Here is a 55508-nt window from a genome sequence, read left to right as displayed (position 1 = left end):
TCAGGGCGACCTTGTGGCCGTCCCCGAACTCCGGCATCCACGGCATGACGATCCGGCCGCCGGGGCGGGTCTGCTTCACCCACGCGTACGGGATCTGCGTGACTCCACAGGTGACGTGCACGCCATCGAACGGCGCGGCCGCGGGCGCGCCGGCGGCGCCGTCCCCAGCGCGCACGGCGACATCGAAGCCATGGTCCCGCAGCCGCGCATCGGCCTCACGGGCGATCGCCTCGTCGACCTCGACCGTGGTGACGTGTGCGCCGAGTTCCGACAGCAGCGCAGCCGTCCAACCGGTGCCGGTGCCGATCTCCAGAATCCGGTCGCCGGGGCTGACGTCCAGCAGCTCCAGGAACGCCACGACAGCGCCAGGCGACGACAGCGACGACGTCGCCTCCCCCGTCCCCCCTGCCGGGTCGCCGGTGCCGTCGGCGACCTGCGTGACGATAGAGGCGTCGGAGTACACCGCCTCCCACCAGCCGCTCGGATCGCGGCGCCTGTCGATCACCCGGCGCTGCCCAGGCCCATCGGGTGCGCACCATCCACGCGCCGGGGCGAACAGGTGCCGGGGTGCCTTCCGCAGGGCGCGGCGGATTCGGGGATCGGTCAGGTCACCGCGGGCCTCGAGCTGATCGGCGAGCGCCTCGATCGCGGGGGCTGCCTGGTTTGCTGCGCTCCGGATGGGCGCGGTCATTTGCCTTTGCCCTTGCCCTTCTCGTCCTTCTCCGGCGGCGGGATCGGCTTGCCGGGCTGATGCGAATCGCCGTCACTCTTGTCGCCGTGCTTGCCCATTCGGCTGCACCCTCTCGCGTCATGCGGGGACCTGATATCCGGACGGTACTAGCGGATAGCGGTTACCACGGGGTGAGATTTTCCGAGTGCTGTCGGGGATCTGCTCGGAGTGGCCCCGAGCGGTCAAGCCGCGCCGCGCTCCTGCGGCCTGAGGCTGAACCTCGATCCACCGATGGTGGTTCGAGGTTGATCTCTCGTCGATTTCGGTGAGCTTTGTCGAGTTGGCGGCGCCTTGCGGGCAGGGCTGATCGGCTGGTCTGCCCAGCTTTTCCACGTGTTCGGCTCCGGTCGGGCCCGCTCGGGCGGTGGATAACGGCAGGTCAAACGCTGTCGGGTGGGGCGTGGACGGTGGTGAACAGGTGCATCCACGCATCAGCCCAGGGCCAATGACGGGGCAGATGCAGCAACAGGCGGCGGGCTGAGCGAGCCAGCCGGGCCGGGACGTGCACCAGGTGAGCGCGGATCGTGGCGGTGGTGGCTTTGCTGTGGAAGGCCGAGGCCAGCGCGCCGGCGGCGCGTAGCAGGTTGAACGACATCGCCCACAAGATCAGCCAGGCGGCGTTGGCGTTGAAATGGCCCGAGGGCAGGTGGGCCAGGGGGCCGGCCTTGCCGTCGGCGATGACCTGCTCGATCACGGCGTGGTGGCGGTGGTGGCGCTCGGCCTGCAGGGTCTCGAACGGGCTGTCGGTGAAGAACGGGTGGTAGCGCCAGGCGGGGAAAAGTTCGCCCTGCTCACCGACGGTGGCGGGTTTGGCCAGGTCGCGGACGCGTCGCACGATCAGCCGGGCGGTGACCTGCTCGGCTTTGGGCCGGCCGGTGAAGGCGGTGTAGGCCGGTATCTCGGCGACCTGGGCGTCATAGATCAGCTCGCCGGTGTCGGGATCGAGCACACCGGTTGGGTAGTGGATCTGGCGCCATGCATTCTCGTCGATGGCGGCGATGGCCCGCTTGATGGACGGGTTCATTCCGGTCGTGATCGAGAAACGGGTGTCGGCGCGGCGGCAGGCGGCCACCACATCGGCGTTGTAGAACTGCGAATCGGCGCGCAGCACGCGCAGGCCGGTGGCCCCGGCCTGCGGTGCGGTGGCCAAGGCTTCGGCGACGAACCGCTGTGCGCCGCGTGCGTCGGCGGCCTTGCCCCGGCGCAGCCGCACCCCGGCGATGACCGGGCGGGCGATCGGGGTGCAGATCGTGGCCAGCAGCGGGTGCAGGGTCCGGACCCCTTTGAACCGCCCGATCTGCGCGCCCTGCTTGGCGCGGCCGAACACCCGCTTGTGGGTGGAGTCGATGTCGATGAAGGCGACCTGGTCGGCGCCGGGCAGCAGCGGCGCCCGCCGGGCCAACTCGCCCAGCAGCCGGCGGTGCACCGCGTGCAGTTGCAGGACGTGGCCGTGGGTGAACGACCGCAGGAACGTGCCCAGCGTCGAGGGCGCCCGGACACCGCCGAACGCGGTCGGCATCGCCCCGTGCCGCAACCGGTCGGTGTCATCGATGCTGTCGGCCCCGGCGCACATCGCCGCCACCAGCGACATCACCTTCGCGGCCGGGGCGGCGCCGGCGCTGTTGCGCGCATCCTCGATGCGCAGCGCCTCGGCCGCCAGCCCGGGCAGCCCCACCCGCTCGGCCAGCCGCACCACCGGCACCAGCCCGGCATCGGCGATCAGGTTCGGCTCGTCGAACGCGGCAGCCACCGCCGACGAGACATGAGAGGATTGCACTTACGGGATGCCTCGTTGTTTCTGCGCTGCTGGACCCTAGACAAGCCCATCATCGCAGGCCACGGGGCATCCCTTTTGTCGTTTCCGCAACCTGGACGGTCATTCACCTGTGGATCGAGGCTGAACGAGCAGGCCCCGAAACGCGAACGCCCCGCAGTTCCCGAAGGAGCTGCGGGGGCGCCTCGCGTTGGTGCACGCGTTGCAATACTACGAGCGAGCCGAGGGGGCCGTCCCGCCTTCGGGAGGATTCGGCAGAGGCAGCGGCAGGATCATCGCGTCGAAATGAGGCGAGTCCGGGAACGGCTGGAGCTTGCCGATCTTCTGCCAGCCCCAGCGTGCATACGCCCGCTGCGCCGAGACGTTGTCCTCGCGCACCAGCAGTGTCGCCCGCTCCTCGTGGCGCCCGCCCAGGAGCTCGTCGTGGAGAGCGTGGGCCACGCCCCTACCCTGCCACTGCGGCGCGACCATCAGCTCGTTGAACGCGAACGTCCGTGACCCGGTCTCGGTGGTGAACCCGTCCGGGACCGGTGTCGTGAGTCCGTTCCACCAGCGGGCATCCGTGGGGAGCGCGTACCCGAACGCTTGCCCGACCGGCTCACCCCCGGCGTAGACGATGACGATCTCGAAGCCGGGGGCCTTGGCGTAGCCGGGGAACCGCTCGGCGAACCGCTCAGCGGTATAGAACGGCTGGTCGATCACGTCCTGATGCGACGCGACGTAGACCGGAACGATCACGGTGTCGAGGATCTTCTCCGCGTCAGCGGGGTCATGCCGGGTGAACGTGAGTTCCGAGGTCATCGGTCTCCTGTCGAGGCGAGTAGTTCACGTGCTTGCCGGATCGAGGGCCGGTCGGCTTCTGCCGCGAGCCGCAACGAGGTCAGCGCACTCCCCCGCAGGAGCCCGTCGCCGCGCAGCTCCGCAGGCAGGCCCTCCAGTATCCGCACCATGTGGCGGGAGCCCTCGTCCACGTCTCCGTCGCGGAGCAGCACACCTGCCCGGTGCATCTCGATCTGACCGCGAATCTGCCAGTTCCGGTCCGGGATGAGGTCGAGCGCCTCCTCCTGAGTGGTCATCGCGGGACCGACGTTTCCGGCGCAAGTGTGGACAAAGCTGGTGACGTAGAGCAGGCGACCGTACGACCAGCCCCACTGGCTGCCTCGCTCCGTTCGCACGGTCTCCGGCAGGCTCTCGAACACGTCGCGCAAGGTGTCGAGGGCGTCCGCGGCTTCGTCGTGCCGGCCGAGTTCGGCGAGGGCCTGGGCCTTGGCGGCGTGTCCCGACATCACGCCGGAGCAGGGAATGCCCTGACCCGCCTCGACGGCTTCCTCGGCCGCCTCAACGACCGACAGGCGAGGGGTGGGGGCGTAGAGGGAGAACACGGCTGCGCGCCCGCGGACTAGGGCTGCGGCCGTGTGGTCGCCGGTGTGGTCGGCGGCGCGGGCTGCTGTCCGCCACCAACGACGCGCGGCGCGCCCCTCGCCGAGGTTGGTCAGGTTAATCGCGATGAGCGCGGCCAGTTGGGCAGCGACATGGACGAGCCGTGTCCGGGCCCTGCCGTGTCCGGTGGAAACCAGGCGCGTGAGTTCGGCGAAATCTACCGCCAGCTCCTCCTGCAGAACGGCCGCCGGTGCCCAGCCGACCTCACGGGCGTAGTCGAAGGCCACTCGCTCCCAGGCGTCGGCGTCGCGATCGCTCGTGTCTAGTGCAACGGCTTCCTCGAACGCATGGCGTAAGGGGTCGCTGTCGCGGCTCAGCGTGCTGCCGGCGACACCGGTAGCCATGAGACCCAGGAGTGTGCGGCGGTCCACGTCATCATTGTCCGCGTCGACGTCCGAGGTGCCAAAAAGGTCCTCGACCGACAGATCGAACACCTTCGCGTATGGGACAGCCCAGTCGCGAGGGCGGTGTTCTCCGCGTTCATATCCGCGGATCTGCCGTGCCAGAGACTCCACCTGTTGAGCGTTTGCCCGCAGGTCAAGCGCCTTAAACAGTGCCCGCGCCATTGCCGGTTTCGACCACCCGCGAGCCTCCCTCTCCGCCTCCAGCCGCACCGCCCATGACGGGCGTTCGTCCTCGACCATGCGTGCACCATTCGCGTCGGCCCGACAGGCGGACACTCACATAGTCCGCCTCCTGTCCGCCAGTATCCGCCTAGTCCCGTGCCGCCGTCAGCAGTTCACTAACCGTGACCGAATCGCCAACCCGTGGAGACGGTCATGGTGCACGCACGACGGACCCGCCGACCGTCCGGCCTCACTCCGGAACGGTCGACGCCAGGGGATGCGGGTCTACTCCTGGCCGGATGGCCCGCATCCCCACCAGCGGACGTGCGCGCAGCGCGTTAACGCCTCGGCTGCGCGCACGTCCGCACCAGACACCCACAGCCTCGCGTCAAGGACTCAGCATGCCCGCAACCACGCAACCGCCCACGCCCCCGCTGACCAAGGACGACCTGAAGGAACGCCACCCCGGCTGGAACATCATCCATTCCGCGCAGGGCGGCTGGTGGGCGCAGCAGTTCCCCGTCTCGCGCGAGCTGGCCGGCGAGCACAACATGCTCAACGCCGACAGCCCCGAGGCCCTCGACGAGAAGCTGACGGCCCTGGAGGCGTCCCGGTGACCGGCACGGACCCGAACCCTGGCTTGGACTACAGCCGTCCGTCGACCGCCCGCATCTACAACTACCTGCTCGGCGGCAAGGCATGGTCGGCGGTCGATGAAGAGGCTGCTCTGAAGGTCATCCGGTCAGCGCCGGACGCGCCGATCGTGGCACGGGAGAACATGCGCTTCGCCGGCCGCGCCGCGTCCTGGGCCGTCGTCCGGTACGGCATCCGGCAGGTTGTCGACATCGGGGTCGGGATCCTCGACGAGGTCCCGATCCCCTCGGTGGAGACGTGCGTCAAGGCCGCGGCGGCCGGCACGAGGGTCCTGGCGTACGACCACGATGACGTCGTCCTGGCACACGCTCGGGTGCTCCGCCCCGGATACGGCGGAGTGCTCGCGGGTGACGTCACCGACCTCGACGGGATCTTCGGCCACCCCCTGGCCGCGGACCTCATCGACCCGGCGGCGCCGATCGTGGTGGTCCTGGCCGCTGTGCTGCACTTCGTGCCCGACGCCGGCGCGGTCATGGCCGACCTCCGGGGCCGTCTCGCCCCCGGCAGTGTCGTGGTGCTGTCGCATGCGACCTCGACCAAGACCGACGGCGGCCGTGTCAACGCGATGACCCAGGCGTACCGGGGAGCGTCGAGCCAGATCGTCTTCCGCACGGAGGAGGAGATCCGGGCGCTCGCCGCCGGCTGGGACATCGTCACCCCGCCGGGCCTCGTCGACGTCCAGTCCTGGGACCCCGCCGGAGCGTACACGGGCCCGCCCTCCGAGACCGTCCGGGTCGTGGGGATGGCCGCGGTCCTGCCCGAGAGGGCGGCGCGGTGACGAAGATCGACCAGGTCTCGCCGCACTTCGCTCGGATCTTCGACTACTGGCTGAGCGGCAAGGACAACTACGGGATCGACCAGGAGGTCGGCGACGCCGTCAGCGCGGTCCTGCCGGAGGCGGTGGACGCGGCTCTCCACAACCGGGCCTTCCTGTGCCGCGCCGTGCACTACCTGGCGGCGGAGGCGGGCATCCGCCAGTTCCTCGACATCGGGTGCGGGATGCCGGGCGAGGACAACACCCACGAGGTCGCGCAGCGGATCATCCCGCAGGCCCGCGTCGTCTACGTCGACAACGACCCGCTCGTGCTCGCGCACGCCCGCGCGCTCCTCACCAGCTCGCCGGAGGGCTCGTGCGACCACGTCGACGCCGACGCCCGCGACGCTGCTCGCATCCTGACGGAGGCCTCCCGCACCCTCGACCTCGGCCAGCCGATCGCGGTGATGATGCTGGGCGTCCTGAACCACCTCGACGACCTCGACGAGGCGTGGGCGGCCGTTCAGCAGCTCCTCGCACTGCTCGCACCAGGCAGCCACCTGGTCATCACTCACCCCACCGCCGAGCTCCACGGCGATCGCGTGCACCAGGCGATGAGGCTGGCGATGGACCTCGGGTGCGGCCCCATCGTGGCGCGCTCCCTCGACGAGATCGCCTCGTTCTTCGTCGGCCTGGAGGTGCTGGAGCCCGGTGTCGTGCCGTGCTCGCGATGGCGCCCCGACCCATGGGTGGACGCGCCGGCGGTGCTCCAGTACTGCGGAGTCGCCCGAAAGGCCGCGCCGTGACGCATGCGACCGCACCATGCACGACCTCGCCCAGCTCATCGAGCGAGAGCTAGCCGAACGCCTCGCCGCCCACTACCCGCACCCGTGATCTACAGAAATAGAAGACCACCAAACCGACTAGGAAACCCGACAAGTGACCGATACGTCCTCCCCCACCGCACCAGCCGAGACCCCGCTGCTGGGCGACTTCGCTGCGGCGATGCACTCCAAGTACGTCGCCAAGGATGGCCACAAGGCCACCAAGCGCATGATCCTGATCGTCCCCGCCCTGCTCCTGTCCGTCGGCATCGGCCTGGGCGCCGCGGCCCGAGCCGGCCTGCCGCCGGCCTGGGCCTCGGCGGTGACCGGCACGCTGGCCGCCTTGATCGCCGGCTTTGTGGGATGGGCCGTCGGCGTGGCCTTCCGCACTGACCCGCTGCGGAACGTGGACTGGAAGACCGCCGACACCTACGAGGAGGAACTCACCGCCGGCCTGCACCCGGACGCCCGCGCCGTCCTGGCCCGCGCCCAAAAGCAGGTCGCCCGACTGCTCCCGGCCGCGGACCGCGTCCACCTGTACTCAGCCGACGGTCTGCCCAAGCATGCCTGCACCCTGGACACGACCGGCTGCGACTGCGCCCGCATGCGCGTCAACGCCGCGGTGATGCCCAACCGGCGGCACCCGGTCATCCTGGTCGGCGACCGTCTCCTGGGCGAGCCCGCCGCGCTGGCCTACGTCCTGGCGCACGAGGTCAACCACGTTCGCCGGCCCTGGCTGCTGGTCTACCAGCTGCTGCAGATCGTCACCCTGGCGGGCTGGCTGGTGATGGGCCTGATCCTTCCCTTGCACGACCTGGTCGTCGTCGCCCCGGTCGTGTGGGCGGCGACCATGACCATGCACTGGGTCAACGAACTCGCGGCCGATTACGCCGCCCGCACCGCCGGCCGCGACGCCGCCCGCGCCTTCTGGACGATGCTGCGCGCCGCCCGCCCCACCCGCACCGGTCTGTCCCGGCTGACCGGCGGCGTGATGGCGGTGCTGGCGCCGACGCATCCGCCGGTGGCGCTGCGCGCGGCCCTGGCCGACCGCATCGCCCACCGGACTCTTCCCTAGCCCTCAACACCATCGATATGAAAGGACCCGCACGGTGACCGAACTACGGCTCAGCTACGTCAACGTCGAACACGGCGGCCGGACGCCGGCCGGCTACTCCAGTTACTCCGGCGACGGCGGCCCCTACGACTACCGGAAGATCGTGGGGATGTTCCACGACGGCGACTGGCCCGACATCGCCGTGATCGGTGAGGGCGACCGGTTCGAGCTGAACGGCATGGAGGGCGCGTACGAGGCCGCCGCCGCGCTGCGGGAGGCCGGGGGCCCGCCCTACGTCCCCAAGCCGTGCTCGCTGCCGCGGGAATGGGGGATGTTCGCCCCCGTCATCTTCGTCAACCCGGTCAAGGTCGTGACCCGCCGGTTCTACTCGCACAGGCTGCCGGACTTCGCCGCCCGTAACCGGAACCTGCTGCTGTTCACCCTCCCCGGCCGCAGCGACCCGATCCGGATCGCCGTCACGCACGGCGACATCTACTCCGGCGACACACGGTTGGCCGACAACCGCAGGTTCGACCGGCTCGCCGAGGGGATGCCGTGCGCGCTGCTCGGCGACTGGAACACCGTCCCCAGCGGGCCGATGTTCGAGCCGACCGACATGAACAAGCCCGGCCTGCACAACCCACGCGCGATCAACTACCGCGTCCAGTTCCAAGGCGGGGCCCGCCAGGCCGGCCCGCACATCTACGACACCCGCGCGCTGGACTTTCTGGTCGGGTGGTGGAACCCCGACACGCAGCAGCGGGAAGGCGGCGTCGGGTTCCACCACTGCGCCGAGCTCGCCCAAAACTTCACCCCGACTCAGGGCGAGCGGCCCAACGGCCGCCAGTGCCTGGTCATCGACGGCATCCTCCTCAACGACCCGCTCCGCGACGCGTACGTCCCCGGCTCGTACCGAGTCCACGACTGGCGCGACCCCGAGCGGCCCGACTCCGACCACAAGCGGATCAGCGTCACCGTCGACATCTGAACGCAGCCGCCACCCACGACGAGGGAACACGCGTTGACCGACACCGCCCCCGCCCTGCAGACCCGTCCCTTCGGGCCGATGGACGCCCTGTACTGCGCGTTGCGGCGCAGCCTCCCGCAGATCCTGGCCGTCCACGTCCGGGACCCCGAGGAGTACATCCGGGTCACCTACCGGGCCGCCGGGCCCGCGGACATCGCCTGGGACGACGACGCGGAGCAGTACCGCTGGTCCGCCGGCGCCACCGGGATGCTCGGCTCCCGCGCCGAGCTGGACCGCGTTGTCGCGGCCGTCGCCGAACACCTGGAGGCGGTGCTGCTCGGCGGCCCGGCCGAGAGCCGCCCCGAACACCCGTAGCGCACTGGCCCCTGCAGCCCCCAGGAGCGCGGCCCCGAGCCGCCGCTGGGACTCATCCCGTTCGCGTCCGCGGCGGGACCAACAGTCCGGCGCCCTGCCGGGCACCGAAGGCTCTAGGAGGAGCCGATGTCGATCACCCTGTCCGCAGCCGACCCGATCATCCGCGCGGAACTGCCCGCGCCGTTCCACGAGGGGTGGAACCGCATCGACGGCGTCACCGTCGACGGCCGGATGCTCACCATCAACACCGGGGAGTACTTCTACCGGTACCTCAACCCCACGTGGATGGTCTGTGACTGGGCGGGCGTGCAGGCCGACCTGCTGAACGCCCAGGAGACCACCCGGACCGCGGTCGAGCAGATGGCCCTGGAGTACATCCAGGCGCACGGCCGGACCACCAGCGACCCCGCCGAGGTCCTGACCACCGCGCACGCGGTCTACTCCTACCTGTTCCGCACGGAGCACCTGACCGACCCGTCCCTGGCCGGCATGGGCGTCACCGAACAGGACCTGCGGGTCCTGGTCGAGATGGGCACGATGATGGCCCTCAACCGGGTCGAGCTGTCCGGCATGATCAGCAACGTCGGCCCCGCCTGGATGTTCGGGGAGGCCGCCAAGGTCGTGTGGGGCCTCACCACGCCCGAGGCCGAGAAGCTCGATGAGCTCTACCACGGTGGGTGGTTCAATGAGCCCCGCCGGATCGAGCAGATCAAGGCGCACGCCGCGCTCGGCGGGCGGCTGGTGCACGGCTGCCAGTCCGGTGTCGAGCAGCACATGGCCGGCGGATGCGTGGCCCCCTACGGCGCGAACATCGACAGGTTCCGCGCCGACCTGGGCACGTTCCGCGACGAGTGGGTCGAGAGGGTCCGCGCCTGTGGCAAGTGAATCCGACAGCCCGACGGCCGCCCCTGCGGGGGTGGCCGCCGGGCCCGCCACCATCAGCCGTCTAGCCGAGCAGATCGGCGCCCAGGTCACCGACCGCACCCCCGTACGGGTCTGGTCCATGTCCGGTGTCGAACGGCTCCACCTGCACGGCGGCGGGACGGTCATCCTGAAGTACGCCGTGGCGCAGTTCGGCGACGAGGCCCGGATCCTGCGGCACGCCGCCGCGCACGATGTCCCGGTCCCCCGCGTGCTGGCCGCCACGACTCAGGAGGACGGCACCGCCGCGTTCCTGTTGGAGGACCTTGGCGCGCAGGTGCGCGAGGCCGAGCTGCGCGACGCCGCCCAAGCGGCTGTCGCCATCCACCGCTGCCCGCCCCTGGAGGGTCTGCCGGTGCTGGACCAGGCCGCCCTCGCGGCGCTCCCCGGCAACGCGCTGGGGACGCTGCAGGAGTTGCAGGCCGCCGGCCGCTGGCGGGAAGCGGACGACAACGGCATCCGCGAAGCACTCCAGCGTCTCGGGGCCGTCGCCGAGGCCCGCGCCGCCGGCGCGGAACTGCCGCCGTTCGGGTTGTGCCACAGCGAATTTCACCCCACCTCCCTGTACGTGACCGACGAGGGCCCGTACCTGCTGGACCTGGCGCGCGCGTTCACTGGGCCGGGCCTGCTGGACCTGGTGTCCTGGCAGGGCACCGCCGACCCGCTCGACCCGGGCAAGGTCAACGACCTGCTCGACGCGTACGTGGCCGCGGGCGGCCCCGCCGAGGCCCGCGCCGACCGCGGCGGCGGGCTCCCGGCCGCCCGGTGGGCGTGCGGGTGGTTCCGGGTGTGGGTCACCGAATGGTTCCTGCAGGCGACTCTCCGGTACGCCACGACCACCGACAACGACGCCTCTCATCAGCAAGGCGTGCTGCGGGATCTGGGAGAGGCCCTGGAATGCCTGACGTGAAGGAAGTGCAGATCCACCCGAGCGAACGACTCCCCCTGCCCGGCGGTGCCGGGCACGCCGACGTCGACGTGGAGATGGTTCCGCTCGTCCGCGCCTTGTGGGCGGACGGGTACACCACCGTGGGCTGCTGCCAGAACCTCGGCGAGTCGATCGAGCACAACGGCCACAGGTCACCGGTGGCGCTCCAGCACCGGCGGCGGTGGGCCGAGTTCTACCGGGGGCACGCCTGGCTCAGCCTCCCGGCCGGCGACGCCCGCCGGCTGATCGGCGCCCTGGGCACCCATACGGTGTTCGGCGAGCGGGTACGGCGCTGGACCCACCCCGACGCGTGGATGGCCGTGGGCTACCTGTTCCCCACCGCAGACGGCCGGGCCGAGCCTGAACCACTGGTCCAGGTCAGTTTTCCCGCAGCCCAGATCGGCCAGCTCCTCGTGGCTCTCAACGACATGGCCGCCGCCTCACACTGACCGGTCCACCGCGCCGGCGGACGGTCGCCCCCGCCCCGCCGCCGGCGCGGTGGCCCCGCAGACCCCAGACGCCGTGCCGTGCCGTGCCGTTGGAGACAGTGCGGTAGACGCCCGGCTGGTAACAGGGTGAGGAACACCGACAGCACGGCCAGCAGCAAGGCAACGGGCGCGAATGCGTTCATGGCCCGGACCCTATGGGCGGCGCGAGCGGCGGCGCTTCAGAGCGCGGTCCTGTGGATAACCCCTCTGACCGGCGCCCTGATCTACTCAAGGGCTCCGGTCGTCGCCGTCGCCGTCGGCGACGTACTCGCGGAGCGTCTGCTCAACGTCGTCGGCGACGGCGTCAACGAGCTGCCGCAGCTCATCATCGCTGCCGGAGGCCTCGACGAACTTCCGGAGCGCCTGCTGGACATCACCGGTGACCGCGTCGACCAGCTGCCCCAGCCCGTCGCTGCCGGAGCCCTCGACGGCCTCCCGCAGCGTCTCCTGGACGTCGCCGGTGACCGCGTCAACGAGCTGCCGCAGCTCATCATCGCTGCCGGAGGCCTCGACGAACTTCCGGAGCGCCTGCTGAACGTCACCGGTGACCGCGTCGACCAGCTGCCCCAGCCCGTCGCTGTGGGAGCCCTCGACGGCCTCCCGCAGCGTCTGGTCGACATCGGGACCGCGCCCGCAGTTGCAGCCGCTGGTGCAGTTGCAACCGCACTCGGCCGGACATACACATTGATCAAGATCGCCTTCGCAGCACATGGCTCGCTCGTGTGAAGGGCGGGCCCCGAGTCCTTGGCAGGGAGAGACGGGCCCGCCCAGGGGCGGTTGGAGCCGCGGCCCCTAGACGACGCGAGAGCTGCTAGAGACCGCGGAGATGGTGTGCGCGGCGGGCGGGAAAGGGGATGTCGGATTCCCGCCCGCCGCGCGGTACAGCCCCCGCCTCCCGCGCCGGGGGCGTACGTCGCGGCGGTTGAGCCCGCCACGCTCGCGGCTGGGGGTTACGGCAGGAGGCCGAGCCGCCGGATGATCTGGCCTTCGAGGGCGGGCAGCGACGGGACGCCTCCCACCAGGTGGGAGACATGCGGGACCATCGCCCACCACAGGCGGGTGTGGTGGCCGTACCAGGCGTGCACGCCGAACTGGTCCTTGATCCGGGCCACCTCGGCGTCGCGGACCTGCTGGGGGTCCAGTTGGACGGTGTCGCCGGTCATGCCTGCGCCGCCTCCCTCCGCAGCACGGCGCGGAGCTCCTCGGGGGCATGAGCGTCTCCCGTGCTCATTCGCCGCGCCCGTTCACTCACCGCAGCGACCACCGCGTCTGTCTGGACCGCCTGCGCGAGCAGATAGTCCAGGACGTCGGCGGTCTCGGCCTCGCAGACGGAGTGCCCGCCCCTCCATCCCGCGCGGTACCGCCGCTCGGCCACCCAGGCGACGGTGTGGCCCTCCCGGTATTGGACAGACCAGCCCGGCCAGGCGGCGCGGAGCTGCCGAAGCCTTTCCGCCGGCGGCTGTTCAACCTGGAACGACTCCCCGCAGGGCCGGGCCAGGGCAGCCTCGGCATCCCTCTCGGCGGCGTCCGCGACCTCCTGGGCGACCGCGGCCGCGCGGTGGAACTGGTCGGCGACCCTCCGCTGCTGCTGCGTCCTGCTCATGGACCCGAGCGAACCGCAGCCTCCCCCACCCCGGTAAGACGTGCGCAGGGGGCGGGTGCGTGCGCCGGGGGGCGGGGGGCGTGAACAGGGGGCGTGCGCCGCGCGCGCACACTCGAACACCCGCCGTGAGGCATGCCACACTGCAAGCCACCGCGGGACAGCGACCCAGACAGGACGCAATGGCCGGAAAATCGCACCCCAACCACAAGCTCGCCGCGCTGATCGACGAGGCGGGCTTCTCCCGCAAGGGCCTGGCCGACCGCGTGGTCCGGCTGGCACAGCTGAGGGGTGTGCAGAACCTGCGCTACAACCACAGCAGCGTGACCCGGTGGCTCGTCCACGGCGATCAGCCCCGGCCGCCCGTACCGCAGATCCTCGCCGAGGTCTTCACGATCGAGCTGGGCCGCCGGATCACCGTGGCGGACCTCGGCTTGAAGTCCCCCGGCCTCCCACAGAACATCGGCCTCGAGCTGCCGACCAGCCAGACGGCCAGCGCCCAGGCCGCCACCCTCCTATGGCGGGCCGACATCGACCAGCAGCGGCCCCTGGTGGGGGCCGAGTTCGACCAGGGCGCGTTCTCCGTCGCCGCGCTGCGGTGGTTCGTCGGCCCGTGGGACCCGGCACCGCCCCCGGCGGCCGGGCGCCGCATCGGCGCCGCCGACGTCGAGGAGATCCGGCAGGTCACCGCCGCGTTCCGCATCCTGGACAACCGGCTCGGCGGCGGCCACGTCCGCTCGCCGGTAGTGGAGTACCTGCACACCCATGTCGGGCCGCTGCTGCGGGACGCGCGCGCCGCCGAACCGGTCCGCCGGCAGCTGTTCGCCGCGGCCGCCGACCTCACCAAGCTGGCGGCGTGGCTCTACCACGACCTGGACCGGCAAGGGATCGCGCAGCGGTACCTTGTCCAGGCCCTGGCCATGGCCCGCCATGCCGACGACTACGGCCTCGGCGCCGAGATCCTCGCCGCAATGAGCCAGCTGGCGCACTACGTCGCCCAGGCCGACCAGGCCGTGGACATGGCCCGCACCGCGCAGACCGCTGCCCGCCGCGCCGGCCTACCGGTCCTGATGACCGAATGCGAGGTGATGGAGGCGCATGGGCACGCCGCGCAGGACGGAGGGGCGCGGGCGTGCGCGGCGGCGCTGACACGCGCCGAGGCCAGCTACGACCGAGCGACCACGACGGAACTGCCGCCGTGGCTGGACTACTTCGACGAGGCGTACTTCGCGGCCAAGATCGCGCACTGCTTCCGCGACCTTGGCCGGCCCGCCGAGGTGGAGCAGTACGCGCGCAAGTCGCTGGACATGGACCCGGCCTACCGGCGCGGGAAGACGTTCAACGTCGCGATCCTGGCGGTGGGGCTGGCCGAGCAGGGGAACCTGGCGGAGGCGGTCAAGGAGGGGCGCACGGCGGTGGACATGGCCGCAGGGCTCACCTCGGCGCGGGTCTACCGCTACATCCGCGACGTGCTCGGCGCTCTCGCACCCTACGCGGCCGACCCGGAGGTGGCCGAGATCATGTGCTACGCCCAGGAGCAGCTGCCCGCGCTGCGCGTGCGTGCAGCACGGCCATGATCGTCGCCCCTCCGATGATCTCGCCGTTCTCGATGAGCCGCTGCGCCTCGTCCAGCGGCACCCACCGGACGGCCTCGGCCTCGTCAGCGTGCGGCTCCCCGACCAGGTCGGCGCCACGGGCCAGGTAGATGTCCTGGGGCGCGTCGGCGGACCCGACCATCGGCTGGAACGTGAACAGGTACTCCACGCTGCGGGGCCGCCAGCCGGTCTCCTCCTCGGCTTCCCGGACAGCGGTGACGGCTGGGTCCTCACCGGGGTCGGCGTAACCGCCGGGGACCTCCCAGTCCCAGCGGTCGAGGATGAACCGGTGCCGCCAGATCAACAGAATGTTCTCGCCCGTCTCGTCCAGGACGGCGGTCATGACGCAGCGGGGCAGCCGAATGACGTACTGGTCGAAGTGCGTCCCGTTGGGCAGTTCGACACTCGCCACCGATAGGCGGATGTGGCGGTTCTCGTCGACCAGGCGCTCGCCGTGAATGGTCCACTTGGTGTGTTCGGACTTGGTGTGTTCGGTCGGCACACGGCGACGGTATCGCGCGGCGCCGGTTCCGGGCCTGGACTGCTCCTGACCGCAGGGACGGGACGGGCGGGTGCGGTGGTCGGACGCGCTGGCCGCAGCTCCGCCCGGACTGCTAACAGCGGCCGGGGCTGCACACCACGCCCTGACGGGGCCCACGCTGCCGCAGAGCATCCACGTTACGGCCTGCGGTGCCCCGGCGCCGGGTCCTTCAACGCGTTCCTCGTCTTCGCTGCTCGGGCCCGGCCCACGCCGATCCAGTGGTCCAGCAGTCCCCGGTCCGCGCCGGCCTCCATCAGCAGCTCCGCTGCGCCGCGATTCCGCTGCGGATGATCCAGCGGCGCTGTGCCGAGCAGCAGCCCGGCGGCCTCGGCGAGCAGATCCCCGCGCAGCTGGCCGAGCGGGACGTGCGGTGACCCTCGCTGGGGCTGTGGCTTCATGGTCGCGATCGCCCGGAGCTCCTCGACCGCGGCGGCGCGGGCTTCGCCGGTCGGCGGGACCCATCCGGCGAGGCGGCATGCGGCGCCCTGCAGCCGGGCGGTGATGGTCCGATCCTGATGCTGGTGTTGCCCCACAACAACAGAATAGAACGTGTGTTCGATACCCTCTAGACGGAGCCTTCGCTACGACGAACGGCCCCACCCGGAAAGGGGCGGGGCCGTTCGTGCCGGCTAGGTGCGAGGGCCGCCGCACCGGCGGACGAGCGGCCCGAACAGTAGACCTTACGAGCCAGGGTCCCCTTCCGGTTCGCCGCCCTTCGGTGCACCTCCGGACGACCCGCGCTTACGCGCGCCCTGGCAAGGCCGCCACCCTACAGCCGAGGCAGCTTCACCGACCGAACAGCATCCCCCCGCTTGTACTGCGGGTTCGTCGCGGTGGTGAGGCCAAGCGACAGCAGCACCCGCCCAGCGACCGGCCAACGCTTCTCCAGGAACCTCGCCACCGAGTAGTAGGCGCCGGCGACCACCACGGTCACAACGGACGTGGCCGCGACAGGGTCCAAATCCATGCCAACGCGGGCGGCCTGCGCGACGAGCACACCAACGATGTACGGGACGAGGGTGCGGACGATACTCGCGTACAAGATCACTCCACTCTCTCTGGCCAGTGCCACGACCCGCCGGGCCGCTGCCCTTCGGAGTGGCGGCACTTCAGGTTGAAGAACAGGCCCGTCGGGTTCAGCACAGCCAGGTCGACCTCTTCGGGACCGTTCAGGTCGGCGAGGGTCCCGGCCCCCTGCGACGGGTGCACGGCGGTGATGACCGCGGCACGGCACTGGCTGGTGTACTCCCCGCCCGGAGTCCCGTACGAGACGTAGTGCACCATCCGCCCGATGCTCGGCCGCGCCGCAGACACGGCGGCCACTGGCCCCGCGGGTTCGAGGGACTCCGCCATGGTCTTCAGGTGCCGGGCGTCCGCCAACGCGTGGTGCCGGCCCTCGGCCTGCTCGGGCAACGGCGGGTTCCCGAGCCGGGCGACCTCCTGCCTGAGGTCGTTGGTGAACATGGGCACGCCGGCAGGCAGGTCGACCATGCGCCCCCACAGCTGGCACAAGGCGACATGGTCGTGCGCGCCGTACCAGGCCCACAGCTCCACGCCCGGTGTCGCCCGGATGATCTCGGCGACGGCCTGGGCGATCTGCGCGCGGGACCGGACGGCGGGATGGTCGAGGTCGAGCTGCCCGTGGGGCGGCAGCCCATCGCGGTACTGCTTCGGCTCGGTCGTGGGCAGCGACGGCCAGACGTTCTCACGCAGCCACGGATCCTTCAGCAGCTTGCGCTGGTCGAACTCGCTGCTGACGGCGTAGAACTCCCGGCCGTCCTCGGCGACCATGCCGATGCTGACCAGGTCGATCACCTGGCCGTCCTCGATGAACTCGGTGTCGTAGTAGATCCGCACTCGGTCTACGCGCCCGTCTTCCTGGCCGAGAGCTTCGCGGCCAGGGCCTCCGCGACCTGCTCGCCCATGTCGTCGGGGATCGCCGCGGCGAGCCGGTCCGCGATCGCGTCCGGCGACAGCCCGGCCAGCACACCGGCGACGATCGCGGCTTCATCCAGCTCGGCGCCGACCTTGGACGCCACCCCGGCGACCGCGGTCTGCAGCTCCCGCACCCGCTCGTTGATGTCGGTGAGGTGGTTGGCCGGCTTCCACGTCGGGTTCGTCTTGTAGGTGCTGGCGTTCTTCGGCGCGGGGATGCCGTCCCACTCCCACAGGTCTTTCACGCTCGGCATCTCGTCTCCTCCGGTGATGAGCCGGGCGACGTCCGCCCGGAACGCGTTCATGGACACGCTGTGCGGGTCGGGCTTTTGGGTGTTGACCTCCTTGTGGCCCTTCACCCTGCTGGCGGGGAGCCCGAACTCGGCGCACAGTTCGGCGCACAGCCGCTTGTAGGCGTCGAGCTGGACGGCCGGCCACGCCTGCCGGCCGTCGTTCTCGGCCTCGATGCCGAGCGACGCGCTGTTGGTGTGGTTGCTGCTGGTGGACGGGGCGTTGTGCCAGCACCGCCCGGCGGCGATGACGTAGATGCGCCCGGACCGGCCGAGCCCGAAATGGGACAGCGGCCCGTCCAGGCCGGGCCTGCCGTCCCGGACGACGCGAAGGGACGGGTAGTCGCCGCCGCCGGACGCGCCGGCGGTGTGGTGGCACACGATGCCCTGCACGGACGGTTGGGGGCCGTGCCCGCGAGTCGCCCACCCGGCCACTTCGGTGACGGGGTAGCCGGTGCGGCGCGCCACGGCGGCGAGCTGCTTCAGAAACGGCACGGTCAGCCTCCTAGTTGACGATGATCGCGATGACGCTGAGCGTGGCCGACACACCGATGCTGACCACCGCGACGACGATCCCGATCACCGTCAGCCGCCTCGCCGCCGCCTGCGACGCCTCCTCCTGCCGCCGCACCGCCGCCGCGTGGATCCGCTCGTCGCGGGCGTCGAGCTCCTGCCGGGTGATGCGGGTGGCCTCCAGCTGGTCGGCGCGCTCGTCGAGCCGCTCGATCTTGGCGTCCTGGTCGTCGGCGCGGCGGTCGGAATGCTCGGCGCGCTGCACCAGCAGATCCAGCCGGCCCTCGATCCGGGCCATGGCGGCGTCCATGCTGCCGCTGAGCCGGGTGATCGCCAGCTCAAGCCGCGCCTGCCCGGACGTCTGCGGCGGGTCACTCATCGCCGTGTCCCCGCCCGGTCAGCTTGGCCGTGAGGTCCTGGACCCGGCCGGGCTCGTGGCCGGTGAGCCGACGCGCCACATGCGCGGGGAGGCCGATGTGCACGAGCTGCTGGTACTCGACCTCCGCCTGCCGCGCGGCGGCCAGTTCCCGCTCGGCGGCGGCCTGGTCGTTGGCGGCCTGGATCTCGGCGGTGCGGCGCTGCGCCTCCTGCTCGCTGATCGGGACGCACCCGGCCGGCGGCGCAGCCTCAACACCGGCACCGGCCGGGGTGGTGCGGCTGATGACACGACCGTCCGGGTGGGCGTACCACCGCGTCACCTGGGCGGTCATGTGAGGCCCGCCAGCATCAGCGCGTGGACCTGCCACCGCGCCGCCCGCCACCGCGCGTTGCCTGCCCCGTCCCCGACCTCGATGTTCCACGTGTAGGTCTTCGTGCCGCCGGCCGGGATCGGGGCAGCATCGAAAATCGGCTGCACCAGGTCGACGTGGGTGGCGCCCATCGTGGTCCCGCCGGACGGGGCCGGGTTGGTCAGCTGCAGAATCTCGTTGCTGGCGGTGCGGACCGCCGCCGTGGCGCGTGAACCGGCAGGCAGCTCCAGATCCACGTCAGTCGCCAGAAACGGGATCACCATGGCCTCGTAGCAGTCGGACGGGTTGGTGAGGGTGATGCTGGCGGTTTCGATCACCTGGAACGCGGCCGGGACCGCGAGGTTCACCACGGCGGTCTGCCCGAACACCGAAACGCGGGCGGCCTGCGCGCGCGGCGGCACCCACACGCCGCAGTCGGGGTCGATCCGCAGCGGGTTGCCCTGTACGGGCGGGCACGGGTACGGCCACGCCTGCTCAGGCGGGTTGCCGCAGGCCCGGAGCCGGAGCCGCCCCTGCTCGTCGGGGCTGAACTCCGGCCCGACGCATACGGTCGCCACCGGTCTACTCCGCAGGCTCGGCGGGGTCGGCGGGGTCGGCGGGGTCGGCGGGGTCGGCGGGGCCGGTGTAGCCGGAGATTGACCGGGCGACCTCTTCCGACATTCCCGCGTCCAGCAGCTCCCGGTAGACCGCGGCCGCGCGCGCGGCCGCCTCGGCCTCGGCCTGTTCACGGGCCTGCCGTTCAGCGTCCTCGATCCGCTGCTGCTCGGCCTCGTACTCCTCGGCCGTGATCTCCACGGCCCCCGGCGGAGGCACCAGCCCCGACGGCGGGTCGGCCGTGTAGACGGCGAGCCCGCCGCCGGGCAGCCGGTAGTAGACGGTCGTGCTCTCCGGGGTGTGGTCGCGCGCTGCGGCGCCGCTTCGGGCTCTGGCCACGACAGTCCTCCTCTTGATGTCGGGGTGGGTGATGGGCGCGCGTCAGGGCTGCAGCGAGATCAGCGCGGCAACGATCCGCCACTGAACCCGCGAGTAGTACGCCCCGCCCGACCCGCGCGCCACCGCCATCGGCACGCGGATGGTCGCGGTCCCGCCCGCAGGGACCGGCGCCGGCGTCTCGGTGCGCATCACCTGCACGTGGTATCCGAACCGCAGGGTGGTGCCTTCGTTCTGCCACCGGACGTACTCATCGTTGCCAAGCCGCATACTGGCCGCAGCGCCCCCGGGCAAGTTGATGTCAATGTCGGCCTCACACCACGCCAGGACCTGAGCGGGCCGGGCCGGGTCGGGGTTGGTGACGGTGACCGTCGCTTCCCCCGCGTCGGTAATAGCGTCCGGGATGAGCACGTTCAGCCCGGTGATGTTGGCGGTGTTCTCGAAGAACCGCATCCGGGCCGGCGGGTCCGACCGCAGCTCCCCGTTGCTGTCGCAGTAGACACCGCCGGCGGTGCCGGTCAAATCACTCGGGTACGGCCACGGCCGCGTGGCGGCGACCAGCGGCGCGGCGGCCGACCCGTCACCGGCCAGCCCACAGCCGGTGGTGATCTGCGCGCGCAGGCCGCCCGCCACGCACTGCAGCAGGTTCCCCGCGCCGGCGTCCATGACCGGTGAAGCCGTCAGCGGCGTCCCCGCGCCGTCACCGTCCAGGCTGATGCAGGCGGTGTCGCCGGTTGTGACCGGGTTACCGCCACCGACCGGGGCGTACACTCCCCCGTCCGGCCCGATCGACACCGAGTTCCCGGCCTGGCCGGACACCCGCACCCTGATCGTGTTGCCGGCGTCGTCGTACTCCAGCCCATCGGCCAGCGCCTCACCGACACAGTCCTGCACGCTTTCGCAGGTGACGGCCAGGCCGTCGGGCTCCTGGGTGAGCAGGTTCTTCTGGGCGCTGGTGGAGATCCGCGCGGTGGCCGACAGGATGTGCGGGTCAGCTGCCGTACCCGACCCCAGCAGGGTCAGGTCAACGCTGGGGGTGTCGGTGACTTGCAGGTTGCCGCCGGCCTCGGCCGACACAACGTAGGGGTTGCCGGGGGCGCCTGTCCCCGTGACGGTGACTCCCGGCCCAGCTACGACCGCGCAGGAGCACTGCGAACTACACCCACAGCGGGACATGGGAACGCCTCCCCCTCATCGTTCCCGGGGGCGCGGTGACAGCCTCCGGGCGGGTGGGTGGCCCGGCCCATCACCAGCGGCGCTCCCGCTCAGCGTAACTGGCCATGGCGTGTTTCCGGCATTAGCGGCCGTCCGGCGTCCACCGGCACGGCCCCGCGCCCGCGGTGCGGCGGTGGTCTTGTGGTCAGCCGCCCTCTGGGGCGGGGACGGCGACGACGGTGACGTGACCGGTGGCCGCGTGCCGGGCGGTCAGCTCCCCGGCCTCGTTGACCTCCAGCACGTACGCCCCGGCGGGGCCGCCGACGGTGACGCTCGTGCGGGTCTCCAGCCGCCGGAGCCGGTCGAGCACACCGGCCAGCAGCTCCTCGGTGGTGCGGGGCCTGAGCCTGCCCACAGCCATCTCTTCCCTACCCTCCCCTCTTTTCGGGGTACAGACGATAGTCGTAGCCCCACAGTGACGAAACGCCCCCGGAGCAGGCAAGCTCCGGGGTTTTGTCGTTACGGAGGCCAGTCTCCTGTGACTGCAGGGACCGAAGGGGCAGACGCGCAGCAGAGCGTCCCGGCTCTTGAGTCCGGTTTGTGGTGGTGTGCAGGCGTCCTGGGTGCCGTGGGCTCAGGCTGCGGGCGGGGCGATGTGCCCGGTGGGTGTCCAGGTGCCGCGTGGCTTGCGTGTCTTGGGCCGAGCGCGACGGTGGGGTTTTCCGGGGCCGGGCAGCGTGGCGAGCCAGGCGTTGATTTAGCGCTCGTTGGCGTGGGCCAGATGGAAGGCCAGCAGGAGCGTTTGCGCGGCGATGGCGCGGATGCGCCGGTTGCCGCGTGGCGGACCCTCAGCGAGGATCGCAGCGCCACTCAACTCGTCGCGGGGTTACCATCGATGTAATACGGCCTCGGGATGTGACCATGACCACCGTGATCCGCCAGCAGAACGGCGATCTACTGGTCGACATCGGCGCGTCACTGCGTGGCGCGTCCACCCGGGCAACTCGACTATGACCAGTACGCCGTCAACGCGATCGACGCGTCCCAGCTCGCCCCGCGCCCAGGCGAGACCAAAGCATCGGCGCGGGCTTGGTCCGGTGGCCATAGGCGTACCGCGCAGCGTCCGGAGCTACTTTTGGGCCCCCCTATTTGTGGCACCCGACGCATGCCTAGGGGCCTTAGTCAGGGTTCAATCTGCGTAGGCATCCATGTCTCTGGCTGGGACGTTGGCCATGCTGCTGGTAGGCGGCGTCCGGAGGTGCAAGCCCGGATGCCCGCCTACTTGGCATCTCTAGGTCTATGGCGCTATCCCCCTACTCGGGTTACCGTGCTGAAGAACTCGCCGCCGGGACGCGGGAGAGGCGCAGGCTTGCACCCTTCGCCTCCTCAGGGGTCCTGTGGACTCGGCTCAGCGGGCCAGCATCATCACGCCCCGCACCGACCAAGTCCCAGCCAGAGACCTGCGAGGAGCCCCCTCGATGTCCCAACAACAGCCTGACGCTGTTCTCGGCCAGGTTTTGATCACCTTGGCCTTGATCACCAGCGTAGTGATCGTCGTCCTCGGCCTGTTCGTGCTCATCGGATTCGTTGTCCACCGGACCGCCGACAGCCCGTCCCGACGCACCGTAGCGATCCTCGGCGCGATTGGTTCCGTCATCGTGGCGGTACCGCCCATCCTGTACACGCTGCCCTGGATCTACGGCGGCTGATGGAACAAGGCTTCTGGCACGCGCTCGACGAAGCGGAGCGGCATGCACTGCGCGCCGCGGCGCGGCCCCGTCAGTTCGCGGAAAGGGCGCCGCTGGTCTACCAGGGCGACCAGTCCGACCATGTGATCATCATTGAGCGGGGATGGGCCAAGGTCACCTCGTCCACCGAGGACGGCCACGAGGTAGTGCTGGCCGTGCGCGGGCCGGGTGACCTGCTCGCCGAGAGCGCGGTGCTCGGCGGCCGCACCCGCTCGGCGACGGTGACGGCGCTGTCTCCGGTTCGCGCGCTGGTAGTCCCGGCTGGCCGGTTCACCGGTTTCCTGGACGAGCACCCGCAAGTCTGGAAGCTCGTCAGCGGCACGTTCGTGCAGCGCATCGAGGACGCCGACCGGCGGCTGCAGGAGCACGTCATCCGCCGCGCACCCCAGCGGCTCGCGGGGCTGCTGGCCCACCTTGCCGAGCGCTCGGCACAGCACGTCCCACCCGCGCCGGACGGGTCGATCGCGATCGGGCCGCCGCTGTCTCAGGGAGAGCTTGGCAGCTGGATGGACGCCTCCCGCGAGACAGTCGCTCGATCACTCAACTCGCTGCGCCGGGCTGGTCTTATCCGCACCGGCTGGCGCACGATCACCGTTGTCGACCTGCCCGGCCTCCGGGCGATGGCCGCAGGCCAGCCAACGTCTGAGCCACGAGCCCAGTACGAATCCTCACAACCTTTGCCCCCACCCCACCAGCTCAGCAATGCTGAATGGAGAGTGGCAAAGTTGGCCGCTGAAGGGCTGACCAACCGGCAGATAGCGGTGCGGCTTTCCATCACCATGAGCACCGTTGAGCAGCACCTCACCCGCGTGTACCGCAAGCTCAACCTGACTTCGCGCGCAGAAATCTCCAGTGCACTACCGTCGCTCGAACCCGGCGAAGCGTCTCCCTAGTCGCCGTTGGGTTCGCTGCTGGCAGTACCTGCGGACAGCAGCGGCGGCAGGGCCTCTAGCCGCGCCAGGAAATCCACCGTGGCGCCGCTCGGCGTGCCTGGGCCCGCGACGAAGATCAGTGCCCAGTGCGGCCAGACGGTCCGGGCTGGTGGCCCACAACGCAGCAGGTGTCACCGTGTCCAGCACCACCGGGGCCATGCAGAACGCACACGCCGCAGCCGCGAGGCAGGAGGTCCCGCCTATCTGATCGACCTGTCCGCCTGGGGCAATCTCCAGCCGCCAGCCGCCGGGTAGGACGTGAGCCCTCCTTCGACGAGAGCGACATCCATGAATGGGCGGCGAACCGTCCGGGCCGCGGGTCCTCCCGCGAGCTGGCGCTCACCGGAGAGGGCAAACCCACCCACCGTGCAAGTTGGACCCTATGCCACGCTCTCCACCGCTCCCACGACGGAGAGTGGAAGATGATCTTCCTTGGCTTGGAACCAGCGGGGCGCGGACTTCACCTTGGCACTGATCAGAGAGTCTCGTCAGAACCCCCTATTTCTAGTAGTCGGGGCCGGCACCCAACGGCGCGAGCGTGATCTGGACGGCCTCGTTCCCGTTGCCGTAGGAAACCTCGACCCGGGTCAGCTGCAGCACCGCGGTGACGGGCCGGCACAGGTCGGTGGCGGCGACAGGGATCACCACGCCCGGCACCAACGATTCGATGGTGACGGGCGCGTCGGGGGTGAGCTGCGCCCCGGCCGGCACCTCCAGGATGAGCGGGGCCGGGTCCCCGGCGCGCACCAGCGCGTCGGCCTCGTACTGCGCGGACCCCGCGTCCTTGATCTGCTGCTCCTTCACCAGGGTTTCCAGCAGCCCGCACACGCCGACACCGCCCGAGGTCGCGGTGACGCCCTCCCCCGTGACGATCGCGCGGGTCGTGGCCGACAGGCCGTCCTCGATCACCTTCAGGTCGCCGGCGAAATGCTCGTCGGTCAGCGTCGCCAGACGGCCCAACGGCTCCTGCCCGGACAGGATGATGCGGTGCCCGACCGCGGTGAAGTCGATCCCGCCGCGCGCCAGCTCCTGCAGCTCGGTGAACGCGTAGGTGGTGTCGGGCTCGTACCGGCGTTCCCCGGTGACGCCGGAGGGCCGGACCGTCAGATACGGCAGCACGTTCGGGTCGTCGGGCTCGAACGCGTCCCGCACGATGTGCTCGGCGATCGCCGTCAAGTCCGCAGCGCCGGCACCGGTCGGGGTGTAGTCGATCAGGTTGTGGATCACCCGGTGCGACAGCCACGCGGTGACGTCCCGCGCCGTGAACTCGGTGACTGCCCTCGACGCGGTCGGCCGCACGACCGGGCCCTGCCACACCATGGCCCCGTCCCGGTAGATGCACATGTCGTGGCACCAGGACCGGATGTCGGCCAGCGCGCTGCAACAGTCGGGATCGTCGCCGGGGAACGTGACGGTCGCCTCGGAGGTGTCGTCCAGGACACGGCCCCACTTCACCGACGAGGCGTCCAGCGCGGGCCCGGTCGACGCCCCGCCGTACCGGTCGGTGAAACCGACCTGGTAGTCCTCCGCGCAGCCCAGCACACTCATGCCGGTCACACCTCCCGGGAGATGACGCGGACGGTGATCTCCGCGTCCGCCGCGATGGTCGCGGCGTCAGCTTCGACACACGCGATGTACGGGACACCGCAGTCCAGGACGGGCCAGGTGTAGGGGCCGCCGTTGTCGCCCGACACCGCGGCGGCGGCGGGCACCTCGTCGGAGCCGGGGCAGGTCACGGTGACCTGCCGGCGGGTGCCGTCGACGCGGAGGGTGGAGTAGGCGGGGATGGCGGTGATGTTCAGCTCGGCGCAGTACCCGCATTCGTCCAGGTCGTCGACGCTCGGCAGCCCGAGCGGGTTGGGGTAGAACCGCACCCGCACGCTCCGCAGCGTCTGCCCGCCCGCGTAGATCTCCAGGTCGGCGACGACATCCGACCAGATCGGCGTCAGAACGGCGCTGGGGATCTCCACGCAGTGGCGGCGGCGGGTCAGCGGCTCGCAGGCGCACGGGTTGTGCACCACCGGCAGCGGCGGCGGCAGCGTCGGCGCGCACCCCATCTCGGCCAGGGTGGTGTCCAGACAGGACGGCGCGGACGGCCCGCACCCGCCCCCGCTGGTGTCGGTGCAGGAGGGGTCGGTGACCCATTCCACGCACCCGATCTCCGCGTCGTCCAACGTCCAGGTTTCGCCCGGCTCGGTGACGGTGACCGGTTCCCGCAGCGCGTGAGGGCGGCCCGCAACCAACGTGAACTCGACCTCGGCGGCGGGGCAGGTCTGGCAGCAGGAGCAGGCGCCGCCGACGCTGCCGGTCTTCGTCGGCCCCGACACCAGCGCCACCTCCCGCAGCGTCCGCCAGTACGGTTCCGCGCAGTCGGCGTAGGAGGTGAAGCCGGGCGCGTCCTCGCAGATGGTCGGGCAGCACGTCAGATACACCAGGTCGTCTCCCCGGCAGCCGCCGCCGGGCCCGCAGTTCATCGACCCCCGCAACGCCGCCGCGAGCCACCGCATCCCGTAGTCGATGCCGCAGCACGACGACCCCAGCAGCACACCGGTCACGGTGATCGTCCGAGGCCCGTACCGGCGCCGCCCGATCACCGCGCCGTCCCCGATCCGGTCGGACACCTCCCGCGAGGCGGGCGCAGCGTCCAACCCCTCAATGCTGGTGATCAGCAACCCCGCGAACTCCCACGACTCGGGGACGGCCGGGTCGACCCACGCCGGCGGCGACTCGGTGTCCAACTCCGGGCGCCGATACTCGGGGTCGCCCAACACCTGCGCCAGGTCCGGGCAGCCGCAGTCCCCGACCGACATGGTGTGCGGCTTGAGACCGTTGCGGGCGTAGGCGGTGGTCCGGGCGCTGTTAGCTATCTCGGTCCCGCCGAGACAGAGATAGTCGAGGGCTGCCACATCGCCTCCCTAATCGTCGGGGTTCATCGGGTGACCCGCGCGGCGATCCGCTCGGACACAGCTCGGGCCGCGGCCTCGGGGTCGGGGGTGGGGATGGTGAGGTTCACCGGCGCGTTCACCGTGGTGTTCCGGACCACATGGGGGCGGGTCCGCCACCCGTCACCCCACCGGCCCCCGCCCGGCCCGGACGCGCCGGCGGCGGGGCGGGCGGGTTCCAGCGGCGCGACCCGCCGCCCGGCCGGGGCCAGGACGGGCGCGAGCCGCTGCGCTGCGGGGGCCCGCACCGCGGACGCCATCGCCGCCTGGATCGCGGGCGCCATCTGCTCCAGCCCCAGCAGGTAGCCGGCGAGGGTGTCCTCACCGAGCCCGGACATCACCCGCGACGGCGACTTGATCTTCAGGGTCTTCTTCACGGTGCGGGCGACCTGCTCGGCGAGCCGGGTCATCAGCTTGGTGATCTCTTTCTCCTGCGATCTCAAGCCGGTGAGGAACCCGTCCCCGGCGCGTTTGCCTGCGTCGAACAGCAGGTCGGCGGCCTGGTTGCCCATGCTCTTGGAGGTCGCGGCGATCGCCGCCTGGGTGTCGTTGAGCTCCTTGATGGTGGAGTTGCTGCCTGCGGCGATCGCGCGGGCCAGCTCGGCGCCCTGCTCGGGCCCCGCCGCGATCAGCTGCTCCACCAGGTCCTTCGACAGGCCGCGGCGGGCAAGGTCGTTGAGGTCGCGTTGGAACTGCTGCAGCTGCTTCAACCGGTCCTTGAGCTGGTCGGCCAGGCCACGGGAGGTGACGGGCGTGTCGGGGCCGTCGGCGGTCAGATCGCCGGCGGCGCCGGTGAGGGAGGCGAACTGCCGCACGCTCTGGGCGACCTCGGCGGCCTTGTCGTTGGCGGCCTTGATCTGCTCGGCGATCGTGCTGCGCTGCTTGGCGAGCGCCTGCAGCTTGGTGTTGGTGTTGCGGACCAGCGCGATCAGCCGGTCATCGGTCTTGGTGCGTTTCCCGCGCTTCCCGGCGAACGCCTTGGTGATCAACGAGACGAGCTTGTCGGCCGTGGATTGGATCTTGGACGCCTCACCGGTCATGCCCTGCACGAACCCCTGCGCAGTGAACCGCCCGATGTCGCGGAACACCTTCGACGGCGACCCGATCTTCAGAATGGAGCGGGCCTGGTTGATCGCGTCGCGGATCGGGCCGGTCACCGCCGACACCATCTGCCCGGCCATGGAGCGGGCACCGGAAATGAACCCGCTCATCGCCGCCCGCCCCACCCCGGCGAGCTGCCCCGCCAGGCCGCTCAACGCGCCGACGATGCGGCCCGGGAGGCCCCGCACAACCCCGACCGCACGGCCCGCCCCACTGGAGAGGGCGGAGGTGAGGCGGCTCATCGACGACGACCCGCGCGACGCCAGCAGCCCCGGCAGCGACGCCAGCGCGCCCGCGATCCGGCCCGGCAGCCCCCGCACGAACGCGACCGCCCGCTCGCCCCCCGACGCCAGCGCGGACCGCAGCTGCCCCATCGCCTGCGACCCGCGCTGGAACAGGTAGATGCCCAGCGCCGCCAACCCGGCGGCGATCCGGATCGGCATGCTCAGCACGTAGCCGATCACGGTGCCGAGCCCGGTGACCAGGCCGCTCAGCAGCCCCGTCATCGCCTGCAGCCCGGCGTTGACCATCGCCGGGGCCAGCCCGGCCAGCCATCCGAGCAGCCGCCCCGGCAGCGACGCGAGGAACTCCCCGAGCCGGGTCAGCAGCGTCTGCGCGACGGTGAGCAGCAGCTGCCCGACAGCGGCGATGATGCCGGGCGCGGCCTGCGCCGTCGCCTGCGCCACCGCGAGGCTGATCTGCGCGATCGCGCGGACGATGATCGGGGTCAGCTTGGGGATCTGCTCCACGACCGCCAGGCCGACATCCAAGATCAGGCTGATCAGGCTGTTCTGCAGCCCGCCGCCGCTGCCGCCGGCTGCGGCTCCGCCAGCGGCGTCGCCGACGGCCTGCCCGAGCCCTTGGGAGATCCGCTGCGACAGCTGCGCCAGCACCTGCGGGATCACCTCACCCGCCCTGGTGATCATGCGGGTCAACGCGTCCGACAGGCGTGTGGCCAGGCCCGGCAGGTGCTGGGCGACCGCGTCCCCGGCCCGGCGGATCCCGTCGGCCGCCATCCGCAGCAGAACCGAGTTGACCTGCTCGAACACGCTCATCAGCTGCTGGGCGAGCTGCGGCCCGTGGCTGGTGAGCGCGTTGAACGCGCTGCCGAGCATCGCCTGCAGCGTTGATGCGATCCGCGGGCCCTCAGTCGACAGGGCTTGTGCCGCGCCGGATACGGCGGTGCGCAGCGCCGCAGCTATCTGGGGGGCCTGCTCACGCAGCGCCCCGAACGCCTCCCGCAGCCCGGCCGCCAGGGAGCGGGCGAACGCCGGTATCCCGACGGCGGCCCGCTGCAGCCCGGCCTGCACCGCCGCACCGAGCTGGGACAGAGGGCCCGGCACCGCGGCGATCGCCGTGGCGATGCCCGACAAGATCCCGGTGATCAGCCGAGGCACGAGCCGCAGCCCGGCCGACACGGCGGTGCCGAGCCCGGACACGATCGCCGACCCGAGCTGCCGCAGCGCCGCGACCGGCCCCTCGCTCCGGAACGTGTTCAGCAGGCTCGCGCCGAACTGTTGGAGCCGGCCGAACCCCTCGACCACGATGTCGCGGAGCCGCGCGAACGCGGCACGGACCGGTTCCAGCCGCGACAGCACGAACCCCAGCGCGAGTGCTATCCCGACGATGACCGCGCCGATCGGGTGCCGTGCGACCGCCGCGACCAGGCTCTTGCCGAGCGACATCGCGCCCTTGCCGGCCAGTTTCAGCACCGGCAGCAGGGACCGCAGGGCGGTGCCCCACGCGCCGGTCGCGATCCGCACCAGGATCAGCTGCGCGATCAAGGGGCCCAGCGCCGCACCCAGCGGCGAGGCCAGCAGCGCCGCCAACGCCGACGCGACGACCCGCAGGACCGGCGCGAGCGCGGCCGCGACGACCGCCAGGGACCGTAGCGCCGACACCAGCGCACCGGACAGGGCGGGGATCAGCGGCGCGACCGCGGCCAGGACCTCGCCGAGCGCGTCCCCGAGCTGCCCGAGCGCGCCGGAGGAGGCGACCTCTTCGACGGCCTGCCGGATCCCCTGAACGACGGGGAGCAGGCCGCGGCCGACCCCTTCAAGGGCGGGGACCAGGCCCTGGATGGCGGCGGTGAGGGTCGGGCCGATCTGTTCGGCGAGCCCGGCGATGATCGGTGCGAGGGTGGCGAGGCCGCCGATGAGGGCCTGGAGGACGGGGCTGGTCTGCGCGGCGATCGCGTTCATGCCGCGGAACACCGCGACCAGCTGCTCCTGCCCGCGCGCGGAGTTGACGAACGCGGCCATGGAGTCGGCGAGGCGGCCGACAGCGCCGAGCGCCCCACCGGACGCCTGCTGTATGGCGCGGAACACCCCGGCGACGACACGGCCCAGGTCGGCGAGCAGCGCCCCCAGGGCGCGGACTGCGGCAGTGCCCTCCCGCACCCACCGCAGCGCGTTACCGCCGGCGGCGGCCTCCCCCAGGAAGTTCGCGAGCCTGCCCAACGCGCCGTCGATCGCGCCGCCCAGGCCGTCGAAGCCGGGCAGTGTCGCCCGCACGAACTGGGAGAACGACCCGAGCAGGTTGGTGATGGTGTCCGACCGGACCGACGCGAGCGTGCCGCGCAGCGCACCGAACACGTCCCGGACCAGGTCAGCGGCCTCCGCCGACCGGCCGAACGTCGTCACCGACCGGGTCAGCCGCCCGAACTCTGCGGCGGTGGCGGTCATGCCGCGTTTCAGCGGCCCGGCCAGGTTCCGCGCAACGGCGGTGATCTCACCGTCGAGCTGGTCGAAGAACGCGCCCTGCACGCTGGTGCGGAGATCGTCCAGGCGGGGCTTGAGCGCCCGGACCTCCCGCGCCGCCTTCGCCGCCGACGGCGCCAGCCCCTCCAGCGCCTCCTCGAACTCGGCGGCGTCGCCGGTCAGCGCGGCGGTGAACGCGTCACCGACCCCGGCCAGCGCAACCTTCAGCGTCGCGAACGCCGCCGCCGCCATCAGCACCGCCGCCGGCGCGGCAGCGATGATCTCGAACGACGGTGCGACGACCGCTGCGACACCGCCGGCGACGGCGACCAGGCCCGACAGGGCCGCGCCGAGCGCGCCGACCGCGGCCGCCGCACCGGCCAGCATCGTGAACGTCCGCAGCAGCCGCGTCATCGACTCGCCGACGCGGTCACCGTCCCCGATGCGGCGGAACACCCGCCCGACCCGGTCGGCGGTGTCGCGGGCCCGCCGCACCAGCAGCCGGAACTGCACGTTGTCGATCCGGCGCAGCGCCCGCTCGGCCTGCTCGCTGTTGCCGCGGAACGCCTGCCACACCGCCCGGCCGGCCTGCCGCGCCTCACCGCCCAGCCGCCGGAACCTGGTCTGGTTGAGCCGTTCGGCCTGCCGGCGGGAACGTTCCAGCTCGAACGCCAGCCGCTGAATCTCTTCGTGGTTGCCGAACCGTTCGACCTCGTCGGCGGCGCGGCGAGTCTGGTTGCCGAGGCGTTCCATGTCCCGGAACGCGCGCTCGGCGTGCTCGGAGATCCGCCGGATCTGCCCGGGGTCCATCCGGGAGAACGCGCCCTCGCCCTGGTGCGCCTGCCGGATCAGCTCCTGCATTTGGCCGCGGGCCCGGTCGGCCTCCTCGGCGACCCTGCGCAGCTGCCGGGGGTCCATGTCCTGCATGGCCTGCTCGGCGCGGCGCGCTACCTGCTCAAGCTGGTCGACGCGGCGGGCAGCGGACCCGGCGCCTTCGCCGATCTCGCGGCGCAGGGACCGGCCGGTCTCCTCGGCCTGCCGCGACACGCGCCGCAGGTCCTCGCGCATCTCGTCGGCGGACTCGTCGACGGCCTGCTGGAGGCGACGCCGAAGGTCGTCGTCGAAATCGCCGGTCTCGGCGATGATCTCGACCGCGGCCTCGCCCAGCGTCCGCATCCGGCACCCCAAGTGCTCAAGGGGCCCGGCCCAACGCCAGCGGCTGAAACTGTTCTCAGGCTAGCCGGGAGCCTTGCGGCTGCGGCGGTTTGAGCAGCCCTTCCGACCGGGCAGCGCCCATCGCCGCCATGAACGAGGCGCCCTCCCGCTCGGCCATCCACTCCTGCGCCTGCGGGGACGGGGCACGCACCAGTTCCGGCGGCGGCAGCGTCAGCTTGTGGTCGAGCCGGTCACGGGCCTTGTCGTCAGCGCCCTCGACCAGCCACGCGTAGATGACGTTGCAGGCGCGGGCGGGCGCGGTGTCGATCAGGACGGCCAGGTCCACGCCGGCGGTCAGGCAGGTCCCGTCCAGCAGCTCCCAGTGCGCGTCAGCGGTCACCAGGAGCCGCTGCGCGACCCACCACGGGCGGCCGGTCGCGGCCTGCACGAGCGTCTCGGCGACGTGCCGCAGGTCGGGCAGGCCCAGATCATCGTGGGGGTCCATCAGCCGCCCGAACAGCTCCCCGGCGTCGTGGGTGATGTCCAGCAGCAGGTTCACCTGCCAGTGCTCGTAGGCGAGCCGCTCCAGCAGCGGCCACCACGACCCGGTCAGCTCATACACGTCGCCGTCGAGCTGGTAGGAGCGGGGCGGCCCGGCATGGGCGGCGCGGGACGGACGCTCCACCCTTCTGCACCCCCTCGGCGGGGGTTAGCGGCGCCGTGCCGGGGTGCGGCGCCGGCGGCGGACGGGCGGTTTCCCGGTGCCCTTGCGTCGGCCCCACGCCTTCGCGATCGCCTTCGTGACCTCCAGCAGGTCCTCGAACTCGAAATCGTCCTCACGGTCGAGGAAACGCTGGGTGATGCGGTTGCTGGAGTCGGAGGTCAGGGCGTTGTCGCAGAACTGCAGGATGGCGTTGAACCGGTCACCGTCCGACAGGCCCCGCGAGGACGCGGTGGTGAGGAACACCAGCGCCTCATCGGTCGGCTTCACCGAGTAGTAGATCTCCCCGTCGACCTCGAGCGGGATCTTCTCCTGCTCGTCGGCGGTGGGCCGGTCCTTCTTGGTGGTGGTGAAGACCAGCTCGGGCTCGACGTCGACCTCCTCAACCTCGTCGTCATCGAGCTCGTCGTCGAGGTCGAGGTCGAGGTCGGCGTCGTGGTCCAGGTCGTGCCCGTCGCCCTGGCCGGGATCGAGGTCGTCGGTATGCGGGCCCTCCGCCGGCGCGGCGGTCTTCGGCGACCGCGACCGCGAGGTGCCGGCCCGCGCCCCTCCACGAGAAGAGGAGGAGGAGGAGGGGGTGTTGGTGGTGGGTTTGGAAGCGGGCATCGGCGGGCCGCCCCTTCTAGTGGAGGCTTCGGCCCGGCCCATCGCCAGCGGCCCACCCCGTCAGGCTAGTACTCCACCACCGGGTACGGCACAGCTTCCCGCAGCGCCCGCACCAGCCACTCGTCCCCCTTCACACCCTTGACCTCCCGCGCGAACACCACACCGGACGCGCCCTTGGGCGTGAACACCAGGAACCGGCCGTTCTTCGGCCGGATCGGGCGGCCGCGCGGCCCGTACACGCCGGTCCCCTCATGCAGCCACAGCCCGACCTTCGACCGGGTGCCGACCCAGCCGATCACCAGCGTGCCCCGGGTCCGGACGTTGGAGTGGATGCTGGCGCGGGTCCGGCCGGTGTCGACCCGGATGTTCCGCTTCCCGAGCGTCTCGGTCCGGCGCGTCAACGTCCGGACGTGTTCGTCTACCGGGCCGCCCCGCCCCCGCAGCATGTGGTTGAGCGCGGCCTGGTTGATCCGCACCCGCGCCGCCATGTCACACCCCGCCCGAGCCCGGCGCGGGCACGATACGGCGGCGCGGCGGGCGCGGGGAGACGACCGGCCGCGCCGACGGCGGCACCACCCCGCCCCCGCCCGGCCGTGTGGTTTTCGGGTGGGCGCGTTCCACCGGCACCGGATCCCCCTCGGGGGTGGTCAACGTCAGGTAGCCGTGCGAGGCCGCGCCCCGCACCGTCCCGGTCAGCTCGACCTCCTGGACGTGGCCGCGGCGCCGCCCCCACAGGCGGGTGTTCCATGTCGCCACCACCACGACCGGCGGGGCCGTCTCATCACTGCTCATGACCCCGACGGTAGCCGCGCGGCGGTCACGCGCAGCGGCTGTCCTTGCGCCGTTTCGCGGCGATCTGCTCCACCGTCCCCGACCGGTACTCGGCCAGCACCTCCTTGTCGGGCACGTACACCCACCGGCCGGCCTCGTGCGTGAACCGGTAGGTGAACCCCATCCCGACCCGTTCGGCCCGCACGACCGCGACCGTGCCCTCAAGCCGGACCTTCTTCAGCGTGATCGGCACACCCTCAGCCGCGGGCCTGCACAGTTCGTTCAACCGCAGGTAGCCGGCGCGGCTCATCGTCTTCTGCGCCTCACCTGACCACAGGTCCCACGCCGCGCCGTAGTCCCCGGAGGAGAACGCCTCGAACATCTCGCTCGCGGCGGCCTTCGCGGCCTGCTCGGTGACCGGCTCAGCCGACGGCGCCGGTGACGACGGAGTCACTGCCGGGGTCGGGGCGGTGCCGGCCTCGGCGGGGGCCTTGTCGCCCCCGCACCCGGCCACAGCCACAGCCACGGCCACAGCGGTGAGGGGAACAGCGAACGAGCGCAGCATCGTAGGGCTCCTCAAAAGGGGAAGGTGACTTAGGGTGGTGTCGGGTGACACCCTGCCGCCCGTGGCGCGGTGCGGGGGCTGGTTTACCGAAACCCGCCGAGCATGTGACCGGATCCGGCAGCGGCGGCGCAGCCCGTACCGGCAAGCAGATATGAGGCGGGGTTGTGGCCCGGGGCTAGGCGGGCTGGAAGCCCGGCTCGGCCTCCAGGTCGGGGCAGCACTCGTCGAACCGGACGAGCAGCCGCATCGTGCCGCCCCCGCAGCCGCCTTCGGACTCCAGTGGCTCGTACTCCCCCGGCACCGACTGCGTCCCCTCCTCGGGGAAGCAGCACACTGCCGCAGCCCGCATCGCCGCCGCGTCCGAGGCGAGTTTCTCGGCGTCGGCCCAGATCCGTTGGCACGGCGGCGGGTTGCCCTGGTCGTCGAGGGTCGCGACACAGCGGTAGACGCCCATCACCAGCTCGGCCGCCCAGCCGCCGCCCGCCCCGCACGGCTCCACCTGCGTCGCCGGGGCCGGGAACCGACCGGAGGTGGGGTAGATCCGGTCGATACGCACCCACGCCTGCCCCTCCCCCGCGCCGGGGCATTCGCAGCAGTAGTCGACCGGGACGACCTTGCCGGGGTAGACGCAGCAGTGGCACACCGGCCCGCCGACGGTGCCCTCCAGCAGCGCACACAGGCAGTCCAGCAGCCGCTCTGCAAGCGGCATCACCGAATCTGAAACAGCGATCTTGGACCTCCACATCTAGAAACGGTGTGAAGGTTCCCGCAGCGGCGGCAACCTTCTGGGCGAACAGCGCGAGCTAGGAGCTCATTAGTTTGCAAAGCAGCTGACCCTGATGGCTCTGCGAGGCATACTAGTGATCGTGGACAGAAGGCACATCGTGAGGTCAATAGCTGAACGCCGTAGACGAACTCAGGCAACTGAACCACCTCCCCGGACTCGCCTGTTCAGCTCACCGATCTTTGTGAGCACTGTCGTTGCCCTGCTGGTCGCATGGTTTACACCATTGCCCCGAGTCGTCAAGGACTTCTTTCTCCCACTGAAGGGAATAGAAGTTTCAGTGATAGATTTGAACAAGCGGTTTGAGGCTCTGTCGATCTCCATGTGCGGCTGGAACTATGTCGACCAACAAGTTCCCTCAAACTTTCATCCCGACGATAAGACAAAGACCATAGAGTTCGCCAAATGGGTCACACGACATCAACTCACCGTTGGTCGATCCAGCGTTCAAGTTGTTCTTTCCACATCAACCAAACCAATATCTCTTATCGACCTGGACGTGGAGATAGTTAGCCGAAGTCGCAACCTTCAGGGCGGAGCGTCATTTTTCATTGACTGCCCTGATTACCACGGACTTCCCTCCATACGGCCATCCTATTACCTCACGGCAGACCTCGACTACGCCCCTCCACTCCTCCTCGCAAAGGACACTCCTAAAGATCTCTACCAAACGCGTCGGCCAATGAAGCCAATGGAGTTCCCTCTGGAAATTCACGCCGAAGAACTGCAGCACCTCTATATTGCAGCTCAGACCTATTACTGCGACTGCACATGGAGGGCAACTCTTACCTGGACTCAGGGCGGCAAAGTTTCCAGAACGATTATAGGCGATAAAAAGAAGCCGTTTAGAGTAGTTGGGGAGGAGCTTCCCATTCCTCAACTAAAATACTCCCCGAAGACCAAGCGCTGGAGTCTTTGCCACGACGGGCCAAAATGCCCAGATCTACGCTTTAACAAGCACGGTGGACTCGAAACAAAGACCTAGTGTCCCAATCATGGCCACGTGGACCTCCGAGCGGGCCGGTGATCCACCGAGTGGATACGGGACCGTCCGCGAAGCCCGTGCGGGTTCACCGACATCACCCACACATCGACCTCGGGGACGCCGGTGAGACCGTCGGCCAGGAACCGCATCGGGTCGATGAACGCCATCGTGACGCCCTCGCGGGTGATCTGCTGCACCCGTTTCGGTAGCCGGCACGCCCCCGACCCCGCGCACGCCTTGATCAGCTCGCACGCGTACACGCCGGCGGCGTACTGCCCGCCCGGCGGCACCGGGATCCCCCACCGGTAGGTGACGGCGAACGCGCCCGGCTCATCCGGCGCCGCCTCCAGGTCCTGGCACAGCGGCCAGCAGTCCCCGTCGGTCCGCACCAGCATCCGGTGGTTGTCGACCCGGTACGCGCCCGCAGGGACGATGTCGCCGTCCACGCGGATCTCCACGATGTCGTGCACCGGGCCCGGCAGCGCGAGCTCGCACAGCTCGCTGCAGGAGCAGTCGGTGGAGCAGCCGCAGCGGGCGTTGTACCACTGCCCGTCCCGGATGTAGGGCGTGAACGGCGCCCCTCCCACCAGCCCGCCGGCGGTGGGTTCGGCGCAGGACCGGCGGCACGGCCGCAACGTCACCTCGCACAGCCCGAACCGCCGTCCCGACAGCCGCCACACCAGCTCGGACGCGACCCGCTGCGCGAACTCCCTGTCCTCTTCCGGGGTGTCGTCCCACTCCGGGCAGCACCCGGCATCGATCGGCCAGTCGCAAGGCTCGGTCCGAATCGCCATCCCCTCCCGCCCCCTCCTCTACCTGCCGGCGGGCCGGCGCCGGAACTGAGGCTGAGGCCGGGCAGGAATGCCGCGGACACTGGGCGGGGCCGTCTCGTACGGGCCGGGGCGCGGGAACGACGCGCGGACGAGCGCGCCGGCGCGGCCGTGCCAGGACACCTGCATCGTCGACAGGAACGTCCCCCGGGTGGGGAACCCGCCGCCGCCGTGAATAACTTTCACGTCCCGGATCTGGTCGCCGCCGATCTGCTCCAGGTTGCCGTACAGGGACCGTTTGTGCAGCACGGGCAGGTGCGCGCCGACGTCCAGGGCCCGCAGCATCCCACTCTTGCGGATCGGGAGGGGGACGTGCAGCTCGTACGACAGCGGGTCCTCGATGCCGAGCGCTTCCATCAGCTCGCGGGTTTCGCGCATGCCGCGCACGTACTTCCCGTTGGCGCGGGTGGCGTAGTACGCCTCGACGTCACGGACGGGGCCGCGGTGCAGGACCGGCACCCGCCGGAGGGGCCGCAGGATGAAGAAGTCGTCGTTGGCGAGGACGAACGGGTCGGACACGTCGGGGTGCTCGCAGGCGGCGCGGACGGCGAGGGTGGTGTTGGCGTACTTGGTGCCTTTCTGCCGGGTGGGGATGTGCTCGACACCGCGGACCCAGGCAGGCCGGTAGCCGACGAGCCAGATCCGGTCGTGCGGCGCGTTCACGGCGATCGACCGCAGCGCGTACCGCAGCTCGTCGGTGGGCTCCGCCTGCTTGACGGGGATCACCCAATCCACCGCTCAACTCCTTCCCCCAGGGGCCCGGCTGTCCGTGCCCGCCCCGGTGAGGCGGGCACGGAGAACTGACGGTGCTGCTCAGGACTCGTCGACGGTGAGCGGCTGGCAGCCGCACACCGCCTCCGGCGGAGCCACGGTCGTCAAGTGGAGATCGAGGTGGTCGGTCGGGCCGATTGGGGTCAGGAGCGGGCCGGGGGTGTTCGCGGCGTCGACCGGGTCGACGTCGTAGGGGCCGACGCCCCACCCGGAACCGACCTTGGTGCGGGCGGTGAACGTGAACGTCGTCCCGTCGTTCTCGATGGTGAAGTCACCGATGATCCCCGACACGAGCCACGGGAGCAGGAAGTACCCCCAGGGCTTGGCGCCGGTCTCGCCGCACGCCTGGCCGGGCACGTCCGACCACAGCTCCAGCGCGAACCCCTCGTCGCACTGCACTTCGGAGGAGATGCGGTTACCGACCGCCTCGCCGGCGTAGTCCAGCACCGTCTCGTACCCCGTCATCAGGCTGAAGAGGTCGGGGTCCACTGCGCAGAACTGGGCCTCGATGTTGATCCACTTCAGCTCCGGGCACCCCTGGTCGCTGATGCAGAGGGTGCCGTCGGCCTTGCGGACCTCGATCTCCTCGCCCTCGGCGATCTCGGGCGAGAACTCCACGCTGATGAACCCGTCGGTCACGACCTGGGAGCAGTCACCTGGGATCGGGATGCCGCAGGCGTCCAGCCGGGTCACGCGCATGCGCCTGCCGCGGACGCTGTTCCAGCACGTCGTCATTGCTGGTCCTCATGGGGAGAGGTCCGTCCGGCCCATCACCAGCAACGACTTGTACGACCTACGCCTCTTAGCGTATCTGTTCGATTTCCGCCGGGGCTGGCTAGCTGCGTGTCGCCTGCGGGGCGCGGGCGGCCTGCACGCGGACCATCTGCCGCTCACGCCGCACACCCGTCACCCGGAACCCTGCGGGGACCGGCCACGCCAGCGCCTCCCCCTTCTCCGACGCCGCCAGCGGCGCCAGATACGCCACCACCCGGTCCACCAGGCCCGCCTCCACGAACGGGACGGCCAGGGTCGGGTGGCCGCCGAGGAACAGGTTCCGGACCCCGCCGGCGTGCAGCTGCGCCAACGCGCCGGCGGGGTCACCGGCTGGGAGCACGGCCGGGAGCCGGAGCACGCCGGGGCCGTGCGCGCCGGGAACGGCCTCGGCGGGCTGCCCGGACGGCCGCAGCACCACGTCCGCGCGCGCCCGCAGCATCTCCGCCTCGGTCAGGTCACGCGGCAGCGGCCGGGGCTGGTGCCTGGACGCCAGATACGCCCACGTCACGGTCGGGCGGGAGGTGTGCAGGCCCATGAACCAGCCGCCGAGCACGGTCAGCGCCTCGGCCTCCAGCACCCTGGCCACGACCTGCGCACCCGCGTCCGCCAGGGCCTGCACGGCACTGCCGCGGGGCCGGGGCAGGGAGGTCACGACCCGGCTGATTCCCGCGTCCAGCAGTTCCTGCGCCCCGTCCTGGTCCGGTTCGAGCGTGATCACGGCGGTGCCGTGCGCGGCTTTCGCGGCGGCGGCGGCCAGGGCGTTGGCCTCCGCGCCCGGGTCACCGGCCCGCAGCCGGTAGCCCTGCCCGACGATCCGGCCGCCCTGGTCGAGGATGACGCAGCCGGCGGGCGGGGCGGGGCTGGTGCGGCCCAGCCCGAACGCCGAGATCGCGATCGCCTGCCGCATCGCGGCCAGCTCGGTCCCGGTCGCAGCATCCGGCGCGGCCAAGGCGACAGGGTCGGCGGGGGCGGTGGTGGTCATGCCCTGATTGTCGCCGACACCCACCCCGAAAAGGGCGCAGGGCCCGCAGCTAACCAGCGGCGGCGGTGGCGGTGATGTCGACCGTCATGTTCGGCGCCGGGGCCGCGGCCGCGAGCACACCGATCCCCAGCAGCGTCACCCCGGCGGCTGCCTGCACGTTCACCGTCGTGCCGGTCGCGGAGTTCGCGGTGACCGTCGCCGCCCGGAACCCGGCCCCGGCCTGCACCGCGACCGTCACCACAGGCTGGCCAGTGAACGCCCCCGCCGGCCACGCGAAAACCGCGTTTCCGGCGCCGTTGGTGACGCCGGTCGCGTGACCTGCCGGGGCCCGGCCGCCCGGTAGGCGCCTGTGGTGCTCATCAGCGCGTGCTCAGGCGGCGCGGGTGGAGGTGACCAGGAAGTCGGCCCGTCGGCCCCGGTCACGACGAACTCGTCCTGGAGCGTTTCGGCGGCCGGGCCGCCGCGGTCGACCGCCCACGTCAGGGAGGTGCCCGCCGCCACCGTGATCGCCGCCCTCCACCACGACAACCAAGCGCTGCGCGAGCATCTGAACAGCCGCGGCGGCTTGGCTGACCTGACCACCCGCCGCGAGGAACGCCGCGGCGACGTGATCACCGGCCCATCCTAAAGAATCTTGTGGTTGCACCGCGAGAATCGTGCTCCACCGGAAGTCGTACTTGATGACGAGGGCCAGTCGGCCCGTCGTTGGCCGTCGCCCTCGCGAAGGGCGAGGGCAATGACATCCGAAGGGAGCGCCAGGTGTTCTCAGACGAGCAGCGCTCTGGCGAACCGCCGTCCTGGTCGGGCACCTCGCATGAGGAGAGGCCAGGACACGACCCCGAAGCCTTCTACGGGCAGACCGACCGGCCCAGCCATGATGGCTTCTCCACCGCGTTGCCCCAGGGCGACCCCGACCCCGCCGGGAGCCTGGAATGAGTATGCACCGGGCCGACGGCACGCCTGACCTGAAGTCCTGGATCGAGGAGAACCACAGCGCACTGCTGCGCCTGGCGTTCTTCTTTTCCAAAGACCCCCGGCTGGCAGAAGAGATCACCCAGGAGGCGTGCCTGAAGATCATGCGCGCGTGGCCAAAGAAGCGGCAGCGCGACCTGATCATCACCTCCCGGGGATATGTCTTCACCATCGTCCGGAATGTCTTCCTCAGCCAGATGAAGAGCTATTCCCGGATCTCGCAATCGGAAACTCAGCTCGGACCGGAGCACGACACGGCGTTCACAAACTCCGACACCGCGCTCCGGAAACTGCTCGTCGATCTCGCGGAAGATGAACGCGCCATGCTCATCCTCCGCTACTACTTCCGGATGACGACCCTGGAGGCCGGCCGCCAGCTCGGCCTTTCCCGGGATGCGTCCTACCGGTTGCACGACAGGGCACTTGCAACGCTCCGAGCACAGTTCGAGGACCAGGAGGACTGACGTGGACGTCGAAAAGCGTCTTCTAAGGGATGCCGAGTCCTTCACGAACGAGATCACGCTGCTGGACGAAGAAGGCGCGCTCGCCAGGACCCTAACGGTCCTTGGGCTCACCGACTCCCCCAACAGCGAGATCGAGCAGAACACCTCCCGGGCCGGCCGCACCCAGCGGCCGGCCCCGGCCGGGGGTCCTGACTACTCGGACAACCCATGACCAGCACAACACGACACGCTGTCGCGACCGAGGGCTAGCCCAACCTTCAAGAGCCTGCAGCTGACCGACGAGCCAACGCGTCACACCCACCTGAACGTCGACGAAAGGAAGAGAATTGAGGTGAGAATGATTTTGGAGAGCGACCTACCGTCCTCGGGATGGAGTCGGAGCGTGGTCCTAAAGCTAGCGCTCCTGCTGCATGTCCCGGTGACGACGGTGGTCGGGCATCCTGGCCACATTAGTTCCTTTGGGCGGTGGCGCTCACTGGAACGCAGTTCCTGGCACTCGGGGAGGCTAGGACCTGCTGCGGCCTCCGCGATGTAGCGGACGCCGCGGCCAGCGGTGGACGGCCCCCTGCCCGCCTGGTATCAACCAGGTCCCGGACAGGGGGCCGTTTCGCATGTTCGTGGGACATGCGAAACTCCAGACACACAAGAAACTCGCACCCCAGCAGACCCGAGAATGCGGTGTTACCTCTAGTCATTTAGTGCAGAAGCAGTCAGTCGGCCACAGGGGTAGATGTGCTCATCAAGATCATGTTCTTTGCAATCGCTACCATTGCGGCGTTCGCGGCAGCAACGTTCAGCGCGACAGCTGTGATCTTCGCCGGCTACCTGACCAGCATGAATCTGGGCGCCACCGTCATGGCCGCCGCACCCATCAGCGTCGCGGTCTTCGGCATCACCATCGCGCTCTTCTCGATGGCCAGCTCCCTGTTCCTCGCCGGCTCGGAGTCCAGCAGCACCCACGACAGAGCCAGCGAGGACTGACGCGCATGCAAGAGCCCGTCACTCTGGCGCCAAACTGCAGCAGCGCAGGGGCGCATGCGTCTCATGAGACATGCGGACTCTGGAGAACACCCGGACTCGTACCGCAGCTCGTACCCGGAAGGAGCCCGGTCACCGGCCGCTCGGCGGCCCCGTCAACGGGCTGGTTACCGCCGGAGAACACCAGCATGCCGCCCATCTCCCGGACGGCGCCGGTGAGCGTGAACGAGTCCGGCGGCAGCGGGATCGGCGCCTGCGGCGAGTACACCAGGTCGCACAGCTGGGTGATCTCGGTGTCCCCGCACGGCGCCTCCTCCGGGACGCACACGCCGACCTCGCCGGCGGGGGCGCATGGGGCACCGCCGAGGGTGTGGTCAGTAAACCCGATGAGCGCGCCGTTGCGGTCGCGGCGGTAGTCCCTGACGAACGGCGTGGTGGTGCCGTCCGCCGCGGTGTCGCACAACACCTGCGTGGTCGTGGCGGGGGTGCAGCCGCCGGTCTGGCACGGCTGCAGGGCACCGGCCGGGGTGTAGGCGACGCCGGTCACCGGATCGACGGTGCGGGTGCGGACACGGGCCCCGGTGTTGGTGTCGTATATCGGCTCCACCAGGGCGGTGCCGGCGACGGTGCCGTCCGGGAGGACGTCGCACAGCAGCACCGTCTGCACGTCGACGCGCGGCTCCTGGGGGCCGTTCACGATGACCGGGCCCGACCCCCCGCAGCATCCACTCACAGCAGTACTCCTTGCGTGTACGAGATGGTCACGGTTCCCGTCTGGGCCGCGATCGTCAGCGGGCCGGTCAGCATCGCGTCGTCGTCGCGGACCACCGACCAGGTGACCGATTCGCCCTGGAACAGGGTGGTGGTGCCGTCGGCGGTGGTGATCGTTCCGGTGCCTCCGTGCGCGGCCGCGGTGACCGACTGCAGCAGCGGCACCCCGGCCGCGTTCCAACTGCTGCCATCGGCGAGCTCGACCCGGCCGGCGCGGACCCCGTGCACGGGTGGGGCGCCCTGCACCGGGCATTCCACCGGGTTCACCGGCTCGTACGGGGCGGACATGTCGGCGTTGTAGGTGCCGACCGTGGTCATGGCCCCGTCGGCGTCGATCTCCACGACCTCGACGTAGTCGGCGTCGCCGATCCCGTCGCCGTCGGTGTCGTCGCAGCGGCACACCTGCGTGGTGTACGGCGCCGGCTCGGGCGAGCAGATGCTGACCTCACCTGCCGGGGTGTAGGGGGTGAACCCGTCCAGGCCGGTGTCCTCCACCGCGGCGACGGCGCCGCCGGTGTCGTAGGTGATGTGCCGGGCGTTGACTCCGCCGGCGGAGCCACGAGCCGCAGGCGGGAACGTGCCAACCACGGCACCGCAGGAGCAGTCACCGCGCAGCACCCCCACCCTGGCCGCCTCCCCCGGCGCCCCGAACAACCAGCCCAGCCAGCCCAGCCAGCCGAGCCAGCAAGGCGGGGCGACGCCGTTCGCGCCGACCGAGCCGGAGGGGTCGGCGGCGCCCACGCCGCCCGCCTCGGGCAGCCCCGGCACGCCCGGCCCGGCACCGGTGGGGAAGCCCAACCCGCCGAGCCAGGCACCACCCGGCACCGGGGCGGGACCTGGCACCGACCCTGGCGCGGGACCTGGTGCGGGACCTGGTTCGGGCGCACAGCCGGGACGGCCCGAACCACCTAAGCCCGACAAACCCGAACCACCTAAAACACAGGAGCCCCCCACTTCCAAGCCCACGCCCCCCGGCAAGAAATGCCTCCTGAAAGTGCGGCTCGACCCGCTGCTTCGGCTGAGGATCTGCCTGCGCTGAACAAAAAAGGGGAAGGGCCCCAGGAAACAAGGGGCCTGACAGCGAAAGGAGAACCGGGCCAGGACACCGATCGGTGTCCGGGCCCGGCACCCCCGATGGCCTACGCAGAAAAACGCGGCCGCTACTGGCGCGGCAGGTACAAGAACCCCCCAGGAGTCCGCCCTCTATGGGGCACCGTCTCCGAAGCCCCCGACGGCGTCCCCTTCACCCGGCGCCTCGACGCCGAGCAGGCCGCCGACAGCAAGGAAGCCAAGATCCGCGAGCAGATCGCGGAATGGCGGAAGCTGACCGCCGGGCGGACGCCCCCGCCCGTGGACGGCATCACCTACGACGAATGGCTGCGCCTACTGGACGGCCTGCGCATCAGCGCCAACGGGGGCCGCGACCCCAACGCCGGCGAGGTGCTGCTGGGCGACTGGATCCGCGACAACTGGTGGCCGGCCCAAGACCTGGAGCCGCGCAGCATCGCCCGGTACGAAGGCTTCCTGAACAACATGATTCTCCTCGCCTTCGGGGAACGGCCGGTCAACACGCTGAACGACCCCCAGGAGATCGCGGCGTGGGAGAACGAGCTGCGCGGCCGGTATGCGCGCTCAACGGTCCAAAACGCCCGCTCGGTGCTATCAACGATTCTGGGGGACGCCAAAGAGGCAGGTCTTGTCGATGTCAATGCCGCCGCCCGCCGTCGCGGCCGAGGCCGGATGACCACGCGCCGCCACGCCAAGAGCATCGTCGCCAGACCGCGGGAGTGGGCGACCCCGCTGGAGGCGCTGCTGATCGCCGAGCGGGCCGCGCTGCTGTCCGGCCGCGACGACGACCTGGTGATGTGGGTGACAGGCGCGTGGTGCGGGCTACGGTGGGGCGAGCTGATCGGCCTGACCGTCAACGACGTCCGGCCCGGCAAGCTGTGCATCAACCGCCAGCTGTCGGAACTGCGTGGGCGGATGACCGTTGCCGCGCCCAAGTACCTGTCGTTCCGCAACGACGACCCGGCGTGGTTCGGGGCACTGGACCTGCCGCCGTTCTTGCAGGATCTGCTGGCCGCCCACATCGAACGTGTCCCGCAGGAGCCCTGCCGCTGCTCCACTGAGAGCTGCACCGGACGGTTCCTGTTCAGCACGAGCAGGGGCGGGCATCCCCGGCATAACAGGTACAGCACCCGCATCTGGCAACCAGCGGTGAACGGCGTCTACCCGCTCGGCAGCACCCGCAGACAGCCCCCCGGCCCAGTGCTGGTGGACATGGCGGCAGGCTGGCCGGGCAGACCGCTGCACCCGGCGTGGCCGTATGCGGGACCGGGCGAGTGGCAGCCTCCTCGTGGATTCGGGCTGCCCGCATGGGACGAACCGTTCACCGACGCACTGGCGATGCGGTGCCCGGTACCGACCTGCGGGGCGGGGCCGTGTAAGCCATGCCGTGCCACGAGTGGCCGTCAGATCACAGCCCACCAGCAGCGGATGAACGCGGCGGTCGAGGCCGGGCATGTACGCGACCGCGAACTGGCAGTGTGGCTGCCGATCAAACGAAGCATCACCCCCCACGGGATGCGGCACAGCCAGAAAGTCTGGATGGACGAGGACCGGATCCCCACCGTCCTCAAGCACGACCGCATGGGGCACGCGATGCCCGGCATCGGCGGCACCTACTCCCACGTGTCGGAGACGATGCGCGAACGGCTCGTCACGGCGCTGCAGACGCGCTGGGAGACGGCGCTAAAGCAGCGCGCGGCGCTATGCCCGATGTCCCCGGTGCCGCTGCTGAACGACCTGCTCACCCGACAGTAGGAAGATCATCTCCCGATCGTCTCCCAAACACCATTTCTGCTCAGCCCGGCCGGGCCGGTGAACTTCGAGGCCCGGCCGGGTTTGAGCAGGTCCAGGGGGTGCGCCTCAGTAGGACTTGGGCAGGCCCAGGGTGTGCTGGGCGACGAAGTTGAGGATCATCTCCCGGCTGACGGGGGCGATGCGCATGAGGCGGACGACGCCCGCGAGCATCCCGACGCCGTACTCGGTGGTGAGGCCGTTGCCGCCGTGCGTCTGGATCGCCTGATCGACGCAGTGGATCGCGGCCTCGGCGGTGGCGTACTTGGCCATGTTCGCGGCCTCGCCCGCGCCCTCGTCGTCGCCCGCGTCGTACAGCCAGGCGGCCTTCTGCCCCATCAGCCGGGCCAACTCCAGCTCGATCTTCGCCGCGGCGAGCGGGTGCGCGAGGCCCTGGTGGGCGCCGATGGGGGTCTTGAAGACCTGCCGCTGCACGGCGTAGGCGGTGGCCTTGCCGAGCGCGAGCCGGCCGATGCCGGCGCCCATCGCGGCCGCCATGATCCGCTCGGGGTTGAGGCCGGCGAACAGCTGGAGCAGCCCGCCGTCCTCGTCGCCGACGAGCGCGTCGTAGGGCAGCCGGACGTCGTCGAGGTGGCAGACGAACTGCTTCTCCGGCGACACGATCTCCATGTCGATGGGCGTGTACGTGAAGCCCGCGGTGCCGGTCGGGACGATGAACAGCGAGGGCCGCAGATTGCCCTTCTGGTCCTCGGTGCGGGCGACGAACAGGACGGCGTCGGCCTCGTCCACGCCGGAGATGAACGTCTTCTGCCCCCTCAGCACCCAGCCGTCGCCGTCCCGGCGGGCCGTGGTGGTGATGCGGTGGGAGTTGGAGCCGGCGTCGGGCTCGGTGATCGCGAACGCCATCTTCACCGACCCGTCGGCGAAGCGCGGCAGCCAGTGCGCGCGCTGCTCCGCGGTCCCGGACCGCGCGATGATCGTGGCGCAGATCGCCGGGGACACGACCATCAGCAGCAGCGGGCACCCGGCGGCGGCCAGCTCCTCGCAGACGGCGGCGAGGTCGCCGATGCCGCCGCCTCCGCCGCCGTACTCCTCGGGCACGTTCACGCCGAGGTAGCCGAGCCGCCCGGCCTCGTCCCACAGCTCGTCGGTCTTCTGCCCGGACCTGGCCTTCTCCACGTAGTAGGACGCGCCGTACTTCGCGCCCAGCTCGGCGACGGCCGCGCGCAGCGCCCGCCGCTCCTCGGTCTCGACGAAGCTCATGCGGGGTTCCCTCCGGCGGCGGTCTCGGTGGCGCTGGTCTCGGTGGCGGCGGTCTCGGTGGCGGCGGTCTCGATGACGGCGAGGACGGCGCCGGACTCGACCTGCCGTCCGGCGGCGACGTTCAGTTCCGCGACCGTCCCGGCGGACGGGGCGGTGATGCGGTGCTCCATCTTCATGGCCTCCAGGACGACGAGGACCTGCCCCTCGGCGACCTCGGCGCCCGCCTCGGTCTCCACGCGGACGACGGTCCCCGGCATGGGGGCGAGCAGGGAGCCGGGGGCGACCCGGGCGCTCGGGTCGGCGAACCGGGGGACGGCGGTGAGCGCCACCGGGCCGAGGCGGGAGTCGACGTGCACCGCGTCCCCGGCCGCGGCGACGGCGAAGGTCTCGCGGAGGCCGTCGAGGTCGAGCACGACCCGGTCCGGCGCGGCGGCGACCAGGGCGGCGCCGGGGCACAGCTCGGAGGTGAGGCCGTCCCGGTGCAGCAGGTAGTCGGCCTCGACCGTCCCGTACGGGCCCTCGAAGACGCGGCGCTGCGGCTGCGACCGCACGTTGCGCCACCCGGACGGGAGCCCGCCGAGCACCGGCGCCGCCGCCCGGTTCGCGGCGGCGAGCGCGAGGGCGGCGGCCAGCGCGGACGCCCGCACCGCCGCCTCGTCGGCCAGCGGCGCCGCCAGGGCGGCGAGACCGGTGCGGTCGAGATAGCCGGTGTCGGTGTCGCCGGCCAGGAAGCCCGGCTCCTCCAGGATCCGGACGAGCAGGTCCCGGTTGGTGGTGAGGCCGTGGACGCGGGCGCCGCGCAGGCCCGCGGCGAGCCGCCGGGCGGCGGCGGACCTGGTCGGGGCCCACGCGATCAGCTTGGCGAGCATCGGGTCGTAATGGACGCCGACCTCCGCGCCGCTCTCCACACCGCTGTCGAGCCGCAGCCCGCAGGCCGCCGGGACGGCGAACTCGGTGTCGGCGTCCGGCACCTCGAAGGTGCGCAGGGTGCCACTCGCGGGGCGCCAGTCGCGCGCGGGGTCCTCCGCGTACAGGCGGACCTCGATGGCGTGGCCGCGCGGCTCCGGCGGCGCCTCGGGCAGGCGGGCGCCCTCGGCGACCTCGATCTGGAGCCGGACGAGGTCCACCCCGTACACGCACTCGGTGACCGGGTGTTCGACCTGGAGGCGGGTGTTGACCTCCAGGAAGTAGAAGCGGCCGTCGCGGGCGAGCATGAACTCGACCGTCCCGGCGCCGGTGTAGCCGATGGCGCGGGCCGCGTCGGCCGCCGCCGCGCACAGCGCGGCGCGCAGGTCCGGGCCGACGGCCGGCGACGGCGCCTCCTCGACGATCTTCTGGTGGCGGCGCTGGATCGAGCATTCGCGCTCGCCGAGCGTCCAGACGGTGCCGTGGGCGTCGGCGAGGATCTGCACCTCGATGTGCCGCGCGCCCTCCAGCAGCGGCTCGCAGAACACGGCCGGGTCGCCGAACGCCGACTCCGCCTCGCGGCGCGCCGCCGCCACGGCGTCCTCCAGCTCGCCCGGCTCCCGCACGATCCGCATGCCGCGGCCGCCGCCGCCCGCGGACGCCTTCACCAGCAGCGGGAGGTCGGCGGCGGAGGCCCCGGCCGGGTCCAGCTCCGGCAGCACCGGGACGCCCGCGGCGGCCATCAGCTTCTTCGCCTCGATCTTCGAGCCCATCGCGGCGATCGCGTCCGGCGGCGGGCCGATCCAGGTCAGGCCCGCGTCCAGCACGGCCCGCGCGAACGCGGCGTTCTCCGACAGGAACCCGTAGCCCGGATGGACGGCGTCGGCTCCCGCGCCCGCCGCGACCGCGAGGAGCCGCTCCGCCGACAGGTACGTCTCGGCCGGGGTCGCGCCGGGCAGCCGCCCCGCGGTGTCGGCCTCGCGGACGTGCGGCGCGTCCGCGTCGGGGTCGGAGAACACCGCGACCGTCCCGATGCCGAGGCCCCGGCAGGCGCGCAGGACACGGCGGGCGATCTCGCCGCGGTTGGCGACCAGCACTGTGTTGATCATCGATTCGCTCACATCCGGAAGACGCCGAAGCCGTCGGCTCCGCGCACGGGCGCGTTGTGGACGGCGGACAGGCACAGGCCGAGGACGGTGCGGGTGTCGCGGGGGTCGATCACGCCGTCGTCGTAGAGCCGCCCCGACAGGAAGAACGGCAGCGACTCCGCCTCGATCTGCGCCTCGACCATCTCCCGCATGGCGCGGTCCTGGTCCTCGTCGTAGACCTGCCCGCGCGCCTCGGCGGCCTGCCGCGCCACGATCGACAGGACCCCGGCGAGTTGCTGCGGCCCCATCACCGCTGACTTCGCGCTCGGCCAGGTGAACAGGAACCGGGGGTCGTACGCCCGGCCGCACATGCCGTAGTTGCCCGCCCCGTACGAGGCGCCCATCACGATCGAGATGTGCGGCACGGTGCTGTTCGCCACCGCGTTGATCATCAGGGCGCCGTGCTTGATGATGCCGGCCTGCTCGTACTCCTTGCCGACCATGTAGCCGGTGGTGTTGTGCAGGAACAGCAGCGGCGTGTCGCTCTGGTTGGCGAGCTGGATGAACTGGGCCGCCTTCTGCGCCTCCGCGCCGAACAGGACGCCCTGCGCGTTGGCCAGCACCCCGACCTGGTAGCCGTGCACGCGCGTCCAGCCGGTGACGAGGCTCGTCCCGTAGAGCGGCTTGAACTCCTCGAACCGCGAGCCGTCCGCGATCCGGGCGATGACCTCGCGCGGGTCGAACGGGACCTTCAGGTCTTCGGGGACGATCCCGGCGAGTTCCTCCGGGTCGTACAGCGGCTCCTCCACCGGGCCGGGCGCCGGGCCGAGCCTGCGGTGGTTGAGGTTCCCGACGATCTGCCGGCCGAGGCGCAGCGCGTCGGCCTCGTCGGCGGCCATGTAGTCGGCGAGGCCGGACGTGCGGGCGTGCATCTCCGCGCCGCCGAGCTCCTCGTCATCGGCCTCCTCGCCGGTCGCCATCTTCACCAGCGGCGGCCCGCCGAGGAACACCTTCGCGCGCTCCTTCACCATGACGACGTAGTCGCACATGCCGGGGATGTACGCGCCGCCCGCGGTGGAGTTCCCGAAGACCAGCGCGATCGTCGGGATTCCGGCGGCCGACAGCCGGGTCAGGTCCCGGAACATCCGCCCGCCGGGGATGAAGATCTCCTTCTGCGTCGGCAGGTCCGCGCCGCCCGACTCGACGAGGTTGATGAGCGGGAGCCGGTTCTCCAGCGCGATGTCGGACGCCCGGAAGCTCTTCTTCACCGTCCAGGGGTTGCTGGACCCGCCCCGCACGGTCGGGTCGTTCGCCACGATCACGCACTCGACGCCCTCGACGACCCCGATGCCGGTGACGACGCTCGCGCCGACGGGGAAGTCGCTCCCCCACGCGGCGAGCGGGCTCAGCTCCAGGAACGGCGAGTCGGGGTCGAGGAGCAGCTCGATGCGTTCCCGTGCGAGCAGCTTCCCGCGCTTGCGGTGCCGCGCGACGTACTTCTCGCCGCCGCCTTCGAGGGCCTTGGCGTGCTCGGCGTCCAGCGCCGCGATCTTGTCCAGCATGGCGGCGCGGCGCTCCCGGTACTCGGGGCTCCGCGCGTCCAGCGTGCTCTTCAGGGTCAAAGGAGGGCCTCCGGGATGTCGACGAGGCGGGACCGCAGCCACTCCCCGAGGGCCTTGCCCTGCGGGTCGAACCGGGTCGAGGCCGATACGCCCTCCTGCAGCAGCCCCTCGACCACGAAGTTGACCGCGCGGAGGTTGGGCAGGACGTGCCGGTGGACGGTGTGCTCTTGCGTCTCGGGCAGGAGCTCCTTGAACCTCTCCACGGTGAGGAAGGGTTCGAGCCAGCCCCATTGGGCGCCGGTCCGGGCCCAGACGCCGATGTTGGCATCCCCGCCCTTGTCCCCGCTGCGAGCTCCGGCGACCCTTCCGAGGGGTACCCGGGCGACCGGTCCCCGCACCGCCGGGGGCTCGGGCGACGCGGCCTCAGTGACCGGCAGCGGTGCCGTGGCCGGTGCCGGGGCGATCGGCACGCGGACGCCGTCCGCGGTGACGGCGACGTGGTCGACCGCCTCGTTGGGGACGTACGCGGGCGAGTACACCCCGTACGGGCTCCCCTTGCCCGGTGGGGAGGTCATCGTGAAGCCCGGGTAGCCGGCGAGGGCCAGCTCCACCGCCGCGTTGCTGAACGCACGGCCGACCTTGTCCGGGTCGGGGTCGAGGACGGCGCAGCGCAGCAGCGCGGTCGCCTCCCCCTGCGTCGCGGGGTCGGGCCGGACGGCGCCGAGGAGCGTCCACTCCACCCGGGACGGCGGGGCACCGCCGAACGCGTCCGCCATCCGCGCCTTGACCGATTCCGCCTTGGCCTCGATGCCGAGGCCGGTGAGCACGAACGTCATCTCGTTGCGGTGGCCGCCGAGGTGGTTCAGGCACACCTTGGTGGCGGGCGGCGGCGGGGTGCCCTTGACACCGCTGATCCGCACGCGGTCGGGCCCGTCCTGGGCCAGCTCGACGGTGTCGAAGCGGGTCGTCACGTCGGGCCCGGCGTAGGACGGCCCGCCGATCTCGTAGAGGAGCTGTGCCGTGACGGTCTCGGTGGTCACGGCGCCGCCGGTCCCGTCGTGCTTGGTGATGACGCTGGAGCCGTCGGCGTGGATCTCCGCGATCGGGAAGCCCGGCGCCTTTACGTTGTAGATCTCTTCGAAGAAGGCGTAGTTCCCGCCCGTGGCCTGAGCGCCGCACTCCAGGACGTGCCCGGCGACGGTCGCGCCGGCCAGGGCGTCCCAGTCGTCCCGCGCCCACCCGAAGTGCGCGGCGGCGGGGCCCACCACCAGCGAGGCGTCGGTGACGCGGCCCGTCACCACCACATCGGCGCCGCGCTTCAGGCACTCGGCGATCCCCCAGGCGCCCAGGTAGGCGTTGGCGGTGAGCGGCGCGCCGTGGCGGGAGTCCGCGAAGCCGAGTTCCCCGGCCCGCGCCAGCAGGTCGTCGCCCTCGACATGGGCGACGCGCACCTCGATCCCGAGCCGCGCGGCCAGCTCCCGCAGCCGGCCCGCGAGCCCGCGCGGATTGAGCCCGCCGGCGTTCGCGACGATCGCGGTGCCCCGCTCCACCGCCAGCCCGAGCGACTCCTCCATCTGGCGCAGGAACGTGGCGGCGTACCCGGCGTCCGGGTCCTTCATCCTGCCGCGGCCCAGGATCAGCATGGTCAGCTCGGCGAGGTAGTCGCCGGTGAGGACGTCCAGCGGCCCGCCCTCCAGCATCTCCCGCACCGCGGCGAAGCGGTCGCCGTAGAAGCCCGAGGCGTTCCCGACCCGCAGGGGTTGGCTCATGCGAGAACCCTGCCACCCCGCCCCCAAAAAATCAATCACGCATGATTGTTTCCGCCGCTACGGCATGTGACGCAGGGCACGGCCCTGCCTGTCACGAAGACGAGGAAGGAAGAAGAACACCGCGACCCTGGAGGACCTGGTCGCCGCCCACGGCGACGCGGTGCTCCCGCTCGAGATGGACGTGACCGACAGGGCCGCCGTCTTCGAGGGCGTGAAGCGGGCCGGGGAGCACTTCGACCGGCTCGACGTGATCGTCGACAACGGGCGTCCGGGCGGCGCTGCCCTACCTGACCCGCTGATCCAGCGGGCCTACGAGGACCGTCTCCAGATGTGGGCCGACGGCCAGGACCTCTCGGCGGCGGCAACACGGCGCCGAGCCCACCGGCTGACCGTTCAGCCGACCGGCTGACGGTCAGAGATCGAGGGCACCCGCCTTGGCCCGGGCGACCAGCCCGGCGAAAGCGGCCCGGTCCATGGCGAGGTGCCCCGCCCCGGGGTCCTTGCTGTCACGGACACCGATGACGGCGCCCCCCTTCGCGACCTCGACGCACATCCCGCTGTTTCCGCCGCTGTGACTGCTCTTGCGCCAGATGGCTGACGAGAAGTCGGTCGTCTTCACAGTTCCTCCATCGCCTTGCGGATCGCGGCCCGCGAGTCCTCGGCGTTCAGCGCTTTGGACCTGATCAGTTCGAACAATACGCGAAGTTCGGCGACATATCCGTCATCGTCGATGAGGCGGCCACGCCCGCACGCCATCTCGGCATAGCCCGCGTCGGGCTCTCCCTGCGCGGACAGGATCGTGAATGCCCCCTCGGGACAGAGTTCAGCGTCCTCGGGGACCACATGGATGTGGATGTGAGGCAACTCGGACAACTTCAGCAGGTGCTCGAGTTGAGCGCGCATGACCGCGGGGCCGCCGAACGACCGGCGGAGTACCGATACGTCGAGGAGGGCGGTGATGACGGGCGGCTCCGCGCGCACCAGGATCTCTTGCCGTTTCATGCGCGCGGCGATGCGGCGTTCGAGCATCTCCGGCTGCAGGCCTTCGCGCAGGACGGCCCGCGCATAGTCCTCGGTCTGGAAGAGGCCGGTGATCACGAAGTCCTCGTAGATCTTGCTCATGCACGCCTCTGCCTCGGCCTCGATGAACTCGGGGAATCCGGCCGGGAGGCCGGTCTCCTCGATGACGCGCGGGTAGAGGGCTTCGAAGAACTGGGGCAGGCCGAAGACCTCGTCCAGTTTCTGGCAGACCTTGAAGGTCGGACGGCGAGTGCAGAGTTCGATGCCGCTGACCAGACTGCCGGAGATGTGCACTTTTGCCCCGAGAGCCGGTTGCGACCAGCCTTTTTCTTCTCGCATGCGCTTGAGGTGGAAAGCGAAGAATGCTCGAACCGATTCTGAGGGGGGCGGGGTCGACATGAGAATCCTCCTCAACCGCACGGGGGGTTGTGCGGCAGTCCAGTCACTTGTGGAGACCATTCCATAGCCGACAGTAATCGGATCGGCCGAAGATTGTGGCCCGTACGGCAATTCCGCCACGACGAAACGAGCCGATCATGAAACGTGCCGAGCAATTCGTCCGCCACCGCGCCCAGGAGGCGTGACGGGATGGGAGCACACGAGCGCCGCCCCGGAGGCCGCGTCCTGCCGCCGCCTCCTTCCGAGCCGGAGATCGCCCGACGGCCGGGAACGGCGATCCCGCAGCGCGAGCGGATCACCTTCCTGGTCCGCCTCGCCGAGAGGTTCCCTCCGGCCGCGGGGCTGATGACGGCCTTCACCACGGTCGACGGCTATCCCGTCCTCCATGTGATCCCGCACGGCGTCCCCGGGCGGGCGATCTCGGTCGGCTGCCGCTACCGCAACGGGCGGTGGTGGTTCTACAACGTGCGCACCGGCGTGCAGATCCGGCCGGCCAACGACCTGGACGCCGCAGCGCGCCTCATCGCGGCGGCCGTGAGGCAGGTGAAGCGATGACGGTACTGGAGCGCGGGGACGACTCATCGAACGTCGGCGGGCCGAGCTGGGTCACGGACCACCGTTCGAGAGCGCGCACCATGTTCACGTGGGACGTCCGCGCCGGCGACCGCGGATGGTCCGGAGTGACCGGCGACCGCGACACGGCGATGCGGCATGTGCACCAGACCCTTGTGGCGCAGGAACCCGGCGCCTGGGGGACGGTTCAGCAGGTCGCGCTCGAACCGCTGGGGCGCATCCGCTACGTCCGTCTCCGCACGGTCGCCGAAGCGTGGGTGGACGCGCGAACCCGCGCGGTCGTGTGGCGCCACGGATGAGAGATAAATCAATCGCGCATGATTGTTTCTTGCCGGGATCGTTGGTTGACTGGAAGGCCACCGGACCAAGGAACCCATGACCGCTCAGGCACTCCCCCGCGAACCCCAGCAGGACCGCAGCCGCGCGACCAGGCAGCGCCTCCTGGAGGCCGCCGTCGACTGCCTGGCCTCCGTCGGCTGGGCGGGGACGACCGTGGCCGTGGTCGCCGAGCGCGCGGGAGTGTCCCGGGGCGCCGCCCAGCATCACTTCCGCACGCGGGAGGAACTGGTGACGGCGGCGGTCGAGTACGGATCCGAGGTGCGGATGGCGCAGATGCGCGAACGGCTGGACGGGCTCGCCGGCCACCGCCCGTCCACCAGCGACATCGTCGCCGTGCTCGGCGAGATGTACACGAGCCCGCTCTTCCGCGCCGCACTTCAACTCTGGGTCGCGGCCAGTTCCGATGAGCAGCTCCGAGCACAGGTCCTCCCCCTCGAAACCCGCGTGGGGCGGGAAGCGCACCGCCTCACCGTCGAGGCCCTCGGCGTGGACGAGAGCGTCCCCGGCGTCCGCGAGACCGTCCAGGCGACCCTCGACCTGGTCCGCGGCTTGGGCCTGGCCGACCTGCTCACGGACGACTCGGCCCGCCGCAACCGCCTGCTGCACCAGTGGGCGGCCACCCTGGACCAGGCCCTCGGCCGCTGATTCCGCCGCGCCGCCCGGCAGACTTGCCGGGACGTCGAAAGAACATCGGAAGGTACGCAATGCTGCATCTGCTGCGCCTGGAATACACGGGCTCGGAAGAGGCCGCCGGACCGCATATCGCCGCGCACGTCGCGTTCCTCGAACAGCACCATGGCGCGGGCACGTTCCTCCTGTCCGGCCAGAGCGTCCCCACGTCGGAGGGCGGTCTCATCATCGCCGCCGGCGTCGACCGGCAGGAGGCGGAGAAGATCGCCGAGGAGGATCCGTTCGTCCGGGCCGGGGTCGCGCGCTACACCATCACCACCGTCGCGCCCGGACGCGTGCACCCGGCGCTCACCACCCTCACCGGCGGGCAGGTCGTCGCTCCGAAATGAGAAAGGCCCCGCCGTGACGGCGGGGCCTTCCTGCAATATAAGTCCGGCGGCGTCCTACTCTCCCACACAGTCTCCCATGCAGTACCATCGGCGCTGAAGGGCTTAACTTCCGGGTGCGGAATGGGACCGGGTGTTTCCCCTTCGCCAAAACCACCGAACGCCTCAACGCACCACCCTCACGGGCGGGCAAATCAACGTCCGAGCGACTCAACTCGGTATGTATTTTTATGACTGCGGTTCCCGGATTGTTTCCTGAGAACCACACAGGGACGCGAACAAACCCACAACAGCGACTCACTTTGAACGTTCAGTGTGTTCAAGCCACTCGGCCTATTAGTACCGGTCGACTCCACACGTTACCGCGCTTCCATCTCCGGCCTATCAACCCGGTCGTCTACCGGGGGCCTTACACCCAC

The 55508-nt window shown here is 70.9% G+C and carries 64 protein-coding genes and 2 rRNA genes (1 of these 66 running past the window's edge); 24 read left to right on the top strand and 42 right to left on the bottom strand.

The genetic code is table 11. From position 1 onward, the window contains the following. The 4 genes from CHF16_RS18825 to CHF16_RS18810 form a co-directional block, all read right to left on the bottom strand. Positions 1-691: the 5' portion of a methyltransferase domain-containing protein gene (locus tag CHF16_RS18825; protein ID WP_089327377.1), read on the bottom strand. It extends 464 nt beyond the left edge of the window; 691 of the gene's 1155 nt are visible here — the first part of the coding sequence; it begins with the start codon at positions 689-691; the stop codon falls past the left edge of the window. Between the two features lie 418 nt (positions 692-1109). Continuing rightward, a complete protein-coding gene (locus CHF16_RS18820; protein ID WP_089327376.1) occupies positions 1110-2507 on the bottom strand; it encodes an IS1380 family transposase in 1398 nt (465 codons plus the stop codon). Positions 2508-2714: 207 nt separating this feature from the next. Further along, positions 2715-3305, bottom strand: a complete 591-nt coding sequence (locus CHF16_RS18815) for a GNAT family N-acetyltransferase (protein WP_089327375.1) — start codon at positions 3303-3305, stop codon at positions 2715-2717. Continuing rightward, entirely contained in the window at positions 3302-4588 is a 1287-nt protein-coding gene (locus tag CHF16_RS18810) for an XRE family transcriptional regulator (RefSeq protein WP_143228047.1), read from the bottom strand. The genes CHF16_RS18815 and CHF16_RS18810 overlap by 4 nt, the downstream gene beginning before the upstream one ends. A gap of 323 nt (positions 4589-4911) precedes the next feature. Here CHF16_RS18810 and CHF16_RS40340 point away from each other — a divergent pair, with 323 nt between their 5' ends. The 9 genes from CHF16_RS40340 (at position 4912) to CHF16_RS18770 (ending at position 11436) form a co-directional block, all read left to right on the top strand. Next, entirely contained in the window at positions 4912-5127 is a 216-nt protein-coding gene (locus CHF16_RS40340; RefSeq protein WP_179271590.1) for a hypothetical protein, read from the top strand. After that, complete coding sequence (locus CHF16_RS40335) at positions 5124-5942, top strand: SAM-dependent methyltransferase (RefSeq protein ID WP_179271589.1); 819 nt, start codon at positions 5124-5126, stop codon at positions 5940-5942. Before CHF16_RS40340 ends, CHF16_RS40335 begins: the two co-directional genes overlap by 4 nt. Next, a complete protein-coding gene (locus tag CHF16_RS18800) occupies positions 5939-6724 on the top strand; it encodes an SAM-dependent methyltransferase (protein ID WP_089327372.1) in 786 nt (261 codons plus the stop codon). Before CHF16_RS40335 ends, CHF16_RS18800 begins: the two co-directional genes overlap by 4 nt. Before the next feature lie 133 nt (positions 6725-6857). Continuing rightward, a complete protein-coding gene (locus CHF16_RS18795) occupies positions 6858-7817 on the top strand; it encodes a M48 family metalloprotease (protein ID WP_089327371.1) in 960 nt (319 codons plus the stop codon). A gap of 34 nt (positions 7818-7851) precedes the next feature. Then, complete coding sequence (locus CHF16_RS18790) at positions 7852-8784, top strand: endonuclease/exonuclease/phosphatase family protein (RefSeq protein ID WP_089327370.1); 933 nt, start codon at positions 7852-7854, stop codon at positions 8782-8784. 33 nt (positions 8785-8817) lie between these two features. Further along, positions 8818-9138, top strand: a complete 321-nt coding sequence (locus CHF16_RS18785) for a hypothetical protein (RefSeq protein WP_089327369.1) — start codon at positions 8818-8820, stop codon at positions 9136-9138. Between the two features lie 126 nt (positions 9139-9264). Further along, a complete protein-coding gene (locus CHF16_RS18780; protein ID WP_143228046.1) occupies positions 9265-10023 on the top strand; it encodes a hypothetical protein in 759 nt (252 codons plus the stop codon). Next, positions 10013-10969: an aminoglycoside phosphotransferase family protein gene (locus CHF16_RS18775; RefSeq protein WP_143228045.1), complete on the top strand. Its 957-nt coding sequence runs from the start codon at positions 10013-10015 to the stop codon at positions 10967-10969. Before CHF16_RS18780 ends, CHF16_RS18775 begins: the two co-directional genes overlap by 11 nt. Continuing rightward, on the top strand, positions 10966-11436 hold the full coding sequence (locus CHF16_RS18770; RefSeq protein WP_143228044.1) for a hypothetical protein: 471 nt from the start codon (positions 10966-10968) through the stop codon (positions 11434-11436). The genes CHF16_RS18775 and CHF16_RS18770 overlap by 4 nt, the downstream gene beginning before the upstream one ends. Before the next feature lie 267 nt (positions 11437-11703). Here CHF16_RS18770 and CHF16_RS18765 read toward each other — a convergent pair whose 3' ends face one another. The 3 genes from CHF16_RS18765 to CHF16_RS18755 all read right to left on the bottom strand — a co-directional run bounded on the left by CHF16_RS18765 (position 11704) and on the right by CHF16_RS18755 (position 13078). After that, entirely contained in the window at positions 11704-12186 is a 483-nt protein-coding gene (locus CHF16_RS18765; RefSeq protein WP_089327366.1) for a hypothetical protein, read from the bottom strand. A gap of 239 nt (positions 12187-12425) precedes the next feature. Continuing rightward, positions 12426-12638, bottom strand: a complete 213-nt coding sequence (locus CHF16_RS18760; RefSeq protein ID WP_089327365.1) for a hypothetical protein — start codon at positions 12636-12638, stop codon at positions 12426-12428. Further along, positions 12635-13078, bottom strand: coding sequence for a hypothetical protein (locus CHF16_RS18755; RefSeq protein WP_089327364.1), 444 nt, complete (start codon positions 13076-13078; stop codon positions 12635-12637). Before CHF16_RS18755 ends, CHF16_RS18760 begins: the two co-directional genes overlap by 4 nt. Positions 13079-13257: 179 nt before the next feature. Between CHF16_RS18755 and CHF16_RS18750 the strand changes: the two genes are divergently transcribed. After that, positions 13258-14652, top strand: a complete 1395-nt coding sequence (locus CHF16_RS18750; RefSeq protein ID WP_089327363.1) for an NsdA family TPR-like regulatory protein — start codon at positions 13258-13260, stop codon at positions 14650-14652. Here CHF16_RS18750 and CHF16_RS18745 read toward each other — a convergent pair. The 11 genes from CHF16_RS18745 to CHF16_RS18695 all read right to left on the bottom strand — a co-directional run bounded on the left by CHF16_RS18745 (position 14594) and on the right by CHF16_RS18695 (position 21198). After that, a complete protein-coding gene (locus tag CHF16_RS18745) occupies positions 14594-15172 on the bottom strand; it encodes an NUDIX hydrolase (RefSeq protein WP_245868784.1) in 579 nt (192 codons plus the stop codon). The two genes, CHF16_RS18750 and CHF16_RS18745, sit on opposite strands and share 59 nt — an antisense overlap. A gap of 176 nt (positions 15173-15348) precedes the next feature. Beyond that, positions 15349-15744: a hypothetical protein gene (locus CHF16_RS18740; protein WP_089327361.1), complete on the bottom strand. Its 396-nt coding sequence runs from the start codon at positions 15742-15744 to the stop codon at positions 15349-15351. Between the two features lie 236 nt (positions 15745-15980). Continuing rightward, on the bottom strand, positions 15981-16253 hold the full coding sequence (locus CHF16_RS18735; protein ID WP_218826728.1) for a hypothetical protein: 273 nt from the start codon (positions 16251-16253) through the stop codon (positions 15981-15983). A 2-nt stretch (positions 16254-16255) separates the two neighbouring features. After that, complete coding sequence (locus tag CHF16_RS18730) at positions 16256-17068, bottom strand: 3'-5' exoribonuclease (RefSeq protein ID WP_089327360.1); 813 nt, start codon at positions 17066-17068, stop codon at positions 16256-16258. A gap of 5 nt (positions 17069-17073) precedes the next feature. After that, entirely contained in the window at positions 17074-17931 is an 858-nt protein-coding gene (locus tag CHF16_RS18725) for a peptidoglycan recognition protein family protein (RefSeq protein WP_179271588.1), read from the bottom strand. Between the two features lie 10 nt (positions 17932-17941). Beyond that, entirely contained in the window at positions 17942-18328 is a 387-nt protein-coding gene (locus tag CHF16_RS18720; protein WP_089327358.1) for a hypothetical protein, read from the bottom strand. After that, positions 18321-18659 carry a hypothetical protein gene (locus CHF16_RS18715; RefSeq protein ID WP_089327357.1) on the bottom strand — a complete coding sequence of 113 codons (339 nt, stop codon included), beginning with the start codon at positions 18657-18659 and terminating at the stop codon, positions 18321-18323. Before CHF16_RS18715 ends, CHF16_RS18720 begins: the two co-directional genes overlap by 8 nt. Next, positions 18656-19255: a hypothetical protein gene (locus CHF16_RS18710; protein ID WP_089327356.1), complete on the bottom strand. Its 600-nt coding sequence runs from the start codon at positions 19253-19255 to the stop codon at positions 18656-18658. Before CHF16_RS18710 ends, CHF16_RS18715 begins: the two co-directional genes overlap by 4 nt. A gap of 4 nt (positions 19256-19259) precedes the next feature. Further along, on the bottom strand, positions 19260-19631 hold the full coding sequence (locus CHF16_RS18705; protein WP_089327355.1) for a hypothetical protein: 372 nt from the start codon (positions 19629-19631) through the stop codon (positions 19260-19262). Positions 19632-19673: 42 nt separating this feature from the next. Next, a complete protein-coding gene (locus CHF16_RS18700; RefSeq protein ID WP_089327354.1) occupies positions 19674-20705 on the bottom strand; it encodes a hypothetical protein in 1032 nt (343 codons plus the stop codon). 283 nt (positions 20706-20988) lie between these two features. After that, positions 20989-21198 carry a hypothetical protein gene (locus CHF16_RS18695; RefSeq protein ID WP_089327353.1) on the bottom strand — a complete coding sequence of 70 codons (210 nt, stop codon included), beginning with the start codon at positions 21196-21198 and terminating at the stop codon, positions 20989-20991. Positions 21199-22261: 1063 nt separating this feature from the next. Here CHF16_RS18695 and CHF16_RS18690 point away from each other — a divergent pair. Together CHF16_RS18690 and CHF16_RS18685 are read left to right on the top strand one after the other, a co-directional pair. Further along, positions 22262-22492, top strand: coding sequence for a hypothetical protein (locus CHF16_RS18690; RefSeq protein ID WP_089327352.1), 231 nt, complete (start codon positions 22262-22264; stop codon positions 22490-22492). Further along, complete coding sequence (locus CHF16_RS18685; protein ID WP_089327351.1) at positions 22492-23424, top strand: cyclic nucleotide-binding domain-containing protein; 933 nt, start codon at positions 22492-22494, stop codon at positions 23422-23424. The genes CHF16_RS18690 and CHF16_RS18685 overlap by 1 nt, the downstream gene beginning before the upstream one ends. A gap of 543 nt (positions 23425-23967) precedes the next feature. On the opposite strand, the gene CHF16_RS18680 is transcribed toward CHF16_RS18685, so the two are convergent. The 9 genes from CHF16_RS18680 to CHF16_RS18640 form a co-directional block, all read right to left on the bottom strand. Further along, the gene (locus CHF16_RS18680) at positions 23968-25011 is read right to left on the bottom strand and encodes a hypothetical protein (protein ID WP_143228043.1); all 1044 of its coding nucleotides are present in this window, start codon (positions 25009-25011) and stop codon (positions 23968-23970) included. 5 nt (positions 25012-25016) lie between these two features. Continuing rightward, positions 25017-26369: a hypothetical protein gene (locus tag CHF16_RS18675; RefSeq protein WP_089327349.1), complete on the bottom strand. Its 1353-nt coding sequence runs from the start codon at positions 26367-26369 to the stop codon at positions 25017-25019. 23 nt (positions 26370-26392) lie between these two features. Continuing rightward, the gene (locus tag CHF16_RS18670; RefSeq protein ID WP_089327348.1) at positions 26393-31381 is read right to left on the bottom strand and encodes a hypothetical protein; all 4989 of its coding nucleotides are present in this window, start codon (positions 31379-31381) and stop codon (positions 26393-26395) included. 55 nt (positions 31382-31436) lie between these two features. Then, a complete protein-coding gene (locus CHF16_RS18665; RefSeq protein WP_089327347.1) occupies positions 31437-32045 on the bottom strand; it encodes a hypothetical protein in 609 nt (202 codons plus the stop codon). A gap of 24 nt (positions 32046-32069) precedes the next feature. After that, on the bottom strand, positions 32070-32687 hold the full coding sequence (locus CHF16_RS18660; RefSeq protein ID WP_089327346.1) for a hypothetical protein: 618 nt from the start codon (positions 32685-32687) through the stop codon (positions 32070-32072). Between the two features lie 65 nt (positions 32688-32752). After that, positions 32753-33175, bottom strand: a complete 423-nt coding sequence (locus CHF16_RS18655; protein WP_089327345.1) for a hypothetical protein — start codon at positions 33173-33175, stop codon at positions 32753-32755. A gap of 1 nt (position 33176) precedes the next feature. Next, positions 33177-33479: a hypothetical protein gene (locus CHF16_RS18650; RefSeq protein WP_143228042.1), complete on the bottom strand. Its 303-nt coding sequence runs from the start codon at positions 33477-33479 to the stop codon at positions 33177-33179. A gap of 25 nt (positions 33480-33504) precedes the next feature. Next, positions 33505-33984, bottom strand: a complete 480-nt coding sequence (locus CHF16_RS18645; RefSeq protein ID WP_143228041.1) for a hypothetical protein — start codon at positions 33982-33984, stop codon at positions 33505-33507. 214 nt (positions 33985-34198) lie between these two features. Further along, positions 34199-34732: a hypothetical protein gene (locus tag CHF16_RS18640; protein ID WP_089327342.1), complete on the bottom strand. Its 534-nt coding sequence runs from the start codon at positions 34730-34732 to the stop codon at positions 34199-34201. Positions 34733-34889: 157 nt separating this feature from the next. Here CHF16_RS18640 and CHF16_RS39540 point away from each other — a divergent pair, with 157 nt between their 5' ends. Then, a complete protein-coding gene (locus CHF16_RS39540) occupies positions 34890-35792 on the top strand; it encodes a hypothetical protein (protein ID WP_143228040.1) in 903 nt (300 codons plus the stop codon). Between the two features lie 8 nt (positions 35793-35800). Here CHF16_RS39540 and CHF16_RS18635 read toward each other — a convergent pair whose 3' ends face one another. The 5 genes from CHF16_RS18635 to CHF16_RS18615 all read right to left on the bottom strand — a co-directional run bounded on the left by CHF16_RS18635 (position 35801) and on the right by CHF16_RS18615 (position 39387). After that, positions 35801-36586 carry a hypothetical protein gene (locus CHF16_RS18635; protein ID WP_218826727.1) on the bottom strand — a complete coding sequence of 262 codons (786 nt, stop codon included), beginning with the start codon at positions 36584-36586 and terminating at the stop codon, positions 35801-35803. Positions 36587-36604: 18 nt separating this feature from the next. Further along, complete coding sequence (locus CHF16_RS18630; protein ID WP_179271587.1) at positions 36605-37357, bottom strand: hypothetical protein; 753 nt, start codon at positions 37355-37357, stop codon at positions 36605-36607. Between the two features lie 78 nt (positions 37358-37435). Continuing rightward, complete coding sequence (locus CHF16_RS18625) at positions 37436-38128, bottom strand: hypothetical protein (RefSeq protein WP_089327341.1); 693 nt, start codon at positions 38126-38128, stop codon at positions 37436-37438. 100 nt (positions 38129-38228) lie between these two features. Continuing rightward, positions 38229-39149, bottom strand: a complete 921-nt coding sequence (locus tag CHF16_RS40915) for a dihydrofolate reductase family protein (protein WP_218826726.1) — start codon at positions 39147-39149, stop codon at positions 38229-38231. Positions 39150-39198: 49 nt separating this feature from the next. Then, a complete protein-coding gene (locus tag CHF16_RS18615; RefSeq protein WP_143228039.1) occupies positions 39199-39387 on the bottom strand; it encodes a hypothetical protein in 189 nt (62 codons plus the stop codon). A gap of 114 nt (positions 39388-39501) precedes the next feature. Here CHF16_RS18615 and CHF16_RS39530 point away from each other — a divergent pair, with 114 nt between their 5' ends. The 5 genes from CHF16_RS39530 (at position 39502) to CHF16_RS18595 (ending at position 41566) form a co-directional block, all read left to right on the top strand. After that, the gene (locus CHF16_RS39530) at positions 39502-39777 is read left to right on the top strand and encodes a hypothetical protein (RefSeq protein WP_143228038.1); all 276 of its coding nucleotides are present in this window, start codon (positions 39502-39504) and stop codon (positions 39775-39777) included. A gap of 131 nt (positions 39778-39908) precedes the next feature. Further along, on the top strand, positions 39909-40085 hold the full coding sequence (locus CHF16_RS40330; RefSeq protein WP_179271586.1) for a hypothetical protein: 177 nt from the start codon (positions 39909-39911) through the stop codon (positions 40083-40085). 2 nt (positions 40086-40087) lie between these two features. Continuing rightward, the gene (locus CHF16_RS18605; protein ID WP_179271585.1) at positions 40088-40585 is read left to right on the top strand and encodes an RNA polymerase sigma factor; all 498 of its coding nucleotides are present in this window, start codon (positions 40088-40090) and stop codon (positions 40583-40585) included. Between the two features lies 1 nt (position 40586). Continuing rightward, a complete protein-coding gene (locus CHF16_RS18600; RefSeq protein ID WP_089327337.1) occupies positions 40587-40796 on the top strand; it encodes a hypothetical protein in 210 nt (69 codons plus the stop codon). Positions 40797-41317: 521 nt separating this feature from the next. Next, positions 41318-41566, top strand: coding sequence for a hypothetical protein (locus tag CHF16_RS18595; RefSeq protein ID WP_089327336.1), 249 nt, complete (start codon positions 41318-41320; stop codon positions 41564-41566). Positions 41567-41627: 61 nt separating this feature from the next. Here CHF16_RS18595 and CHF16_RS18590 read toward each other — a convergent pair whose 3' ends face one another. Continuing rightward, entirely contained in the window at positions 41628-42296 is a 669-nt protein-coding gene (locus CHF16_RS18590; protein WP_143228037.1) for a hypothetical protein, read from the bottom strand. Next, the gene (locus CHF16_RS18585; protein WP_143228036.1) at positions 42293-43159 is read right to left on the bottom strand and encodes a hypothetical protein; all 867 of its coding nucleotides are present in this window, start codon (positions 43157-43159) and stop codon (positions 42293-42295) included. The genes CHF16_RS18590 and CHF16_RS18585 overlap by 4 nt, the downstream gene beginning before the upstream one ends. A gap of 309 nt (positions 43160-43468) precedes the next feature. Between CHF16_RS18585 and CHF16_RS18580 the strand changes: the two genes are divergently transcribed. Further along, positions 43469-45157 (top strand): tyrosine-type recombinase/integrase, encoded by a 1689-nt coding sequence (locus tag CHF16_RS18580; RefSeq protein ID WP_089327333.1) that lies wholly within the window; start codon positions 43469-43471, stop codon positions 45155-45157. A 105-nt stretch (positions 45158-45262) separates the two neighbouring features. Here the strand turns inward: CHF16_RS18580 and CHF16_RS18575 are convergent, their stop codons facing one another. The 4 genes from CHF16_RS18575 to CHF16_RS18560 are packed head-to-tail and all read right to left on the bottom strand — an operon-like array spanning position 45263 to position 51742. Then, positions 45263-46417, bottom strand: a complete 1155-nt coding sequence (locus CHF16_RS18575; protein WP_089327332.1) for an acyl-CoA dehydrogenase family protein — start codon at positions 46415-46417, stop codon at positions 45263-45265. Next, positions 46414-48432: an acetyl/propionyl/methylcrotonyl-CoA carboxylase subunit alpha gene (locus CHF16_RS18570; protein WP_089327331.1), complete on the bottom strand. Its 2019-nt coding sequence runs from the start codon at positions 48430-48432 to the stop codon at positions 46414-46416. The genes CHF16_RS18575 and CHF16_RS18570 overlap by 4 nt, the downstream gene beginning before the upstream one ends. Before the next feature lie 8 nt (positions 48433-48440). Continuing rightward, positions 48441-50033, bottom strand: coding sequence for an acyl-CoA carboxylase subunit beta (locus CHF16_RS18565; protein WP_179271584.1), 1593 nt, complete (start codon positions 50031-50033; stop codon positions 48441-48443). After that, entirely contained in the window at positions 50030-51742 is a 1713-nt protein-coding gene (locus tag CHF16_RS18560) for an acyclic terpene utilization AtuA family protein (protein WP_089327330.1), read from the bottom strand. The genes CHF16_RS18565 and CHF16_RS18560 overlap by 4 nt, the downstream gene beginning before the upstream one ends. Before the next feature lie 160 nt (positions 51743-51902). Here CHF16_RS18560 and CHF16_RS40910 point away from each other — a divergent pair, with 160 nt between their 5' ends. Beyond that, positions 51903-52151, top strand: a complete 249-nt coding sequence (locus tag CHF16_RS40910; protein ID WP_218826725.1) for a hypothetical protein — start codon at positions 51903-51905, stop codon at positions 52149-52151. 3 nt (positions 52152-52154) lie between these two features. Here CHF16_RS40910 and CHF16_RS18550 read toward each other — a convergent pair whose 3' ends face one another. Next, positions 52155-52361, bottom strand: coding sequence for a DUF397 domain-containing protein (locus tag CHF16_RS18550; RefSeq protein ID WP_089327329.1), 207 nt, complete (start codon positions 52359-52361; stop codon positions 52155-52157). Continuing rightward, positions 52358-53161 carry a helix-turn-helix domain-containing protein gene (locus CHF16_RS18545; RefSeq protein WP_179271583.1) on the bottom strand — a complete coding sequence of 268 codons (804 nt, stop codon included), beginning with the start codon at positions 53159-53161 and terminating at the stop codon, positions 52358-52360. Before CHF16_RS18545 ends, CHF16_RS18550 begins: the two co-directional genes overlap by 4 nt. A gap of 189 nt (positions 53162-53350) precedes the next feature. Between CHF16_RS18545 and CHF16_RS18540 the strand changes: the two genes are divergently transcribed. From CHF16_RS18540 to CHF16_RS18525, 4 genes are all read left to right on the top strand, one after another. After that, entirely contained in the window at positions 53351-53716 is a 366-nt protein-coding gene (locus tag CHF16_RS18540) for a hypothetical protein (RefSeq protein ID WP_089327327.1), read from the top strand. Next, positions 53713-54033 carry a hypothetical protein gene (locus tag CHF16_RS18535; protein WP_089327326.1) on the top strand — a complete coding sequence of 107 codons (321 nt, stop codon included), beginning with the start codon at positions 53713-53715 and terminating at the stop codon, positions 54031-54033. Before CHF16_RS18540 ends, CHF16_RS18535 begins: the two co-directional genes overlap by 4 nt. 76 nt (positions 54034-54109) lie before the next feature. Next, positions 54110-54718 carry a TetR/AcrR family transcriptional regulator gene (locus tag CHF16_RS18530; protein ID WP_089327325.1) on the top strand — a complete coding sequence of 203 codons (609 nt, stop codon included), beginning with the start codon at positions 54110-54112 and terminating at the stop codon, positions 54716-54718. A 59-nt stretch (positions 54719-54777) separates the two neighbouring features. Next, positions 54778-55092, top strand: a complete 315-nt coding sequence (locus CHF16_RS18525) for a YciI family protein (protein WP_179271582.1) — start codon at positions 54778-54780, stop codon at positions 55090-55092. Positions 55093-55133: 41 nt separating this feature from the next. On the opposite strand, the gene rrf is transcribed toward CHF16_RS18525, so the two are convergent. Together rrf and CHF16_RS18515 are read right to left on the bottom strand one after the other, a co-directional pair. Then, positions 55134-55250: ribosomal RNA gene (gene rrf, locus CHF16_RS18520) — 5S ribosomal RNA — on the bottom strand. Positions 55251-55404: 154 nt separating this feature from the next. After that, a 23S ribosomal RNA gene (locus CHF16_RS18515) occupies positions 55405-55508 on the bottom strand; the annotation flags it as partial.

The sequence above is a fragment of the Actinomadura meyerae genome, assembly GCF_900188445.1.
In the GTDB taxonomy this organism is placed as follows: Bacteria; Actinomycetota; Actinomycetes; order Streptosporangiales; family Streptosporangiaceae; genus Spirillospora; species Spirillospora meyerae.
The sequence above is the reverse complement of the archived record's forward strand: the minus strand, read 5'-3'. Positions and strand labels throughout refer to the sequence as shown.

Bases quoted from the DNA above. Each gene is read 5' to 3' on its own strand.
- CHF16_RS18815 (WP_089327375.1), bottom strand. From the start codon at position 3,305: ATGACCTCGGAACTCACGTTCACCCGGCATGACCCCGCTGACGCGGAG.
- CHF16_RS18810 (WP_143228047.1), bottom strand. From the start codon at position 4,588: ATGGTCGAGGACGAACGCCCGTCATGGGCGGTGCGGCTGGAGGCGGAG.
- CHF16_RS40340 (WP_179271590.1), top strand. From the start codon at position 4,912: ATGCCCGCAACCACGCAACCGCCCACGCCCCCGCTGACCAAGGACGAC.
- CHF16_RS18780 (WP_143228046.1), top strand. From the start codon at position 9,265: ATGTCGATCACCCTGTCCGCAGCCGACCCGATCATCCGCGCGGAACTG.
- CHF16_RS18765 (WP_089327366.1), bottom strand. From the start codon at position 12,186: ATGTGCTGCGAAGGCGATCTTGATCAATGTGTATGTCCGGCCGAGTGC.
- CHF16_RS18760 (WP_089327365.1), bottom strand. From the start codon at position 12,638: ATGACCGGCGACACCGTCCAACTGGACCCCCAGCAGGTCCGCGACGCC.
- CHF16_RS18755 (WP_089327364.1), bottom strand. From the start codon at position 13,078: ATGAGCAGGACGCAGCAGCAGCGGAGGGTCGCCGACCAGTTCCACCGC.
- CHF16_RS18750 (WP_089327363.1), top strand. From the start codon at position 13,258: ATGGCCGGAAAATCGCACCCCAACCACAAGCTCGCCGCGCTGATCGAC.
- CHF16_RS18720 (WP_089327358.1), bottom strand. From the start codon at position 18,328: ATGAGTGACCCGCCGCAGACGTCCGGGCAGGCGCGGCTTGAGCTGGCG.
- CHF16_RS18715 (WP_089327357.1), bottom strand. From the start codon at position 18,659: ATGACCGCCCAGGTGACGCGGTGGTACGCCCACCCGGACGGTCGTGTC.
- CHF16_RS18690 (WP_089327352.1), top strand. From the start codon at position 22,262: ATGTCCCAACAACAGCCTGACGCTGTTCTCGGCCAGGTTTTGATCACC.
- CHF16_RS18685 (WP_089327351.1), top strand. From the start codon at position 22,492: ATGGAACAAGGCTTCTGGCACGCGCTCGACGAAGCGGAGCGGCATGCA.
- CHF16_RS18680 (WP_143228043.1), bottom strand. From the start codon at position 25,011: ATGAGTGTGCTGGGCTGCGCGGAGGACTACCAGGTCGGTTTCACCGAC.
- CHF16_RS18670 (WP_089327348.1), bottom strand. From the start codon at position 31,381: ATGCGGACGCTGGGCGAGGCCGCGGTCGAGATCATCGCCGAGACCGGC.
- CHF16_RS18660 (WP_089327346.1), bottom strand. From the start codon at position 32,687: ATGCCCGCTTCCAAACCCACCACCAACACCCCCTCCTCCTCCTCCTCT.
- CHF16_RS18655 (WP_089327345.1), bottom strand. From the start codon at position 33,175: ATGGCGGCGCGGGTGCGGATCAACCAGGCCGCGCTCAACCACATGCTG.
- CHF16_RS18650 (WP_143228042.1), bottom strand. From the start codon at position 33,479: ATGAGCAGTGATGAGACGGCCCCGCCGGTCGTGGTGGTGGCGACATGG.
- CHF16_RS18640 (WP_089327342.1), bottom strand. From the start codon at position 34,732: ATGCCGCTTGCAGAGCGGCTGCTGGACTGCCTGTGTGCGCTGCTGGAG.
- CHF16_RS18635 (WP_218826727.1), bottom strand. From the start codon at position 36,586: ATGGCGATTCGGACCGAGCCTTGCGACTGGCCGATCGATGCCGGGTGC.
- CHF16_RS18625 (WP_089327341.1), bottom strand. From the start codon at position 38,128: ATGACGACGTGCTGGAACAGCGTCCGCGGCAGGCGCATGCGCGTGACC.
- CHF16_RS40915 (WP_218826726.1), bottom strand. From the start codon at position 39,149: ATGACCACCACCGCCCCCGCCGACCCTGTCGCCTTGGCCGCGCCGGAT.
- CHF16_RS18605 (WP_179271585.1), top strand. From the start codon at position 40,088: ATGCACCGGGCCGACGGCACGCCTGACCTGAAGTCCTGGATCGAGGAG.
- CHF16_RS18580 (WP_089327333.1), top strand. From the start codon at position 43,469: ATGGCCTACGCAGAAAAACGCGGCCGCTACTGGCGCGGCAGGTACAAG.
- CHF16_RS18575 (WP_089327332.1), bottom strand. From the start codon at position 46,417: ATGAGCTTCGTCGAGACCGAGGAGCGGCGGGCGCTGCGCGCGGCCGTC.
- CHF16_RS18570 (WP_089327331.1), bottom strand. From the start codon at position 48,432: ATGATCAACACAGTGCTGGTCGCCAACCGCGGCGAGATCGCCCGCCGT.
- CHF16_RS18560 (WP_089327330.1), bottom strand. From the start codon at position 51,742: ATGAGCCAACCCCTGCGGGTCGGGAACGCCTCGGGCTTCTACGGCGAC.
- CHF16_RS18545 (WP_179271583.1), bottom strand. From the start codon at position 53,161: ATGTCGACCCCGCCCCCCTCAGAATCGGTTCGAGCATTCTTCGCTTTC.
- CHF16_RS18540 (WP_089327327.1), top strand. From the start codon at position 53,351: ATGGGAGCACACGAGCGCCGCCCCGGAGGCCGCGTCCTGCCGCCGCCT.
- CHF16_RS18535 (WP_089327326.1), top strand. From the start codon at position 53,713: ATGACGGTACTGGAGCGCGGGGACGACTCATCGAACGTCGGCGGGCCG.
- CHF16_RS18530 (WP_089327325.1), top strand. From the start codon at position 54,110: ATGACCGCTCAGGCACTCCCCCGCGAACCCCAGCAGGACCGCAGCCGC.
- CHF16_RS18525 (WP_179271582.1), top strand. From the start codon at position 54,778: ATGCTGCATCTGCTGCGCCTGGAATACACGGGCTCGGAAGAGGCCGCC.